This window comes from Microbacterium sp. VKM Ac-2923, from assembly GCF_022815605.1.
Classification (GTDB): domain Bacteria; phylum Actinomycetota; class Actinomycetes; order Actinomycetales; family Microbacteriaceae; genus Microbacterium.
On record NZ_JALGRP010000002.1, the window covers coordinates 288,094 to 344,085 of the forward strand.

Here is a 55,992-nt window from a genome sequence, read left to right on the forward strand (position 1 = left end):
CGTGCACGGCGCCAACCGCCTGGCATCCAACTCCCTCCTGGAGGGGGCGGTGTTCGGGGCGCGCGCCGGGGATGCCGCAGCGCGCGGGGGCGACTGGCCCGTCGCCGCCGCATCGACCGCGGCACCGAGGGCGGCCGCCGCGATCGACGCGCCGCCGTTCTCCCGCGCGGCCCTCCAACGGCTGATGTGGGCCGACGCCGGCCTTGTGCGCGATGCCACCGGGCTCGATCGCGCAGCAGCAATGCTCGCCGCCTGGAGCGCCGACACCTCACCCCGCTCGATCGAAGACGCGAACCTGCTCCTCGTCGCGCGCCACGTCGTCTCCGCCGCCCGCGCGCGTACGGTGTCGGTCGGCGCGCATTACCGCTCGGACGCCGACGCCGAGGGCGCGCCCGTCGTTCCGGCATCCACCGCCCCGACCCAGGAGGTCCTCGCATGTTGACTCGAGCCGTCATCGACCGCGTCGTCTCCGCCGCCCTGGAGGAGGACGCACCCTGGGGGGACCTCACCAGCGAGACCCTCATCCCGGGCGACGCGGGTGCCCGAGCGGCGCTCGTGGCCCGCGTGGAGGGGGTCTTCAGCGGGGCAGCTGTCTTCGCCGCAGCCTTCACGCTCACCGATCCGTCGATCGTGGTCGAACAGCTCGTCGCCGACGGGGCGCCGTTCGCTCCGGGAGAGACGCTCGCCGTGGTCGCCGGTCCCGCTCGCGCGGTGCTGACCGCCGAGCGGATCGGTCTCAACTTCGTGCAGCGCATGTCGGGGATCGCGACGCTGACCAGCCGGTACGTGGCCGAGGTCGCGCACACGGGCGCCCGCATCGTCGACACGCGCAAGACCACCCCCGGCCTGCGCGCGATCGAACGACAGGCGGTCCGCGACGGCGGCGGGCACAACCACCGGTTCTCGCTCTCGGATGCCGTGATGGCCAAGGACAATCACCTCGCCGTGCTGACGGCGACAGGGCTCTCGGTCACGCAGGCGCTCGAGAGCGCGATCGCCCGGCTCCCGCACACGACACACGTCGAGGTCGAGGTCGACCGCCTCGACCAGATCGACGCGGTGCTCGCTGCCGGTGTCGGCACGATCATGCTCGACAACTTCTCGCTCGACGACCTGCGGGTCGGGGTCGCCCGCATCGCGGGAGCTGCGCAGGTCGAGGCGTCGGGTGGAGTGACCCTCGAGACCGTCCGCGCGATCGCCGAGACCGGCGTCGACGTGATCTCGGTCGGAGCCCTCACGCACTCCGCGCCCTCGCTCGATCTGGGCCTCGACATCCGCATCGAGACGACGTGACGCTCTACCTCGACAACGCCGCCACCACCCCCGTGCGGCCCGAGGTGCTCGAAGCCATGGCGCCCTACCTCGAACGGTACTTCGGCAACCCGTCGAGCCACCACGAGGTCGGCGAGGCCGCGGCATCCGCCCTCGACGACGCACGCGCGCGGGTGGCACGGGTGCTCGGCATGCGCGCGGGCGACGTGATGTTCACGTCCGGCGGAACCGAGTCGAACAATGCCGCCATCAAGGGGCTGGTCCTCGGCTCGGGCAAGACCCATCTGGTGACCACGGCCATCGAACACGAGTCCGTGCTCGCCTCGGCCGACTACCTCGCGCGCCTGCACGGCGTCGAGGTCACCTACGCCCCGGTCGATTCGACCGGCACCCTGACTCCCGCCGCACTCGCCGATTCCGTGCGTGCCGAGACGGCGCTCGTCAGCATCGGGTACGCCAACAACGAGGTGGGCACGGTGCAGGATGCCGCCGCCCTCGCGGCCGTGGCGCACGAGCACGGCGTCCCCCTCCACCTCGACGCCGTGCAGGCGGCGGGGTGGCTCCCGCTCGCGGGACGGGGGGCGGATGCCGTCACCGTGGCCGGACACAAGATCGGCGCCCCCAAGGGGACGGGCATCTTGGCCGTTCGCGGACGGTTGCCGTTCGAGCCCCTGCTGCACGGGGGTGGGCAGGAGCGCGGACGCCGCGCGGGCACCCCGGACGTCGCCGGCGCGGTGGGGATCGCCCGCGCCCTGGAACTGGCCGAGGCGGAGCGCGCTGACGACACCGCACGCGCGTCGCTCCTGCGCGACGCATTCGTCGCGCGGGTGCTCGCGGGCGTGCCCGGCGCGCGGCTGACCGGGCACCCGTCGCAGCGACTGCCGGGCACGGCGAGCTTCGTCTTCCCCGGTATCAACGGCGAGACAGTGCTGCTCGAACTCGAACGCCGTGGCATCGTCTCGTCCAGCGGATCCGCGTGCGCCGCGGGCAGCGATGAGGCATCCCACGTCCTCCTGGCGCTGGGCATCGCCCCCGACGACGCACGCACCGCCGTACGCTTCACGTTGCCGCACCGGTTCACGGCATCCCTCGATGCGGTCGCCGATACGGTAGTCGAGGCTGTTTCCGCCGTAGGATCGCGCGGGTGAGTTCCCGCGCGGTCACCGTCATCGTCCCCGGCTTCGATGTCGCCGAGTACGCGGAGGAGGCGTTGGACTCGCTGCGCGCGCAGACGCATGCCGACTGGACCGCCGTGCTGGTCGACGACGGCTCCACGGACGACACCACCCGCATCTTCGCCGACGCGGCGGCCGCCGACCCCCGGTTCCGCTTCACCCGTCACGACGCGCAACGCGGTCTCGGGGCGGCCCGCAACACCGGTCTCGCCCTCGTGGAGACCCCCTACACCGCGTTCCTCGACGCCGACGATGTCATGCGCCCTGACGCGCTGACGCGCCTCACCGACACCCTCGACCGCACGGGCAGCGACTTCGTCGTGGGCGGGTACGTCCGCCTCCGACCGGATGCCGACGGACCCGGCTACACCGCGGGCGAGGTGCAGCCGTGGGTCACCGCCGCCATCGATCCGGCACGGGAGCGGACCACGCTCGCGGCGCACCCCGCGGCATCCGGGAACATCGTCGCGTGGTCGAAGGCGAGCCGGACCGACTTCTGGCGCACGCACGAGCTCCGCTTCCCCGAGGGGCGCTACTACGAGGACCAGGTTCTCGCTCAGCGCATGTACACGCTCGCCGCGACCTTCGACGTGATCCCGGTCGTGGCCGTCGAGTGGCGGCAGCGTCGCGATGGCGGCTCGATCACCCAGCGACTCGGCGAGCTCGACGTGCTGCGCGACTACCTCGACGCGCTCGGTGAGGGCATCGCCGTTCTACGCGCGGCCGGGGCCGAGGCGGCGGTCCGGGAGCGTGCGGCACTGATCCGCACCCTCGACCTACCGCCGCTGTGGCGTGTCGCCGAGACCCACCCCGACGCCGCGTACCGCGTCGCGCTCGAGGCGTTCGTGGAGACGCTGCCGGCGTGAGCCGGCGGCAGGGGCGCCTACACGCGCGGAGGCGCGCTCAGGCGGGCGGGGCGTCGGCGCGGCGCCCGGGGAGGGCGGCGCGCGTCAGCCCCGCGGCGTCGAACTGCTCTTCGGCGAGCACGACCGAGGCCGCGAGCTGCTCGGCGGCGAGGCTGGAGTAGAGCCCCCCGGCGGCGAGCAGTTCCGCGTGGGTCCCCGATTCGACGATGCGCCCGGCATCCACCACGTGGATGCGGTCGGCGCCGATCACGGTCGACAGTCGATGCGCGATCGACAGGGTCGTCCGTCCGTGCGACGCGGTCTCGAGCGCCTCCTGCACGATGCGCTCCGACACCGTGTCGAGGGCGCTGGTGGCCTCGTCGAGCAGAAGGACCGGTGGGTCTTTCAGCAGCACGCGCGCGATGGCGATGCGCTGCTTCTCGCCGCCGGAGAGGCGGTACCCGCGCTCGCCCACCATGGTGTCGTACCCGGCTTCGAAGCCGGCGATCACGTGGTGGATATTGGCCGCACGGCAGGCGGCCTCGATCTCATCATCGGTGGCGTCCGGCCGCGCATAGCGGAGGTTCTCGCGCACGGTGGCGTGGAACAGGTAGGTCTCCTGCGAGACGATGCCGATCTCGTCGATGATCGACGCGCGGTCGAGGTGGCGCACGTCGGCGCCCGAGAACATGACCGCTCCGCCCGTCGCCTCGTACATGCGCGGCGTCAGGTAGAGGATCGTCGTCTTGCCCGCCCCCGAGGGCCCGACGAACGCCACGTGCTGCCCGGGCTCGACGGTGAACGAGACGCCGTCGAGGGTGGGGCGAGCCTGAGCGGAGGCGTCGGGGTAGCGGAACTCGACGTCGCGGAACTCGATCCGCCCGAGCGGGCCGGGCGCCGCCGAGACGTGCAGCGCATCGGGCACGTCGACGATCGCCGGTCGGAGGTCGAGGTACTCGAAGATGCGGGCGAACAGGGCTGACGAGGTCTGCAGGTCGAGAGCGACCCGCATCAGCCCCATGAGCGGCATCAGCAGCCGCGCCTGCACCGTGGTGAAGGCCACGATCGTGCCCGCCGTGATCGCTCCCGCGCCACCGCCGATGAGGTAGCCCGAGACGAGGTAGATGATCGCCGGCACGCTCGACATGATGACCTGCACGACGGCGAAGAACCCCTGGCCGCTCATCGCCCGGCGCACCTGCAGGTGGACCTGGTTGTCGTTTTCGGCGTCGAAGCGCGCGGACTCCGTGCGCTGGCGGTTGAACGACTTCGACAGCAGGATGCCGGAGACGCTCAGCGTCTCCTGCGTGATCGCGGACAGTTCGGACAGCGACTCCTGCGTCTCACCGGCGATGCGGGCCCGCACCTGTCCGACACGGCGCTGCACGAAGATCAGGAACGGCATGAGCGCAACCGCGATGAGGGTCAACCGCCAGTCGATGAGGATCATCGCCACGAGCGATGCGATCACGGTGACGGCATTGCCGAGAATGCTCGTGACCGTGTTGGTCAGCACCCCCGAGACGCCGCCGACGTCGTTCTGCAGGCGCGATTGGATGACGCCCGTCTTCGTGCGGGTGAAGAAGCCCAGTTCCATCGCCTGCAGGTGGTCGAAAAGACGCGTGCGCAGATCACCGGTGACCCTGTTGCCGACGGTGGCGGTCAGCCAGGTCTGCCCGACGTTGAGCGCCGCCGAGAAGAGGAACAGCACGATCATGACGCTGACGAGCGCCGCCAGCAGCTGCAGGTCGGGGCTCGATCCGTCGACCGGGAACAGGGCGTCGTCGAAGATCCGCTGCACGAGCAGGGGCGGGACCACCGCCACCGCGGCGCCCACCACCACGAGCAGAGCGGTGACGCCGATCCGCAGCCGGTAGGGGCGGAAAAGGGTGACGACGCGGCGGCCGAGGTCGGCGACGCGGGGCGCCTCGGCGTTGTGACGACGCTGAACCTCCGCGTCGACGCCGCGGAACATGCTTCCGCCCACTCCACCCGGGTTCATGCGGGCCAGCCTACGTCCGACCACCGACACCGGCTCCGCCCTGTGCCCATCGGAGGCGGCCGCTAGACTCAGGGCCTCGCCCTCGCGGTATCCCTCCCCCGGGTTTATCTCTCGACGTCGGAATATCTCCGCGTCCCGCGCCGTTACCGTTCGTCGCAGTCACGTCCGTGGCACCACGAAGCCCCCGTTCGAAATGGACCTCGTCATGGCCACCACCCACACCGTCTCCACCGCCCAGACGGGTACCGCCTCCGGCGTCACCGCCGAGCAGAGCCGGGTCATCTGGCTGCTGCTCACCGCGGCCTTCGTCGCGATCCTCAACGAGACGACGATGAACGTCGCCATCCCGTTCCTGATCCGCGACCTCGGTATCACCGCCGTCGCCGCGCAGTGGCTCACCACCGCGTTCATGCTGACGATGGCCGTCGTCATCCCGATCACCGGCTTCCTGCTGCAGCGCTTCACCACCCGGCAGGTCTTCGTCGCGGCGATGTCGCTGTTCTCGGCGGGAACCCTCGTCGCCTTCCTCGCCCCCGGGTTCGAGGTGCTCGTCGTGGCTCGCGTCATCCAGGCCTCCGGCACCGCGATCATGATGCCGCTGCTGATGACGACGATCATGACGATCGTCCCGCCCGCGCAGCGTGGCCGGATGATGGGCCGGGTGAGCATCGTGATGGCGCTCGCACCCGCCATCGGCCCGACCATGTCGGGCCTGGTCCTGCAGTCGCTCGGGTGGCACTGGATCTTCGGCATCGTGCTGCCGATCGCGCTCGTCGCCCTGTTCGTCGGCGCCCGGTGGATCCACAACCTCGGCGAGACGCGCAACGCGCCGATCGATATCACGAGCGTCATCCTCTCGGCCCTCGGCTTCGGTGGCCTCGTGTTCGGTCTCAGCCAGATCGGCGGCGGACACGGCGGAGACGCCGGCGCCGCCGAGGCCTCGGTCGTCACTCTGGTCGCCTCGCTGGCAGTGGGCGTCCTCGGACTGGCCGCCTTCGTCTGGCGCCAGGTGCGCCTGCAGCGCACCGACTCGGCGCTGCTCGACCTGCGCGTCTTCCGCTCGCGCAACTTCACCCTGTCGGTCGCGCAGCTCGGCGTGATGTCCCTGGCGTTCTTCGGCGCGATCACGCTCCTGCCGCTCTACCTGCAGACGGTGCTCGAGAAGACGCCGCTCGAGACCGGCCTCGCCGTGCTGCCCGGCTCGCTCGCCATGGGGCTCGCGGGTCCCGTCATCGGACGCATCTACGACCGGTTCGGCACGCAGATCCTTCTCGTCCCGGGCGCCATCATCGTCAGCGCGACCCTGTGGTTCTACACGACCCTCGGAACCGACACGTCGTTCGCGCTGCTCATCGTGGTGCAGACGGTCATGATGCTCGGCCTCGCGCTGTCGTTCACGCCGCTCTTCACGGCGTCCCTCGGCTCGCTGGAGCCGCGGTTCTACTCATACGGCTCCGCTGTCGTCGGCACGGTTCAGCAGGTTGCGGGCGCCGCGGGTATCGCGTTGCTCGTGACGATCATGTCGTCGGTATCGGCTGCCGCGGGGACGGGTCTCGAGGCGGATGCCGCCGGCACGCGAGCAGCCTTCCTGGTCGCGGCCATCATCTCGGTTCCGCTTGTGATCGGCGCGTTCCTCATACGCAAGCCCGCCGATCAGCTCGACGGCCCCACACCTATCGCGCACTGACGAGCGCTCGGCCGACGGGAGATCGCAACTCCGACCTTCCGAATGCCGCGATGCCCCGCCTCACAAAGAGCGGGGGATGCCGGCGGGACCCCGGCTCCGAACGGCGTAGGACCCGGCTCGCAACGGCGCAAAAACAACAGAAGACCCCGCTCACAACGGCGCTACGGACGCCGCGAAGCCCCTGCTCAGAGCGAGCAGGAACCGCCGCCGCAGCACTGCGATGCGGGCCGCGCGGCGTCATCCGCCTCCTCGGAAGAGGCACTCAGCAGCGTGATGAGCGGCTTTTCGGCGGGCTTCGTGTCAGACGTCGTGTCACCAGACATGCGCCCCATGCTACGCCCGTGTGTGGCCGGCCGGGCCGCGCCGGTGATTCGACTGGCCGGCCAGGCCCAGCGAGTACCCGTGATTCGGAAATACTCCCCCGCACCGGTGTCCGCAACCCCCGGGCCCGGTCCGGCGGGCCTTTCTAGCGTGGTGGTGACCCCTGACAGAGAAAGAGAGAGTCGACCCATGACCGATCTCAGCGGCAAGCGCATCGCCTTCCTGGCCACGGACGGATTCGAAGACAGCGAGCTCACCAGCCCGTGGGAGGCGGTGACCTCCGCTGGCGCTGTCGCCGTGCTCGTCTCGCCGAAGGACGGAACCATCAGCGGAGAGAAGGGTCACGAGCAGCAGGTCGACCTCGCCGTGTCCGGGGCATCGGCCGGAGACTTCGATGCCCTCGTCCTGCCCGGCGGCGTGCAGAACGCGGACGATATCCGCATCGTGAAGGATGCCGTGGCCTTCACCCGCGACTTCTTCGATCAGCACAAGCCGGTCGCCGTGATCTGCCACGGCGGGTGGATCCTTACCGAGGCCGACGTACTCGAGGGCCGCACGCTCACGAGTTACCCGACGCTGCAGACCGACCTGCGCAACGCCGGCGCGACCTGGGTCGACGAAGAGGTGCACGTCGACCAAGGCCTGGTGTCGAGCCGGAACCCCGACGACCTGCCCGCGTTCAACGCGAAGCTCGTCGAAGAGGTCGCCGAGGAAAAGCACGCGGGACAGACGGCCTGACCTCGTCATGGAATGCCCCGGGTCACGGCCCGGGGCATTCTTGTATGCATCGCGGGACCGGCCCCTCACTCCATCAGCCGTCCGCAGAAGTTCAGCGGTACGACGTCAGCGCGGAAGCCCGTTCCCGTCCTGACGACGCGCAGATCGCGGAGGTGATGCGCGCCGCCGCCCGCGTGCGATCCCCGCGCCGCCGCGACCCGCAGCCGCACGACCCTCGGCGATCAGCGCCGGGATGCGCCCGCCGCTCGGTCATCCCGGTGTCGCGTGGTCTGAGGTCTCGATCGGCGCCTGGCAGGCCGGGCACCACTGCCCTCCGCCCTTGGTCCCGGGGATGTCCTCGATGAGTCCCCCGCAATCGGGACACGGCTCCCCGGCACGCCCGTGCACGCGCATCGCCCGGACCTTCGCGGCCTTCTGCTCGGCGATCGGCACGCCGCGTCGCGCGATCACGGCCGCGGTCATGGTGTCGTGCAGCGCGCTCCACAATCGGGAGATCTCGTCATCCGACAGCGACGCGGCGTGGACCACCGGCGACAGCCGCGCCGCGAAGAGGATCTCGTCAGAGTAGGCGTTGCCGATCCCGGCGAGCGTCTCCTGCTCCTGCAGCAGGGCCTTGAGTTGCTTGCGACGACCACTGACGGCCTCCGCCAGCATGGCCCGTGAGTACGCGGGGTCGGCGGCATCCGGACCGAGCTTGGCGACCGAGGGGACATCGTCAGCGGCATCAGCCACGTGCAGCTGCACGGACAACCATTCCCCGGCGTCGGTGACACCGAGGACGCCGTCATCGAAGACGACCCGCGCGATGAGTGCTGCAACCGGCGGGAGTGCAGGCTCCGCCTCGACCTCAGGGGGATCCTCCCACGTCGCCCACCCGGCCCGCCCGAAGCCGAGCGACAGGTGAACGCCGTCGAGATCGAGGTCGATGTGCTTGCCGTGACGGGTCACCGCGGTGACCGCCCGCCCGATCAGTTCGTCGAGCGGCCGGGCACGGGTCTTCAGGGCCCGCCCCTCGACGAGCTCGACCTCAGTGACCGCGTGACCTGCGAGACGCGTACGCAGGAACGACGCGAGGGCCTCGGCCTCAGGAGCTTCGGGCACGCGCCGCGGCTCTCAGGCTCCGGCGTCCGGTGCCGCGGCGCCCGTCGGCGGCACGGTCGGCGCGGGATAGGTCGCCTTGTCGGTGGATGCCGTGGGCCGGCGAGCCGACTCCGCGAAGGCATCGGCCACCGCGCGACCCTGGATGATCTGCGTCAGGTCGATGCCGGTCGCCGCGCGCACGGCCTCGAACGAGGAGCGCAGGCCGGTGGCCGACTCGGTCGCGAGGTGGCTGCTGGCGCCGTCTCCGCCGAGCACGGTGATGTTGCCGACGCGGTCGTAGCCCTTCGCGAACTCCGCCATCATCGGCACGAGCGCCTCGAGCGCCCGCTGTGCGAGGAGAGCTTCCTGGTTGTGCGACAGGGCCTCGGCCTCGGCACGGATCGCCTCGGCACGTGCCTCACCGGCCAGGCGCACCGCCTGGGCGTCGGCCTCGGCACGCACGCGCACGGCGGCGGCTTCCTGCTGGGCGATCTCGGCGCGCGCCTGAGCCGCCTTGATCTGCGCGTACGACTCGGCGTCGGCGTCCTTCTGGCGCTGGTAGAGGTCGGCATCGGCGACGCGCGAGACCTCGGATTCGAGGCGGGCCTGGGTGTTCTGCGCCTCCTGCTGCAGGACGGCCTGTCGCCGCTCGGCGCGGGTCAGGGCCTCGGCCTGCTCGGCTTCGGCGTTGGCGCGGCCGACCTCGGCCTTGGCCGCGGCGCTGTTCTTGTCGAGCGCCGTCTGCTCGATGAGGTTGGCCTCGTCGGTGGCGATCTGGCGGGCGCGAATCTCGCGCACCGCGTTGATGCGGGCCACCTCGGCCTCACGCTTGACTCGCTCGACCTCCGTCGCACCGAGCGCCGAGATGTAGCCGTTGAGGTCGGTGATGCCCTGGATCTGGAACGAGTCCAGGATGAGGCCCTGCGACGAGAGATCCTGCTTGATTCCCTCAGCGATCTGGTCCGACAGTCGCTGGCGGTCACGCATGAGCTCTTCGACGGTCAGCGTCGCGACCACACCGCGAAGCGCACCCTCGAGCTGCTCCGTGGTGAACTGCTCGATCGCCTTGTCCTGCGAGGCGAAGCGCTCTGCCGCGCGACGTACGGACTCGGGGTCCGAACCGATCTTGACCAGTGCCACACCGCTCACGTTCACCGTGACGCCCGTCGATGACTGCGCTGTCGGCTCCATCTTGATCTGGCGGGCTCGCAGCGAGATCATCTCGCCGCGCTGCGTCAGCGGATTGACGATCGCTCCGCCGCCGGTGATCACCGTGATGCGCGAGGAGTTGCCGTCGGAGCTCTTCTGCCGCTTACCGACGATGACCAGGGCCTCGTCGGCCTTCGCGACGCGATACCAGCCGCGGACGACCAGGGCGAGCACGGCCATGACGACCACCGCGATCACCACGACGATGGCCACGATGATTCCGACGGCTCCCAATGCGGCGAGTTCCATGCTTCTCCTTCGACGGGCGCAGCCGAGGCGGCGCGGGGAATTCCTTCCAACCTAACGGGGGGTCATACGGCTCTGTCCACCCGTTGCGCGCACGATCGGCATCCGTCGGGGTGGGGAGGAGCGTACCGTTGAGGCAGAGGCGGCCCGAACCGCCGAAGAAGGGTCCCCCACATGAAGATCGTCTCGTCGCAAGACTGGCGCGATGCCATCCGCTTCGATGCCCCTGTCCTGGTCGCCGACGTCGTGCCGGGCGAAGCCACCCGGTGCGTCGCCTGCGGCACCGACGGCCCGCTCTACGAGCGGACCGAGCTGTGGGCGGTAAAGCATCGTCACCCCAAGCACCACGACGGGTTCGTGCGTTTCTACTGCGAGGCGCACAAGCCGGCCGCACCTCCTCCGCCGCCCGTTGCGCCGGTCGTGACCGCCCGCGCCCGGGCCGCCGCCGCTCCGCGCGCCGAGCGTCGCAACACGATCCCGAAGCCCACGCCGATCACCGACCGCCCGACGCGCGCGATGTGCCCCGACTGCTTCGTCGAGGTGTCCGTGGGCGGCGACTGCGGAATGTGCGGCGCGCAAGTCGTCTGACGCGACGCCCACGATGAACCGCCCCGGGATTCACCCGGGGCGGTTCGTCGTTCTCAAAGGGTCAGCGAGCCGAGATCGTCCACCCCGCGTCGTGCGACGCGCCGGGGTCGAGGGACACCACGCCGGTGTCGAAGTCGTAGGCGTCGTCGTTGAACGCGTCGGGTGCGCAGGTCATGGGCTCCACCGCGAGGCCCGCACGGTGTCCGGGCGTGCCGGGTCCGGTCGGGAGGTCAGCGGTGTGGATCTGCACCCACGGGCAGTCCCCCGCCCAGCTCATCGTCACGCCCGAGCCCGAGGGATCGGTGACGACCACGGTCGCCCTGCCCGCGGCATCCCGGATCAGGCCGGTGTAGGCGTGGTCGATCTCGACGGCACCGAGGACGCGCTCCGCGCGGAAGTCGAAGCGCTCGGCCTCGACGGTCACGGATGCCAGCGCCACCGGCGACAGCCGGTCCGGGGTCACTTCGAGCACGGTGTCGGCCGGGAGGGTCAGGCTCCACTCGTCCAGGGCCGCGGGACCGGCGACGAGGTACGGGTGCGGTCCGGTCCCCCACGGTGCCGGTGTGTCCGACAGGTTCGTCGCGCGGACCGTCTGCGTGAGGCCGTCGGCGTCCAGGCGGTACGTCGTCGAGACCACCAACCACCACGGGTAACCCGCCTGAGCGGGCACCGTCGCGGTCAGGGTCACCGCGTCGTCCGAGGCATCCGAGATGTTCCAGTCCGTCCACGACAGAAGCCCGTGCAGAGCATGACCGCGGTTCGGTTCGGTCACGGGCAGCTGATGTTCGACCCCGTCGAAACGGTGGATGCCGTCCACTACGCGGTTCGGCCAGGGAGCCAGCGTCGTGCCCCGGTAGGCGGGACGCAACTCGTCGGCGTCGAACGGGACGACGAGATCGCGCCCCTCGTGGGTCAAGGATCGGAGAGAGGCCCCGACGCTCGCAATGGCGGCTTCGTAGCCGTGGGCGCGAAGAACGACGGGAGTGCCCGAGACCAACGTGGGGGTCTCGGTGGGAACGGCAGCGGTCATGTCGCCATTATCGCGGTCGTGGCGCCGTGGGCGCGGCACCCGGGCCGCTGCGTCGGCCACTCCGCCCGCCAGCGACGACGAATGCCCCGACCGCGGACGGTCGGGGCATTCGGGGAGGGCGACTTACTTGAAGGCGTCCTTGACGTTCTCGCCGGCCTTCTTGACGTTGGCCTTGCTCTGGTCGTTCTGACCCTCGGCTTCGAGACGCTCGTTGTCGGTTGCCTTGCCGAAGGCTTCCTTCGCCTTGCCGGCGATGTCTTCAGCGGCGTTCTTGATCTTGTCGTCGAGTCCCATGGCGGCTCCTCCCGTGTGGTCTTCGGGTATTTCCCGATGACGATCACGCTAGATCGCCCCCCCGCGTGATCTGGGGGGCTTGAAATTCGTCTCGGCGTGAGGCAATGCCTCGGGTTAGGTTCGACAGGTGCCCGTTACTCCTTTCCGTCGGTTTCGCCGCTCCGGGGCCGCGACATGAGCACTCTCGCCGATTTCCACGACCTCCTCGACGACGCACCCCGCGAACCCCAGAGCAACGGCCGCGCCGGGCGCATCGCGCTCATCGTGTTCCTCGTCGTCACGTTCCTGGTGCTGGGCGGCAGTGGCGGGTACGTGTGGTGGGCCTCTTCCGCCGCCCTTCCCGCGCCGATCGTCACCTCGCAGGCGCCTGCCGTGGCGGCGGGGCCGGCGGCATCCCTCGCCCTTCCGTCCGGCGGACAGATGCTGATGAGCGTCGAAGGCGGCGAGACCTATCTGGGACCGGATGCCGCGGGCGCGTTCGCCTCGTCGGGTGGAAACGATCCTCGGCCCATCGCGAGCATCGCCAAGCTGATCACCGCGCTCGTCATCCTCGACGCCCACCCGCTGGACGGCCCGGACGACGCGGGGCCCACGATCGCCTTCACCGAAGCCGACACGGACCTCTACGACCAGTTCTACGTTCAGGACGCGGTCATCGCGAAGATGCCCGACGGGCTCACCCTGTCACTGCACGACTCGCTCGCGACCATGCTGCTGCCCTCGGCGGCGAACTACGCCGTCGCCAACGCCCGCTGGGCCTTCGGCTCCGAGAGCGCATACGCGCAGGCGGCACGGACCTGGCTGAGCGCGAACGGCCTCAACGACACGCGGATCGTGGATGCCACGGGCCTCGACGACCGCAACACGAGCACGCCGAACGATCTCGTCGCGCTCGGCCGGATCGCCGCCGGCAACCCCGTCGTCGCCCGCCTGGCCGCCACCGAGTGGATCACCGTCGAGGGGCCCGGGTACGTCACGAACACGAACGACCTGCTCGGAACGCTCGGGATCACCGGAATGAAGACGGGCAACCTCGGTGACGGCACCTTCAACCTGCTCTTCACCTCCACGCTCGACGTCGGCGTGGGCGGACCACTGAACATCACCGGAGTGCGGCTCGGCGGCGAGACGCACGACAGCACCGACGACGACGTCGTGCGCCTGCTGCAGAGCCTGCAGGACGGTTTCCACGACCTGAGCCTCGGAACCGTCGGCGACGACGTCGGCACGATCTCGACGCCCTGGGGATCCGAGGCGTCCCTCGTGCTGACGCGAACCGCGGCACTGCGCACCTGGTCCGACACCCCCGTCGCGGTGAACCTCGACACCGTCACGCCGCAGAACTACGCCGATGGGGAGGTCGTGGGCACCGTGACCTGGACCGCTGGCCCCGAGACGACGTCGTCCGACGTGAAGATCAAGGGCGCGATCGCCGAACCCACCCTGTGGTGGCGCCTGACCCACCCGACCGAGCTGGGCTGACGCGCGTCCGCCGTCGGCATCCACCGATCACACCGCGGGGAGCTCCGCGTGCGCGACGACGACGTCGGTCGTGTCACGCAGTTCCATCCGCGCGGCGTCCCCGCGCAGGACGGCGGCATTCATACGGCAGACGATGGGCACGTCCGAGCCGAGCACCTCGCCCGCCGTGAACTCGGCGCCGTCGACCCCGACGAAGACGAGTTCGTACGTCGCTCCGACGTCGAGCCCCGAGGCCTCGAGGTAAGCCTCGGTGCCCCAGGTGTGAGCCACTACCTCCGCCGTCACGTCGACTCCGAGGGCGTCGTCGCTCACCGCGATCTGTTCCACGGCACCGAGAGTCCCCGGGGGGCCCGAGGGCACAGGCGAGCCGAGCATGCCCGCACCGCCCGCACCGACCACCACACCCGTGGCGAGGCAGGCCGCGGCGACGACCGGCGTCACCCATCGGCGACGGCGAGTCGCGATCGGAACGACGGGCGGCGGATCGACCACGCTCGGGGCGCGGCGGTCGACGGATGCCTCGATCCGGGCGAACAGGTCACTGGTGTCGCGGGGAGCCGTCCATCCGAGATCCCCCTGACGCAGTCGCCCGGCGACCTCCTCGAGCGCGATGTACTCCTCCGCACGCGCGGGGTCGGAGCGCCGGATGTCGTCGAGCTCAGCTTCCTCCGCGGTGGTGAGCTCGCCCGCCAGGGCGGCGGCGACAAGTTCGGCCCAGCGGTCATCGGGAGTGCGCATCGGGCGCCTCCATTTCTTCGAGGTGCGCTCGGAGAGCGCGGAGTGCGTGGAACGTGCGGGTGCGCCAGGTCGCGACGGGGACGCCCGTGGCGTCCGAGAGCTCCTGGTAGCTGCGGCCGTGCAGGTGGATCGCGACGACGGCGCTACGGTGCGCCTCGGTGAGGACCGACAGCGCTTCGAGCATCTGCAGACGCTCGAGCGGTTCGATGGCCTCTGCCGCTCGACTCTCGAGCTCGGCGTTGTCGCCGATGAGGGGCAGCCGGGCGCGTGTACGCAGCGCGTCGACGACGACATTGCGCGCGATCGAGAACAGCCAGGTTCGTTCGGATGCCGTGCGGGGATCGAAACGATCGCGCGCCCGCCACGCGCGCAGGAACGTCTCCTGCACGCAGTCTTCGGCGAGAGGGCGGTCGCGGAGGGCGTTGACCGCGTATCCCAGGAGGGCGGTGCCGTTGTCGTCGAACGCACGACGGAGGTCGAACCCGGCCTCGGCGCTCGGTCCGCGAGACGCGCGCATCCGCATCTCCCTGCTTTGGCCGGTGGACCCCGTCACGTGCGTCGTCCTCTCCGAGGGTAACCGTCGTGGTCGACGGTCTGAGGGGGTGTACGTCCCCGACGGCGCCGGCGTTCACCGTCGAAGAAATTCGTGTGGATGTGAACGCACGCCCCCTCGCGGTCGTACACACCCCCAACCGGACGTTCCGCGTCCCGATCGAAAGGCACGACGATGACGAAGAAGACGTACGCCCGCCCACTGACGATCGGCGCTCTGGCCGGTGTCGCCCTGTTGACCGTCGGACTCCCCGCTCACGCCGACACGGAAGTGGCCGAGCCCTCGGAGTTCACGAGCGCGTTCACGGTCATGGCGACACCGGACCAGGTGATCAACAACGACGGTGTCGCGACCCCCGGCCAGAGCGGCGCCACCGGGACGTTCACGTTCCGCATCAATTCAGACCAGGAGATCATCTGCTACGACATCCGCCTCGAGGGTGTCACCGGCGATTACCAGAGCCCCGCGAAGACGGCGACGCACATCCACCAGGCGGCCGCGGGTCAGCCCGGACCGCCGCGCATCGCCTTCCCCAACCCGGCGCCGGTCGGAGACGGTCCTCGTACCTCCTCGGGCTGCCTGCAGGGACCCTTCACCACCGGCGTCGTCGCCAACGGCTCCGACACCGGCACCGGGTTCTCGCTGAAGCAGATCGAGGCGAACCCCGCCGGCTTCACCGGCGACTCCCACACCGTCGACTTCGCCGCCGGGGTCGTCCGCGGCCAGCTGACGTCCATCCCCGTCGGGGGCGTCGACACCGGCGCCGGTGGAGCAGCCGACTCGAGCGCGAACGCGTGGGGTTTCGCCGCGGCAGCAGGCGGTCTCGGGCTCGTGGCTGCGGGGGCCGTCGCGGTCCAGCGTCGCCGCGCGACCACGGCGAAGTGATCGAGGCGCGCCGCGGTGTGTCGCGACGGTCCCCCGGGGGATGGTCGCGGCGCACCGCGTGCGTGCTCGCGATCGGAGCGCTCTTGACCGCCGTGGGCTGTAGCTCGATGCCCGCGGGTCCCGAGGCGGCACCGGTCACGGGCCCGGGAAATGACACGAACTCGGCGCCGGTCGTCAGCACAACCCCGCCCCCGACCGCGAGTCCGGCCGCGCCCCCCGTGATGCCGATCCCGTCGATCCCGGCATCCGATCCCGTGCGCGTCGTCATCCCCGCGCTCGGACTCGACGAGCCGCTGATCGACCTGGGCCTCGCGGCCGACGGGGCGATGGAGGTTCCGGCCGACTACGACGAGGTCGGGTGGTTCACCGGCGGCGGACGCCCCGGCAGCAACGGACCCACGGTGATCGCGGCCCACGTCGACTCCCCCACCGGTCCGGCCGTCTTCCAGGCGCTCAGCGATCTCGCCGCGGGTGATCCCGTCGAGGTGCAGGACGCAGACGGGCGGACGCACGCCTACCGCGTCACGGAAGCGGCCGACTATCCGAAGTCGGCCTTCCCCACCGCCCGCGTGTTCGGGGCGTCGCCGCGGGACGAGCTGCGTCTCATCACGTGCGGCGGCATCTTCGACCGCGACGCCGGCTCGTACGTCGACAACCGCGTGGTGTACGCCGAGCGGGTCTGACGACGGGTGGGGCGGCGCCAGCTGCTCGTACGACGATCCGCGAACGGTGAGTGCCGTCGGCGCGCGATCTGACGCAGCCGGCTCGTGATCGCGAGCCGCGGGAGCAGCAGCCGCGGCTCCAGCTCGCCACTGGTACCATTTCTGGTACAAGCGAGAGGATTCGGATGGCCATCACCACGAGCGAAGCGCGGCGCGATCTGTTCGGGCTGATCGAACGAGTGAACCTCGATCACTCGGAGATCGAGATCACCTCGAAGCGCGGCTCCGCCGTCATCATGTCGAAAGACGAGTACGACTCTCTCGTCGAGACGAGCTACCTGCTCCGCTCACCTGAGAACGCGCGTCGCCTGCTCAACGCTTTCCACAGTGCGCGCGAAGACGACGTCGAAGAACACGAGCTCATCGAACCGTGACCGACCGGATTCTCGCGTGGACGTCGGAGGCGTGGGACGACTACCTGTATTGGCAGACGCAAGACAAGAAGACGCTCCGACGAATCAATCAGTTGATCGCGGACATCCTCCGCGATGACCCCTTCGAGGGAATCGGCAAACCTGAGCCTCTGAAGCACGCTTTGGCCGGGGCGTGGTCACGCCGAATCGATGAGGCGAACCGTCTCGTGTACATCGTCGACGACCGGCGCGTGACGATCCTGCAGGCGCGGTACCACTACTGAGCGGTGAGGGAGCGTGACTCCTCCGTGACACCGCATCATGCGCCCGCGGGTTCGTTCAAGCGGTCACCGGCGCGAGACACCCGACTCGTCTTCCAATCCGCATCACGGACCTGACCGGCTCAGTTGTTGAAACGGAACTCAACTACGTCGCCGTCCTGCATGACGTAGTCCTTGCCCTCGAGGCGGGCCTTGCCCTTCGAGCGGGCCTCCGCCACCGAGCCGAGCTCGACGAGGTCGGCGAACGAGATGACCTCGGCCTTGATGAAGCCCTTCTCGAAGTCGGTGTGGATCACGCCGGCCGCCTGGGGGGCCTTCGCGCCCTGCGGGATCGTCCACGCGCGCGCTTCCTTCGGACCCGCGGTGAGGTACGTCTGAAGGCCGAGCGTGGCGAAGCCGATGCGGGCGAGCTGGTCCAGGCCCGACTCGTCCTGACCGGTGGAGGCCAGCAGTTCGGCGGCATCCTCGGGATCGAGGTCGATCAACTCGGACTCGATCTTGGCATCCAGGAACACGGCCTGCGCAGGGGCAACCAGCGCGGACAGCTCGTCCTTGCGCGCCGGATCGGTCAGCACAGCCTCGTCGACGTTGAACACGAAGATGAAGGGCTTGGAGGTGAGTAGTCCGAGCTCGCGGATCGCGCTGAGGTCGATACCGGATGCCGAGAGCAGCACGCCGCGCTGCAACGCATCCTGCGCAGCCTTCGCCACGTCGAGCACAGACGGGTCGAGCTTCTTGCCCTTGACCTCTTTCTCGTAACGCGTGATCGCCTTCTCGAGCGTCTGGAGGTCGGCGAGCTGGAGCTCGGCGTTGATGGTCTCCATGTCGCCGGCGGGGTTCACCTTGCCGTCGACGTGGACCACGTCATCGTCGGCGAATCCGCGGACGACCTGAGCAATGGCATCCGCCTCGCGGATGTTGGCGAGGAACTGGTTGCCGAGGCCCTCGCCCTCGCTCGCACCGCGCACGATGCCGGCGATGTCGACGAACGACACCGCAGCGGGCACGAGCCGCTCGCTGCCGAACACGTCCGCGAGCTGTTGAAGGCGCACATCGGGAAGGTTCACGACCCCGACATTGGGCTCGATGGTCGCGAACGGGTAGTTCGCCGCCAGCACCGAGTTCTTGGTCAGAGCGTTGAAGAGGGTCGACTTTCCCACGTTGGGAAGGCCGACGATTCCGATGGTAAGAGCCACGGGAGTCCAGGTTACCCGGCCTGCGCGTGCGCCATGGCGTCAGAGGCGCCGCGCGCGGAACGCATGGGTGATGTACGGCAGCGCCACCGACCCTGCGTCGGCGAGTTCGGGAACGGATGCCACCACCCCGTCGACCGCGGCCTCGATGCCCGCGCGCTTCTCAGGGCTGGCCGTGATGACGTCGCTGCGGGAGAGGACGAGGTCGCGCAGCTGCGGCAGGGTGATCCGGCGTTCCCACCGCCACTCGCCATGCTCCAACGCACCGAGAGGCTCTGCGACCCTCGGGCCCGTGGTCGCCAGGAGCACCTCCGCGTTGGAGCCGCCCATCGCCTCGGTGAGCCGTCGCACCCAGTCGACGCGGTCGTCGCGGATGTTCCAGATCAGCCCCAGAACGCCCCCGCTCCTCAGCACCCGTCCGACCTCGCGCGAAGCCCTCTCGACGTCGACCCAGTGCCAGGCCTGCCCCATGACCACCGCATCGAGACCGGCATCGGGCAACGGCAGGCGCTCCGCCGTTCCCGCGAACGTCGGCACGCCGCGCACGTTCTCACGCAGCGTCGCGAGCATGTCGGCATCCGGATCGACGGCCACCACATCTGCGCCGAGCTCGACGATGGTGCGGGTGAGCTTGCCCGTCCCCGCGCCGACGTCGGCAACACGGAGCGCACGTCCGGGCTCTCGCACGGGGTTGAGCAGCCACGCGACGGCCTCGGCGGGATACCCCGGTCGACCCGACTCGTAGGCGGACGCCGCCTGCCCGAACGACATCGACTTCTCGCGATCGGTCATGGGCCGACCCTATGCCGGCCCTCCGACACCGGCGCCTCTCTTCGCGCGTCTCCGTCCGGCCCGGCGTGGCTAGAGTCGGCACACCTCGGCCGCTCCCCGCCCAGCCCGGCCCGCCGCATCCTGGCGCAGTCCGGCGTCGCTCGGGCAAGCCGCGGCGGACACAACGCAGGAAACTCGACGGGCGCCGGGCGTCTCCGCGGCGCCTGAGCCCGGTGTGATGACGAATCTCCTGCGTTGTGTCCGATCGGGCCGCGTGGACATCACGCGACGCGGAGACAGGATGCCGCCGACCTCGGCGCGCCTCACCGCCACGACGCGACCTCGGGTGAGGGTGGATCCGTGGCACTGGACTTCACCGCGATCGACTTCGAAACGGCGAACTCCAGCGGCGCGTCCGCCTGCGCCGTCGGACTCGCCCGAGTGCGGAACGGCCGAGTCGTCGCCACCGCCGCGTGGTTGATCAAGCCACCGAGCGGGCACGACCACTTCGCGCCCATCAACGTCGGCATCCACGGTATCCAGCCCGCCCACGTCGTCGACGCGCCGTCGTGGAGCGAGCAGCTCACGCGCCTCACCGCCTTCGCCGGCGCCGACGTGCTCGTCGCGCACAACGCCGGCTTCGACATGTCGGTGCTGCGACGCGCGTGCGCCGTGACCGACGAGGTGTGCCCGCCCTACCGCTACCTCTGCAGCGTGCAGATGTCCCGCAAGACCTACGCGCTGGCGTCGTACCGCCTCCCGCTCGTCGCCGCCGAGGCCGGATGCTCTCCCTTCGCGCACCACGACGCACTCGCCGACGCCGTGGCGTGCGCGGAGATCACCATCGACTGCGCTCGTCGCGCCGGCGTCGACGACGTTCACGGACTCGCCGCACACCTCGGCGTGCGGATCTCGCAGATCGCGGCCGAGCAGGCCGAGCGCGCGGTCGCCTGAGCCGCGCCGGCGGCGTCTTTCCGGCGATGTCCGAGGTCTGGTGCATGCTGACCCCATGGATGCCATCGCCCTCCTCCTCGTGATCGTCGCTCTCGCCGTCGGTGTCGCCGCCGGGTGGTTCCTGGGATCGACACGGGCCGCGGCTCGGGCCGCGACGCACCAACAGGCGCTGGGGGCCCGGGTGGCCGCCGCCGAAGCCGCTCGGGCAGGCGTGCAGGCCCAGCTCGAGCACCAAGTGGCGCTTTATCGCGAGTCGATCAACCAGTCCCGTGCCGATCAGGCCGCGCGCGAGGAGCGCGAACGCCGCGAGCAGACCGTGCTTCGCGCGCTCGACCCCGTCCGCGACACGCTCGACGCGATGCAGCGCAAGGTCGACGGCCTCGAGCGCGAGCGCGTCGAGCAGTACTCGGCGCTGGGTGAGCAGCTGAGACTCTCGCGCGAGGCCGATGAGGCGCTCCGTGCGACCACCGAATCGCTCGCCTCAGCGATGCGTTCGGGCACGACACGCGGCGTGTGGGGCGAGACGCAACTGCGGCGCGTCGTCGAAGCGGCGGGGCTGACCCGCTACGTCGACTTCGATCTGCAGACCGCCATTTCCAGCGACGCCGGCGCGGGTCGCCCCGACATGGTCGTGCGCCTGCCGGGTGGCAAGGCTCTCGCCGTGGATGCCAAGGTCCCCCTCGACTCCTATTTACAGGCGAGCGCCATCGCCGTGACGGCGAACGGTGACGACGGAACCCGGCGTGCGGCGCTGATGACGAAGCATGCCCGCGCCGTGCGCGCCCACGTCGACGCGCTCGCCAAGAAGGCCTACTGGGCGGGCCTGACGAGGAGTCCCGAGTTCGTCGTCTGCTTCCTCCCGAGCGAGTCGCTGCTGGCATCCGCGCTCGACGAGGATCCGACGCTCCTCGATTACGCCTTCACGCGACGCGTCGCCCTCGCCTCACCCGTCAATCTCTGGGCGGTGCTCAAGACCGTCGCCTTCACGTGGACGCAGCAGGATGTGTCCGACGAGGCGCGCACCCTGTTCCGTCTCGGAAACGAGCTGTACGAGCGCGTCGGTGTCCTCGCAACCCACGCCAACGACCTCCGACGCGCGATCGAGAAGACGGTCGACAGTTACAACAAGTTCGCCGGTTCGCTCGAATCGCGCGTGCTCGTCTCGGCGCGGAAGTTCCCCGGCGTCGACGAGACGAAGCTCGAAGCGGTCGCCGCTCCGGCCGCCCTCGACGCAACGCCTCGACGGTGGACGGCACCCGAGATGCTGGCTGTCGACACGGATCGAGACGACGACTCCATCGAGCCCGTGAGGGTGAATACGTTTGCCGACGTCGGCGAGGTCCGGAGACGGGCGGGGCTTGACCCCGAGCACGGCGAAACGGGCCCTGGGTGACCGGTACCCGTCGCGCGTGGCGTCTGTCCTGCCCTGCGTGAATCTCCGTTCGCCGCGCACCCGGTGCAACCCGCCCGGTGAGGCGGTCGTCAGCGACGCGACCGAGCGACCGCCGCTAACGTCGAACGTTGACGCCCATCGACGACACGGCCGCAACGAACTGCCGCGAGTCTTCGGAGCCACCGACGAGGAACGTCTATCCGAGCCGATCGGTCGCGGATCGTCCCCGAGGCCCAGAGACTGTTCGATAGCTCAGGCGCCGCCGGGTACCCAGCTGAGCAGGCTGACAACGGCGGCCGAGACGCCGACGAAAGCGCCGACCATCCACCACGCGCTGACTTCGTGGCCCTCGGCACGGCGAACGCGCAGCAACACGTCAGGCCGGCGCGCCGGGTCGACGGCGCTGGCGATCACTGCATGAGCACCTGTCTGAGGTGCGGTCTGGTTCGTCGGAGCTGTAGTCACGGACGATCCCCCTTCGGGTCTCGGAAGAACACAGCGTCACCGTTGACACCTGTACCGATTGTGCCAGAGTCCTCCTGGGAGACCGGTCACGCTTGCGTCACGACACGCCCGGCTCTCGCCCGACGAGTGCGCGCGCGTCGCCCGAAGGTCAGCGCACGCACGCGGGCACCGGTTCCTCGCGCTCGCCCGAGCGACGAGCCGCGGCGCGTGTGCCTGACCGGCCGTCCGCCACGCGGGACCGCGGGCATCAGCTCGCCGCGCGGGCGTCCGACCGGCGGCCACGCGAGCACCGGGCGGCAGGTCGCTCCGCGACCCCGAGGCCTCACCTCGGTGCGCGCGACCGGATCACAGCCACTTCGACGTCAGGTGCTCCGAGGTGATGCGTCGCAGGGTGCCCGACGCCCCACGCAGCACGACGCTCTCGGTGTAGAGGAAGTCGCCCTCGCGACGAACACCCTGCACCAGCTGACCGTCGGTCACGCCCGTCGCGACGAAGATCGTGTTCTTGCCCTTGACCAGGCCATCGGCCTCGTACACTTCACCGTCGACCTGGAGTCCGGCATCCCGGCCCTTCTCCTTCTCGTCGTCGGTGCCCGGAGTGAGAACGCCCTGGATGTGGCCGCCGAGCGCCTTGATCGCACAGGCCGTCACGATGCCCTCGGGGCTCCCGCCGATACCCACGCACATGTCGGTGCGGGCGTTGTGGCGGGCCGCATTGATGCCACCGGCGACGTCACCGTCGCTCATGAGACGGGTGCCGGCACCGGCTTCGCGGATGTCGGCGATGAGCTTCTCGTGACGCGGGCGGTTCAGCACCGACACGACGATCTCGTCGACGGGCTTGCCGAGAGCCTTGGCGAGCAAGCGGATGTTCTCACCGATGGGAAGGCGGATGTCGACGATCCCGACCCCCGCCGGGCCCGTGACGAGCTTGTCCATGTAGAAGACGCTGGAGGCGTCGAGCATCGTGCCCTGGTCGGACACCGCGATGACCGACAACGCGTTCTGACGACCGGCGGCGGTCAGCGAGGTGCCGTCGATGGGATCGACGGCCACGTCGCACTGGGGCCCGCGGCCGCTTCCGACGCGCTCCCCGTTGTAGAGCATGGGCGCGTTGTCCTTCTCGCCCTCTCCGATGACGATCGTGCCGTCGAAGTTCACGGTGCTGAAGAAGGCGCGCATCGCGTCGACGGCCGCGCCGTCTGCGGCCTCCTTGTCACCGCGACCGATGAAGGGGACGGCGCGAATGGATGCCGCTTCCGTCGCTCTCACCAGCTCGAGTGCCAGGTTGCGGTCGGGATGCAGGGGACTCATGTCGGCAGTCAGGCTCACCATGGGGCCACTGTAGCCAGCAGGTCGGCGACAATCGCGGCTTTTGACGAGCTGCAGAGCGAAGGAATCCGTCTTTTTACCGAATCGGCAGAAGTACCCGGTTCCTGTCGACCTCGCACTGTCACGATCCGGCGGCTTCGCTAGGCTGACGTTGTCCCGACAACACCAAGGAGCACCTCCATGCCCGTCGCTTCCCCTGAGCAGTACGCCGACATGCTCGACCGCGCCAAGGCCGGCGGCTTCGCGTACCCCGCGATCAACGTCTCGAGCTCGCAGACCATCAACTCGGTGCTCCAGGGCCTGACCGAGGCCGGCTCCGACGGCATCCTCCAGGTCACGACCGGTGGCGCCGACTACTTCGCCGGCCAGACGGTCAAGGCTCGCGCCACCGGCGCCCTCGCCTTCGCCAAGTACGTCACCGAGGTCGCGAAGAACTATCCCGTAACGGTCGCCCTGCACACCGACCACTGCCCGAAGGACGCCCTGCCGGGCTTCGTCCTCCCGCTGCTCGAGGCCTCTGAAGAAGAGGTCAAGGCCGGTCGCAACCCCATCTTCCAGTCGCACATGTGGGACGGCTCGGCCGTTCCCCTCGACGAGAACATCGACATCGCAGCCGACCTCCTCCCCCGCCTGAACAACATCCACGCGATCCTCGAGATCGAGGTCGGCGTGGTCGGTGGCGAGGAAGACGGCGTGCAGCACGAGGGCTCGAACGACGCGCTCTACACGACGGTCGCCGATGTCTCGAAGGCCGTGGAACGCCTCGGCCTCGGCGAGAACGGCCGCTACATCTCGGCCCTCACCTTCGGCAACGTGCACGGCGTGTACAAGCCCGGTGGCGTCAAGCTCCGCCCCGAGCTGCTCGGCGAGATCCAGGAGGGCATCGCCGCCAAGTTCGGCACCGGTCCGAAGCCCCTCGACCTGGTGTTCCACGGCGGAAGCGGCTCGACCGATGCCGAGATCGCCCTCGCGGTTGCGAACGGCGTCGTCAAGATGAACATCGACACCGACACCCAGTACGCCTTCACGCGCTCGATCGCGGGCTACATGTTCTCGAACTACGAGGGCGTGCTGAAGCTCGACGGCGAGGTCGGCAACAAGAAGCAGTACGACCCCCGCGCCTGGGGCAAGGTCGCCGAGTCGGCCATGGCCGTCCGCGTGGTCGAGGCCACCAAGCAGCTCGGCTCGTACGGCCAGTCCCAGAGCTGACCCCGCTCGCTCGCACGAACGCCCCTGTCCTGAGACCGGGGCGTTCGTCGTTCCGGATACCGTGATCCCGAGCATTCGCCGTCATTGACCGCGGACGCCCACGCCGACGGACTAGCTCCGGTACATCTCCAAAATCGTGGGCGCATCCTGGGGCGACGACAGCACCTCGATGGCATCCCCCGCCCGCACCTCGCCGGCGCGGCGGACGCGCAGGTACGCGCCGAGTCGCCCCTCGTCGGAGAAGCGCTTGACCCAGCCCCGCGCGGCGGAGCCGCCGACCCAGCGCGCAAAGGTCGCGCACGGGGTGCGGGGCATCGTGACCTCGACCTCGACCGTGTCGCCGATGCGCCAGATCTCGCCGATGCGGGCCGCGTTGACGTCGAGGCCGTCGACGCGCAGGTTCTCCCCGAACCAGCCGGAGGGGAGCTCGCGCCCGAGCTCGCCCTCCCAGAATGCCGCGTCCTCTTGCGCGTAGGCGTACACCGCCTTGTCAGGTCCGCCGTGGTGTTCACGGCTCACCTGCACATCGGCGCGCACGCCGAGCCTGCCGATGCGGACGGGGCCCTCGAGCGGGCGTTTATCGATGGCGGTCACTCCGACCGACCCGGCATCCGGATGCAGGCTGTGCACAGCGCAGATCGCGACGAGATAAGGCATGCGACGATGCTAGAGCGTCGGATTCCCTGCCGACCCTCAGCCTCACGGCGAATCGAACGTGCGCCGCATCACCACACGATCGCCGTCGACCGTGCGGATCTCCACCGCGTCGATGTCTGCCGTCGAGAGGTCGGTACCGGCGCTCAGCTCGGTCGTCGATCCGGGACCGGCGCGCCAGGTCGACAGCACACTGGTCGAACCCGTGCCGTCGGTGATCGCGAGGGCGTAGGGCCAACCGCCGGGCGGCGCGTCGAGCACCTGCCCGGTGTACTGGCACACGAGGTCGATGCGCGTCCCCCACGGCACCGACGTGAGCTTCACCGACGCCTCGAGGGGTGCGCCGCCGATGTCATCGAGCGCGTACACCGCGCCCGCGGGTTGCGCGGCACCAGCGACGGCGATGACGCTCGGCACGGCGACCGCGATCAGCGCGACGGATGCCGCGAGCGTCCACGCCGTGACGCGGCGCGCCCGTCGCCGACGGGCGGCCTGAACGATTCGTTCCCGCAGCGCGGGGTCGGGGGCGGGCAGCGCGGCCGATCCGGACTCGGCGCCCACGGTCCGCGCCCGCTCCGCCGAGAGACGTGACAGCAGCCCAGCCGTAGGTGCGAGTTCCGTCACGGCGGCCCGGCACTCGGCGCACTCGACGAGGTGCGCTTCGAACTCGGCACGGTCGGCCGCGTTCAGCGCCCCGAGAACGTACGCGCCGTCCGAGGCCGAAAGGCGCTCGTGGTCGGTGGTCATCGCGTCACCCCCCTCTCCTGCAGCGCGAGTCGCAGAGCCCGCACCGCGTAGTGCAGGCGCGACTTGACGGTTCCCGCCGGGATGCCGAGTTCGTCGGCCGCCTGCGCGACGCTGCGTCCCCCGTAGTACGCACTCACGATGACCGCACGGTGGTCGGGTGTGAGGGTCGCGAGTGCCTCCTCGACCAGGAGCGCGTCGAACATGGCATCCGTGTCGTCGTCACGTACCCGCTCGGGCAGCTCGTCGACGGGCAGTTCGTGACGGCGGCGGGCGCTGCGCGCCTCGTCGATGACGATGTTGCGGGCCACCGTGTACATCCACGACCGCAGCGACGCGGGCTCGTCGCTCATCACCCGCGGCGTGCGCCACGCCCGCAGCAACGTCTCCTGCACCACGTCGTCGGCGCCGGAGTGGTCCCCGGTCAGGCTCACGACGTAGCGCCAGACGGGAACGGCGTGCGCGTCGTAGAGCGCCGTCAGCTGCGCCTGCTCGTCTCGCACCACGGCATCCCCTCTCCGTGTCTTGAGAATCGGTCTGGGGAGAACACGGGATGCCGGCTCGCGCGGTTCAGTTCGGAACGCTGCCGATGATCGCGGACATGAACTGCTGGTCGCCGACCAGGGCCAGGGTCACGCAGACACCGGCGATCACAGCCGTGGCGATGAAGCCGACCAACGGGATCCAGAAGGCCACCCGTCCGCGCGTGAGGCGTCGCCAGGTGAGCACCGCGGTCAGCAGCCACCCGATTCCGTACACGAGCGCCGCGGCGGCGCCCCAGACGTAGCCCGCCTGCAGATTGGTATAGGTGGTGTCGACGCCAAGGATGTCGGCGGCCGACTCGGCGTAGCGGGGAAAGTCGAGCAGCTGCACGATCGTCGACACCGTCGACACGAGCCCGTACGCGAGCAGACCGCCGGTGAGGATGCGATCCCAGAGGGGCCCGCGCAACGCCTTCGCTCGAGCCCCGGCAGACGGGACCGCGGCCGGGGCGGGTTGCTCGATCTGCTCAGTCTGCGGAGCGACGCCGGCCTCGAGCGCTTCGGTCACCTCGGGCCGCCGGATGCGCGCGCGCTGCTCCTCGGGGGTGGCGTACTCGCCGAACTGCGGCCGCGGGCGGGCCTCGGCATCATCGGGCGACGGGCCGCTCACGCGCGATCCCGCCCGCCGAGCGCCCGGCTGTCACGGTTGCCGCTGGCATCGTGACGAAGCTCTTTGGGGAGCGAGAAAATGAGGTCTTCTTCGGCGGTGCGCACTTCTTCGACGTCGCGGTACCCCGCACCGGCCAGTTCTTCGAGCACCTCGGTGACGAGCACCTCGGGAACCGAGGCGCCGCTGGTCACGCCGACGGTCTGGACGCCCTCGAGCCACTCTTGCTTGACCTCGTCGACGTAGTCGACGCGGTAGGCGGCCTTGGCGCCGTACTCGAGGGCGACCTCGACGAGGCGCACGCTGTTGGAGGAGTTCGCCGAGCCCACCACGATCACGAGATCAGCACCGACGGCGACCTTCTTGATCGCGACCTGGCGGTTCTGCGTGGCGTAGCAGATGTCGTCGGACGGCGGATCCTGCAGCTGCGGGAAGCGCTCGCGCAGGCGACGCACGGTCTCCATCGTCTCGTCGACCGAGAGGGTCGTCTGCGACAGCCACACGACCTTCGACGGATCGCGCACCTCGATCTCGTCGGCGTGCTCGGGCGAGTTCACCACGGTGACGTGCTCGGGGGCCTCGCCGGCCGTTCCCTCGACCTCTTCGTGGCCCTCGTGGCCGATCAGCAGGATCTCGAAGTCGTCGCGCGCGAAACGCACGGCCTCGCGGTGCACCTTCGTCACGAGCGGGCAGGTGGCGTCGATCGCCTGGAGTCCGCGATCGGATGCCGCCGACACGACGGCGGGCGACACACCGTGGGCGCTGAAGACGACGTGCGAGCCGGTGGGCACCTCGTCGACCTCCTCGACGAAGACGGCACCCTTCTTCTCGAGCTCGGTCACGACGTGGATGTTGTGCACGATCTGCTTGCGCACGTACACCGGTGCGCCGTAGCGCTCGAGCGCCTTCTCGACGGCGATCACGGCCCGGTCCACACCCGCGCAGTATCCACGGGGCGCGGCCAGGAGCACCCGCTTCTGTCCGTTGACGGGGATATCCTGGAGCCGCCCGCGTCGACCCGGAATACGGGGAACGGGCAGGTGGACGGCAGGTGAGCTCACCCCTCGATTCTACCGGGGTGCCCCTGGACGCCGGCCGAACCCCACCCCGACACCCGCGGAGACCATGACCTCTTTCCAGCCCGAGACCCTCGAGGGCCAGGCACCGCCCGCCGACTCCGTCCATCCGCGCGACTCGCGGACCGATGCGCCGACGTCGGTGTCGCGGCTGAACGACACCATCCGCGGCTTCATCGAGCGCTGGGGTTCGGTGTGGGTCGAGGGCGAGATCACCTCCTTCAACCGCCGCGGAGGCAACGTCTTCGGCCGTCTGAAAGACCTCGGAACCGAATCCACGGTCGCGTTCCGCATCTGGTCGAGCACGCTGAACCGCCTGCCGAAAGACCTCAAAGTGGGCGATCACGTCGTCGCGTGCGTCAAGGCCGATTACTTCCCCCGCACCGGCGACTTCTCGTTCGCGATCTCGGCGATGCGCCACGTGGGCCTCGGCGAACAGCTCGAGCGCCTGGAGCGCCTGCGTGTGCAACTGCGGTCGGAGGGCCTGTTCGACCCGGTGCGCAAGAAGAAGCTGCCCTTCCTCCCCCACTGCATCGGTCTGATCACGGGCGAGAACTCGGATGCCGAGAAAGACGTCCACCGCAACGCGGAGCTCCGCTGGCCCCGCGTGCGGTTCCGCACCCAGCACGCCGCCGTCCAGGGCGATCGATGCGTGCCCGAGACCCTCGCGGCCCTCAAGATCCTGGATGCCGACCCCGAGGTCGACGTGATCGTCATCGCCCGCGGTGGCGGCGATCCGCAGACGCTGCTCGGCTTCAGCGACGAGCGGCTGCTGCGGGCGGTGGCGGCGGCCTCCACACCGATCGTCAGCGCCATCGGTCACGAGAACGACCGGCCCCTGCTCGACGAGGTCGCCGACGTCCGCGCCTCGACACCCACCGACGCCGCCAAGCGCGTGGTCCCCGACGTGAGCGAGCAGCGCGCGCTGGTGGCGCAGCTGCGGGCCCGCCTCACCGGACGCCTCACCCAGCGCGTCCTGCACGACATCGCCCAGCTCGAGCAGATCCGTTCGCGTCCGGCGCTGCGCACACCGCACTCCTTGCTCACGTCGCGCGCACAGGAGCTGTGGATGCTGTCGAACCGCGGCCGCGACATCGTCGACCGCCGCATCGAGGGCGAGCGGCGTCGCACCAGCGAACTCGGGGCGGGGCTCCGCGCGCTCTCGCCGCTGGCCACCCTCGCTCGCGGGTACGCGATCGCGCAGTTCGCCGACGGTTCCGTCCTGCGCGACGCGTCTCATGCACCGACCGGCACCGAACTGACGCTGACCGTCGAACGCGGCGCTCTCGCCGTGGTGTCGGACGGCGCCGTCGCGGGCGCGGTCCCGGACGGAGCCGCGGCCGGCGGCCCCCTCGCGGACGCCGTCCCGGACGAGGCCGCCACCGCCGGCACCCTCGCGAACGCCGTCCTGGACGGAGCCGCCACCGAGGGCGTCAAACGACCGATCGACCCGCTGGGTTCGGACGCGTCGGGCGTCAACGCTCCGGCATCCGCCGATCGACCGCTCGACACCGAGGCAACCGGCGACGGCGCGTCGACGGGTCGCGCCTAGAATGGATGCCATGACCGCGACGACCCCCGGCTCCACCGCCGACGTCGCGTCCCTCTCGTTCGAGCAGGCTCGCGACGAGCTTGTGCGCGTCGTCGCCGAGCTCGAGCAGGGTGCTCCGACCCTCGAAGAGTCGCTGGCTCTGTGGGAACGCGGCGAGAAGCTCTACGCACGCTGCGAGGAATGGCTGCTGGGGGCCAAGCGCCGCCTCGACGCCGCGCGCGGCGAAGGAGACGAGTGATGGCCCGCGTCGTCGCCCACCTGGGGCGTCCCGAGACCCCGCAGGAGACCGCAGACCGCAAGGCCGAGTTCTCGAGCCGCTACCGGTCGAGCAAGACGTTCCGCAACCTGATCGCGGCCATGCTGGTGACGATCGCGGTCGTCCTCGTCGTGGTCGCCGCGGTTCCCCGGGGCGAGCCGACTCCTCAGCCCGCTCCCGACGTGCCCGCGCTGGCGGCAGACCTCGAGGCCGAGCGCGGTCGTCCCGTGCTGTCCCCGTCGCTGGGCGACGGGTGGCGCGTCAACCAGGCCACGACCGAGGGTGTCGGCGGTACCGAGGCGTGGACGATGGTCTACGTTCGCTCCGGCGAGTCGGGCTTCCTCCGCCTCGCACAGGGCTTCGACGCCGACGAGGCCTGGGTCGGCCAGGTGCTCGACGGCACCCGCAGCAGCGAGACCACCGAGATCGACGGCATCACCTGGAACGTCTACCGGCCCGCCAACCCCTCGGGTACGGGCAACATCGACTACGCCCTCGCCACCCCCGCCGGCCCCGACTACGTGCTCGTCTACGGCGATGCGGCTCCTGAGACGGCGGCGCTGGCGGCCGCATCCGTCACCGCCCAGATCGAGCAGTTGAGAGAGGTCCCGTGAGCGAGCGCATGACCCCGCGTCAGGTGTGGCAGCAGATGGTGGAGGGCAACCGGCGGTTCGTGTCGGGCGCGCCCGCTCACCCCCGTCAGGACGTGGAGCGTCGCACTGAGCTCGCGAGTTCGCAGCACCCGACCGCCGCGCTGTTCGGCTGCTCGGACTCGCGTCTGGCCGCGGAGATCATCTTCGACGAGGGCCTCGGCGACCTGTTCGTGGTGCGCAACGCCGGTCAGGTCATCTCCGACTCGGTCATCGGCAGCCTCGAGTACGCGGTCGGCGTGCTCGAAGTCCCGCTCATCGTCGTCCTCGCGCACGACGCGTGCGGGGCGGTGGGCGCGGCGATCGACAGCACGGGCCTCGACGCCCCCACTCTCCCTGCCTACATCTGGCGTCAGATCGCACCCATCGTGCCGGCCGTGCGCCGCGTCCAGCGGGCGAGCACCGTCGACGGGCACGCGCCCGCCCGCATCGATCCCGAGCAGGTCGGTCGCGAGCATCTGCGGTACACCGTCGCCGAATTGCTGCGCGCCTCGGAACTCATCAGCGAGGCGGTGGCCGAGGGCCGCACCGCTGTCGTCGGCGCCAATTACCGCCTCGACGAGGGAGAAGCCTCCCCCGTCGTCATCGTGGGCGACGTCGACGACGACCGCGTCGAAGTCGTCCGCAGCTGAGACCCACCGAACACCAGACCTGGAGGAACGACGACGTGACCGACATCGAGTACCGCATCGAACACGACACCATGGGTGAGGTGCGAGTGCCCAAGGACGCGCTCTACGCCGCGCAGACGCAGCGCGCGGTCGAGAACTTCCCCATCTCCGGGTCCGGACTCGAATCGACGCAGATCGCCGCCCTCGCCCGCATCAAGAAGGCCGCCGCCCTCGCCAACAAAGACCTCGGCACCCTCGATGCGTCGATCGCGGATGCCATCGCGCAGGCGGCCGACGAGGTCGTCACCGGCCGTCACGACGCGCACTTCCCCGTCGACACGTACCAGACCGGCAGCGGCACCTCGTCGAACATGAACATGAACGAGGTGCTCGCGACGCTGGCGACCGGCATCCTGGGTTCACCCGTTCACCCCAACGACCACGTCAACGCGTCGCAGTCGTCGAACGACGTCTTCCCCACCTCGGTGCACATCGCCGTCACGCAGGCGCTCATCACCGACCTGATCCCCGCCCTCCAGCACCTCTCGACCGCACTCGAGACGAAGGCCCAGGCGTGGAAGGGCATCGTGAAGTCGGGCCGCACCCACCTCATGGATGCCACCCCCGTGACCCTCGGCCAGGAGTTCGGCGGCTACGCCCGCCAGATGCGCCTCGGCATCGAGCGCGTGGAGGCCGTGCTCCCCCGCGTGGGCGAGGTCCCCCTCGGCGGCACCGCGGTCGGCACCGGCATCAACACCCCGCTCGGCTTCCCGCAGAAGGTCATCGAGCTGCTCGCGGCCGAGACCCAGCTGCCGATCACCGAGGCGAAGGACCACTTCGAGGCCCAGGCCAACCGCGACGGTCTCGTCGAGGCATCCGGAGCCCTGCGCACCATCGCGGTGTCGCTGACCAAGATCAACAACGACATCCGCTGGATGGGCTCGGGACCGAACACCGGCCTCGGCGAACTGCACATCCCCGACCTTCAGCCCGGCTCCTCGATCATGCCCGGCAAGGTCAACCCGGTCGTTCCCGAGGCGACGCTCATGGTGTGCGCCCGCGTGATCGGCAACGACGCCACGGTCGCCTGGGCCGGCGCCTCGGGCTCTTTCGAACTGAATGTCGCCATCCCCGTCATGGGAACCGCCCTTCTCGAATCGATCCGCCTGCTCTCCAACGCCATGCGCGTGCTGGCCGACAAGACGATCGACGGTCTCGAGGCCAACGTGGCACGGGCCGAGGCGTTCGCGGGCATGTCGCCCTCGATCGTCACCCCGCTCAACAAGGTCATCGGCTACGAGGCCGCGGCCAAGATCGCCAAGCACTCGGTGGCGAAGGGCATCACCGTGCGTGAGGCCGTCATCGACCTCGGGTACGTCGAGCGTGGCGAGATCACCGAAGAGGTGCTCGACGCCAAGCTCGACCTGCTGTCGATGACGCACCCCGGCTGAGCGGGCCACGCACGTCCCCGACGACGAGGCGCGCCATAATCGGAGGATGAGCCGCGTGTCGAGACCCCTCTCGACGCGCGGCCGACTGCTCGGCGCGATCCTCGGCGTCGTGCTGCTCGGCATGATCCTCGCCGGTGGCGTGACCTTCCTCGTGCAGAGCGAGCGGGTCATCGCCAACGCCGAGCGGCAGCTCGACGGCTTCGTCTCGACCGTGTCGACGAGTGAAAAGGATGCCGCAGAGCTCGTCACCGCCGCCATCCCGGGCCGCACCGACGGCACCATCGCGCTCGACGGCGCGACGGTTCTCGGGTCGACGCCCGCGCCGCCCGGCCTGAACATCGCCGACGACGCCACGCTCGTGGCATCCCTCGCCCAGGCGATCGCCGACGGGCGCCTCGAGGGACGTCTCGACAGCGATCAGGGCCCGCTGCTCTACGCGGCGGTCGAGGCACGCGGCGGCACCATCGTGCAGGTCATCTCCATGGATCAGCGGATGGAGCTGGTGGCCCTCTCGAGCGTCACCTACGGCGTGACCGCGCTGGCCGTCCTGATTCTCATCGGCGTCGCGGGGTACTTCGCGACGGGCCGCCTGTTCTCCCCGCTGCGGCGCCTGCGCGATACGGCCGACGCCATCACGATCGACGATCTCGGCGCTCGCCTGCGCCCGCACGGCAACGACGAGATCTCCGACCTCACCACCTCGGTGAACTCCATGCTCGATCGTCTCGCCATGTCGGTCGACGCCCAGCGTCAGCTGCTCGACGACGTGCGGCATGAACTCAAGACGCCCATCACCATCGTGCGCGGTCACCTCGAGATGATGGATCCCGCCGATCCGCACGACGTCGCCGAGACGCGCGAGTTGGGCATCGCCGAGCTCGATCGACTCTCGCGCCTCGTCGACGACATCGACGCCCTCGCCGACATCGAGACCGGGGCGCTGTCAGACGCCGTCGTCGACGTCGGAGCACTCACCGATCGCGTCGCGGAGCTCGCAGGAGCCATCGGCGGACACGTGTGGGGCGTCGAACAGCGCGCGCGCGTGCGCATCCGAGGCGACGCCGATCGGCTGGTGCAGGCGTGGCTGCAGCTCGCCGACAACGCCGCGAAGTACACCGCCGCGGGCAGCCCCATCGAGATCGGCAGTGCCGCCGACGACGCCACCGTGCACCTGTGGGTGCGGGACCACGGGCCCGGCATCCCCCCGGCCGCCCGGCACCGGGTGTTCCGCCGCTTCGATCGCCTGTCCACCCGGCGCGGGGTCGACGGCTCGGGACTCGGTCTGTCGATCGTGGATGCCATCGCCAAGGCGCACGACGGGCACTGCTCCGTCTCCGACACTCCCGGCGGCGGCGCGACCGTGACCCTGCACCTGCCCGTGGCCGGCGCGCAGTCCCCCGCCCAACTTCCGACGCCCGTGCGCGCCGGAGACGTCGTCATGCAGAGAGAGGCCACCGGATGACCCGCATCCTCATCGCGGAGGACGAGGAGCGCATCTCCTCCTTCGTGGCGAAGGGGCTGGAGTCCGCCGGCTACCAGACGCTGATCGTCGACGACGGCGCCGATGCGCTCGACGCCGCGCTGTCCGGCGAGGTCGACCTGGTGCTGCTCGACGTGGGATTGCCGTCGATGGACGGCTTCGACGTGCTGCGCAGCCTCCGCGGGCAGGGGTCGACGATCCCCGTCATCATACTCACCGCCCGAACCAGCACACGGGATACCGTCGACGGTCTCGACGCCGGCGCGAACGATTACGTCGCCAAGCCCTTCAAGTTCGACGAGTTGCTCGCCCGCGTGCGCTCACGACTGCGCGAACCCGTCACCGTCGGCACGATGGTGATCGGTCACGGCGATGTCTCGCTCGACGTGCTCTCCCGCCGCGCGACGGTCGGGGGTCGCGAGATCGACCTGAGCGCCCGAGAGTTCGCCCTCGCGGAGGAGTTCCTGCGGCACGCCGGTCAGGTGCTCAGCCGCGAGCAGCTCCTCAGTCGCGTGTGGGGGATGGATTTCGACCCGTCGTCCAACGTCGTCGACGTCTACGTGCGGTACCTTCGCGGCAAGGTCGGGACGGGCCACATCGTCACGGTGCGCGGAGCAGGCTACCGCTGGGAGTGACGACCGCTCCTCCGGCCCGGAAACCCGAAAAACCCCCGGCGGGGGGACCGGGGGTTTCTGGAGAGACGCGTCCGGTGGTCTTCCGACTCACCCGAAGAGCGGTGACCTGCGCGTGACGTGTTCTCTTGTTTCCATGGGGGAACCGCCGGGGCGGTGACGAGGTCTCCCTCGCCGATGAGTCCACTCTCGCCGGTGATTGTGAGAAGCCGGGGAGCCGAAGATGAGAACCCTCTCATCTTCACGCCGTCCCCGCTCGTGGAGCCGCGACCGAAACGGGAAGGGCGGGGATGCCGCGGCATCCCGGCCCTTCTCATCGCCCTGTCACGACAGCTCGCCGGCCTCCAGCAGCTCGGTCACCAGCGCGGCGATGGCGGAGCGCTCCGAGCGGGTCAGGGTGACGTGACCGAAGAGGCCGTGCCCCTTGAGCGTCTCGATGACCGAGGCGACACCGTCGTGACGCCCGACCCGCAGGTTGTCGCGCTGCCCGACGTCGTGGGTCAGGACGACGCGGGAGTTCTGGCCGATGCGGCTCAGCACCGTCAGCAGCACGTTGCGCTCGAGGGACTGGGCTTCGTCGACGATCACGAAGGCGTCGTGCAGCGACCGACCGCGGATGTGCGTGAGCGGGAGAACCTCGAGCATGCCGCGCGCCAACACCTCCTCGAGGACGTTGCCGGAGACGACGGAGCCGAGCGTGTCGAAGACCGCCTGGCCCCACGGGCCCATCTTCTCGGCCTGGTCCCCGGGGAGATAACCGAGCTCCTGCCCTCCGACGGCGAAGAGGGGCCGGAACACGATGATCTTCTTCTGCTGCTGGCGCTCCAGCACCGCCTCGAGAGCCGCGCACAACGCCAGGGCGGACTTGCCGGTGCCGGCCCGCCCCCCGAGCGAGACGATGCCGACCTCCGGGTCGAGCAGGAGGTCGAGCGCGATGCGCTGCTCCGCCGACCGGCCGTGCAGGCCGAAGGCCTCGCGGTCGCCGCGGACGAGCCGATACTGCCCCTTGCCGGTGACGCGTCCGAGGGCCGAACCGCGTTCGGAGTGGATGACCAGGCCGGTGTTGACCGGCATTCCCCCCACCGCATCACTCACCGCGACCTCGGTCTCGTACAGGTCGGACAGGTCATCGCCCGAGACGTTGATCGTCGCGATCCCGGTCCACCCGGAATCCATGGCCTGCTCGGCGAGGTACTCCTCGGTGTTCAGACCGAGCGATGCAGCCTTGACGCGCATCGGCAGGTCCTTCGAGACGACGGTCACCTCGGCGCCGTCCTTGGCGATGTTCATCGCGACGGCGAGGATGCGGCTGTCGTTGCCGCCCGTTCGCATGCCGGAGGGCAGAACCATGGGGTCGGTGTTGTTCAGTTCGACTCGGAGGGAACCGTCGTCGCCGACCGGGACGGGGAAGTCGAGACGGCCGTGCTCGATGCGCAGCTCGTCGAGGTGGCGGAGGGCCTGCCGGGCGAAGTATCCGATCTCGGGGTCGTGACGCTTGCCCTCGAGCTCCATGATCACCACCACGGGGATCACCACGGAGTTCTCCGCGAAGCGGAAGAACGCCCGGGGGTCGCTCAGAAGGACGGAGGTATCCAGAACGTAAGTGCGCAGCGCCTGATCGGCGCCGGCTTCCGACTCGGTGCTCTCGACGACGTGACGCTGGTCGTACGGTGCTCGTGCAGTCACAACCCACTCCCGACCCGGGTGTCTCACCCGGCTGTCACGAGTCGACCTGTGGGTCACGAGTCGCAATCCGATGGCCGACTCGATCGGACTCCGTGTCCGATGAGATCACCGTACGATGCCGCGAGAGCCTTCTGGGTCGTTAACACGCCGCGAATGTGACGACTTCGTGAACACCGTATTCACGCCGGATATCCACGCCCGATAGTTCGGATGACGGTGCCCGTCGCCCGACCCTTCGACAGGCTCACGGCCTCCGCGACCTGGCGGCCATCACGCGGACGGCTGCGCCCGTCGACGCCACAGACCCCCCGCAGCCGCTTGCGGGCTACTGGCCGAAACGTCTGTCGCGCGCGCCGAAATCACGGATCGCCCGCAGGAAGTCGACCTCGCGCAGGTCGGGCCCCAGGGCCTCGACGAAATAGAACTCGGAGTGCGCCGACTGCCAGAGCAGGAAGTCGCTCAGACGCTGTTCACCGGAGGTCCGGATGACGAGGTCCGGATCGGCCTGGCCGCCCGTGTACAGGTGCTCGCCGATCTGTTCGGGTGTGAGGCTCGCGGCGAGCTCCTCCAGCGATCCACCTGATTCGTCGTGCTTGGCGATGATGGAGCGGACGGCATCCACGATCTCGCTCCGCCCGCCGTATCCGACCGCGAGATTGACGTGCAGACCCTTGTGACCGCGCGTGCGTTCGGTGACCTCGTGCAGCACCTCGGCGAGCTCGGGCGGCAGCCCGTGCGCGCGACCCACGTGCTTCACCCGCCAGTCCGGCTCGTGCGAGAGCTCGCGTGCCAGCTCCGCGATGATCTCGAGCAGATCCTGCAGCTCTTTGCTCTCACGCTTGACCAGGTTGTCGTTCGACAGCAAGTAAAGCGAGACCACCTCGATTCCGAGGTCGTCGCACCACCGAAGGAACTCGTGCATCTTGGCCGCGCCGGCACGATGCCCGTGCGCGGCGCTGTCGTAACCGAGCTGGCGCGCCCACCGGCGATTGCCGTCGATCATCATCGCGACGTGGTGCGGCACGGTGGTCGGCATGCGGCGACGCAGGCGCGAGATGTAGAGACGGTAGAGGGGGCCCCGCCCCTCGTTCTTCCACACGCGCGCCACCCGCCTACGCTACCGCGTCGCACGTGCGCGTCCTGCGTGTCGGGTGGCGCTCGCTGTGCGATGGGTGAGCGACGCCACCATGTTCCCCCCGGAGCATGACAGCGGACGTAGTGTCGAGGAGTGACACGCCCCACCCCGGCCGACGGCCCCGAGATGCCCCAGCTCCCCCTGCTCGACGCGAGCGCGGTGGGCGCCGCGGCCCCCCTCAAGCCGACCTGGCGCGGCTGGATCCACGCCGGCACGTTCCCCGTCGCGATCGCCGCGGGGATCGTCCTGATCGTGCTCGCGCAGGGCGCCCCCGCCAAGTGGGCCTCGGCGGTGTTCATGGCGACCTCCATGTTGCTGTTCGGCAACTCGGCGCTCTACCACCGCTTCTCCTGGAAGCCCACGACCCTGGCGGTGCTCAAACGCATCGACCACGCCAACATCCTGCTGCTCATCGCCGGTACGTACACGCCGATCGCGGTGCTCGCTCTGCCGACGCAGCAGAGCGTGCTGTTGCTGTCGATCGTCTGGGGCGGGGCCGTCCTCGGCATCCTGTTCCGCGTGTTCTGGATCAACGCGCCGCGCTGGCTCTACGTCGCGCTGTATCTCGCGCTCGGATGGGCGGCGGTGATGTATCTCGGCGACCTGCTGGCGGCGAACGTCGCCATGATGGTGCTCGTCGTGGTCGGCGGCCTGCTCTACACCGCGGGCGCGATCGTGTACGCGATGAAGAAGCCCAACCCGTGGCCGGGGCACTTCGGCTTCCACGAGATCTTCCACGTGTGCACCGTCTTGGCGTTCCTCTGCCACTGGACGGCGTGTCTGCTCATCGCGTTGCAGCCGGCCTACCACGGGGGCTGATCGACCGGGATCCGGTGTCTCCCGAAGGCCGGGGTCGCCGGTGTGCGGCGTGACCGGGTTCGTCGTGCCAGGTCAACCGCGAGGTGCGGCGGGGTCGATGTCCTGGTCGTCGGTCTCGCTGGCCGCGGCGGCCGCACGCGCCTGCTCTTCGGCATCCAGCTCGGCGTTGACCTCTTCGCGGTAGCGCCCGCGACGGATGCGACGGAGCATGTCCCACACGAGCAGGAAGACGGCTATGCCGATGAAGGCGATCGCGGCGAAGCCGAGTGGGCCGGGCGTCACGATCGCGGGATCGGGAGTGGCGGCCGGGGTGGGCGTGGTCGCGAGGGCGACGATCACGGGGAGCATGGAGTCCTTCGGTCCGGGCGGAAGCGCGTAGCCTGGAAGTCCAGCCTAAAGCCCGGAGAGACCATGACCACCCACGCGCAGCTCGACGATCGCTACGGGCGCACGCGCTCGCCGCGCCGACGCGTGCTGGGCTGGTCGGTCGTGGGCGTGCTGGCCCTGGGTGCGATCGGGTACCTCGGCTGGACGACCGTGGCGAGCAGCGCCGCGTCGGTCACGGCCACCGACACCGGGTTCACCGTCGAGAGTGATCGCTCGGTGACCGCGACCTTCCAGATCACGGCGCCCCTCGATCAGCCAGTGGCGTGCGCGCTGGAGGCCCGAGACGAGGACCACGGCACCGTCGGGTGGCGGGTCGTGGAGTACCCGGCATCCGAGGAGCATTCCCGAGCCTTCACCGAGACGATTCCGACGCTTTCCCTGGCGACGACAGGTTTTGTCAACGCCTGCTGGGTGCCGTAAAATAGCGGGATCACGACGCGCCCCGGCTCGATGCCGGGGCGTTCGACATATGCCCGGCGGTTCCGTGCTACTGCCGCTCGCCCCTCGAAGAAGGAGTAACCCGTGTCCAACGACGCTCAGGTGACGTTCCTCACGCAAGACGCTTACGACCGCCTCCACAACGAGCTGGAGCACTTGTCGACGACGGGTCGTGAAGAGATCGCGAAGCGCATCGAGTCCGCACGCGAAGAGGGAGACCTCAAGGAGAACGGCGGGTATCACGCCGCGAAGGACGAGCAGGGCAAGCAGGAGGCGCGCATCCGCACGCTTCAGCAGCTGCTGAAGGACGCCAAGGTCGGCGAGGCTCCCGAGAGCCACGGTGTGGTCGAGTCGGGCACCGTGGTGACGGCTGTCATCGCCGGCGGCGAAGAGAAGTTCCTGCTCGGCAACCGCGAGATCGCGGCCGATTCCGAGCTCGACGTGTACAGCGAGGCGTCGCCGCTGGGCGCCGCCATCCTCGGTCTGAAAGAGGGCGACAAGGGCTCGTACACCGCCCCCAACGGCAAGGAGATCTCGGTCGAGGTTCTCAAGGTCGAGACCTACTCGGGGCAGTAAGCCTCACCGCTATCGAGCCGCTCCCCCGGATGGGTGGGCGGCTCGCGGCGTTACCGGCGCTCTGGCGCGCGGTTTCCGCGCGGGCCGCATGCGTCTGTCGGGTTTGGGGCGGACTTCGCCGTTCGGGGCGTGAAGATCGCGCCCCAAACGCACGAATCCGCCCCGAACCAGCACGCGATCGCGCCGGGACACGTCAACACACCGGTGCGCGAATCATCAACCGTGGCGGAGGCCGACCCACCGGCGTAGAAAGCACACCCCCAAGCGACGCGTTCGGGGCGAACCTCGCCATTCGGGGCGTGAGAATCCCGCCCCGAAGGCATGAATCCGCCCCAAACCGGCGCGCGACAGACCCGGGGCCCGCCGACGCGCACCGGGACACCCCCGGTGTGCCGCGCGCGCACCGGCTCGACGGTCGGCGCGTCAGTCGGGGACGACGGTCGCGATGAACCCGGCCTCTTCCAGCGTTGCGATGACGAGGGCGCGGTGCTCGGCCCCGCGCGTCTCGACGCTGAGCTGCAGGATGACCTCGCTGATCTGCAGGCCCTGCCCGTGGCGGGTGTGGAGCACCTCGATGACGTTCGCACCGACCCCGGCCAGCAGCTCCGACACTCGCGCGAGCTGCCCCGGACGATCGGGCAGCGGGATGCGCAGCGACATGTACCGTCCGGATGCCGACAGCCCGTGCGCCACGACGCGTTGGAGCAGCAGAGGGTCGATGTTGCCGCCCGAGAGGATGGTGACCGTGGGGCCGTGCGCGGTGATCTTGCCCGCGAGGATGGCGGCCACACCGACGGCGCCGGCCGGTTCGACGACCTGCTTCGCGCGCTCTAGCAGGACGAGGAGCGCGCGGGCGATGTCGTCCTCCGTGACGGTGACGACCTCGTCGACGTACTGTCGGATCAGCTTGAACGGCAGGTCGCCGGGACGGGCGACCGCGATGCCGTCGGCGATGGTCGGAGTGGTCGCGACCTGCAGCGGATAGCCCGCGGCCAACGACGACGGATAAGCGGCGGAGTTGTGCGCCTGCACGCCGATGATGCGCACCTCACGCCCCTCGGCGGCGGCGCGGGCCTTCACCGCGGCCGCGACGCCGGCGGCCAGCCCGCCCCCGCCGATGCCGACGATGACGGTCTCGAGGTCGGGCATGTCTTCGACGAGCTCGAGGCCGAGCGTGCCCTGCCCCACGATGATGTCGCGGTGGTCGAAGGGATGGATCAGCACGGCACCGGTGCGTTCGGCGAACTCGGCGGCCAGACGCAGCGGGGTCTCGACGGTCGCGCCCTCGAGGATGACCTCCGCGCCGTAGCCGCGGGTGGCGAGGAGCTTGGGCACGGGCACACCCAGGGGCATGAAGATGGTCGCTGCGATACCGAGCTGCTGCGCGGCGAGGGCGACGCCCTGCGCGTGGTTGCCCGCGGAGGCGGCGACGACGCCGCGGGCGCGCTCCTCCGCCGTGAGGCGGGAGAGGCGGTAGGTCGCGCCGCGGATCTTGAACGAACCGGTGCGCTGCAGGTTCTCGAGCTTGAGGTTGACGCGGACCCCGAGGAGTTCGCTGAGGTGCAGCGACTCGTCGAGAGGCGTGCGCGTGATGATGCCGCGCAGAGCCTGCGCGGCATCTTCGAACTCGGCCAGGGTGGGAGTGTCGTTCATGATCTCCTTGCGCGTTCGCGCGGGACGGTCTGCCAGATGAGATCTCTGGATGCCAGGGCTTCCCCCTCGTGCTGCCACGCCTTCGAGCTGAGGTAGACGGCGACGACGTTGACGAACGCGGCCAGGGGCACGGCGAACAGCGCACCGGCGATGCCGCCCACCATCGCACCGCCCGCGACCACGAGGACGACGGCGAGGGGATGCACCTTGACGGCCGAACCCATCAGGATCGGCTGCAGGATGTGACTCTCGACCTGCTGCACGCCGAGGACGACGATGAGCATGAACAAGGCGATGAGCGGGCCGTTGTAGACGAGTGCGATGAACACCGCCAGCGCCCCGGTGGCCACGGCGCCGACGAAGGGGATGAACGCGCCGAGGAACACCAGCACGCCGATGGGGATCGACAGGGGAACGCCGAGGAGGAAGGCGCCCAGCCCGATGCCGACCGCATCGATCGTGGCAACGAGCAACTGGGTGCGCGCGTAACTCTTGACGGTGCGCCAGCCGGCGCGCCCGGCCCCGTCGACCGCCGGTCGGGCGACCCGGGGGAACAGCCGCGTCGTCCAGCGCCAGATGCCGCCGCCGTCGGCGAGCAGACACAGCAGGATGAAGAGGGTGAGGAGAAGCCCCGTGGCGACGTGACCCAGCGTCGTGCCGATGGCCAGGGCTCCCGTCCAGAGCACTTCGGCCTGCTGCTGCAGGAAGGAACCTGCCTGGGTGAGCCCGTCATCGATCTGCTGAGCGCTGAGATGCAACGGTCCGTCGATGAGGTACTGCCGGAACTGCGCGACGGCGTCGATGGTGCGCGACCGAACGGAGCCGAACTCGCGAGTGATCTGCCACACAGCCAGCCATACCAGCCCCGTGATGATCGCGATCGTCCCGAGCACCGTGACGACGATGGCGAGCCACTTCGGCCACCGATGGCGAAGGAGGAGGGAGAACCCCGGCCACACCAGCGCGGTCACCAGGATGGCGACGAGCAGCGGGATGACGAGGAGTTTGAGCTGGATGACCACGAAGACGACGACCGCGATGGCCGCGGCGATCACCAGCAGACGCCACGCGTAGGCGGTGACCTGACGTAGCGCGGGCGGCACCGGCGGTTGCAGATCGCTCGAGACGGTGCGTCGTTTGAGGGCGTCGAGGAACGATCCGCGATGTTCGGGATCGGTACCACTCATTGGGCAAGCCTACCGCCGCCCTGCGACATCGTCCGCGGGGCGGTGTCGGTGGTCACGGCTACCGTGAGATGCATGACGACGACCCTCCGTCGCGCCGAGGCGCGCCGCATCGCCCTCGCCGCTCAGGGCTTCGCCCGACCGCGCCCCGCCACGGTCGGCACCCGCCAGGTCGCCGCTGCGCTGCACCGCATGCGCATCCTGCAGATCGACTCGGTGAATGTCTTCGCGCGCTCGCATTACATGCCGCTGTTCGCCCGACTGGGTGCGTACGACACCGCCGTGCTCGACAAGCTCGCCTTCTCGCGTCGGCCCGCGTGGATGGAGTCCTGGGCGCACGTGGCATCCCTCGTGTCGGTCGACGACTGGCCGTTGCTGCAGTTCCGCCGCGACGACATGCGTCGTAAGTACGGCGCCGATGCGTGGGCGGAAGCGAACCAGCCCCTGTTGCAGTGGCTGCGCGACGAGCTGGCCGACCGCGGACCGCTGCGTCCGGCCGAGATCGACCACGACGCCCGCAGCGGTGCGCGCGGATCGTGGTGGGGCTGGGACGACGTCAAGAACGGGCTCGAACGGCTCTGGTTGTTCGGCGAGGTGGCGATCGCCGGGCGACGCGGGTTCGAACGGCGGTACGCGCTGGCATCCGATGTCCTCCCCGCCTCCGCGCGCAAGACGACGGTCCCCCGCGCCGAGGCGATCACCGAGCTCACGCGCCGCGCCGCCCTCGCCTACGGTGTCGCCACGGCCTCCGATCTCGCCGACTACTGGCGCATCCGCGATCGTCCGGCGGTGCTCGCCGGCATCCGGGAGCTGGTCGACACGGGTGAGCTCGTCCCGGTCGAGGTCGAGGGGTGGCAGGTCGCGGGGCGTCCGGCCAAAGCGTGGCTGCATCGCGACGCCGCCCGCCCCCGAAAAATGGATGCCGCGGCCTTGCTCACCCCGTTCGACCCGGTGGTGTGGTTCCGCGACCGCGCCGAACGACTGTTCGACTTCGACTACCGCATCGAGATCTACACGCCTGCTCCGCAGCGCCGGTTCGGCTACTACTCACTGCCCGTGCTCGTCGGCGACGACGTCGTGGGCCGTATCGATCTCAAAGCCGATCGCGCGTCGAGCGCGCTGCGCGTGCAGTCGGCGTGGTGGGAATCTGGCGCTCCCCCGGATGCCGCGGAACGCATCGCCGGAGAGCTCCTCACGGCCGCGCGCTGGCAAGGTCTGGACCGCGTGACCGTCTCCCGGTGGGGCGACGCGTCCGACGCCCTCGCCGGAGCACTCGCGGCAGAACGGCACGAGCACCCCGACGGTCGCCGGAACTGACGCGCCCCCTCCGCCGGAGCGAAGGGGGCGCGTTCGGTCAGAACTGCACGCGGGGCGGTTCCGCGATCGCGGCGCCGTCGATGACCTCGAAGAACTCGCGCTCGTGGAAGCCGAGCTGGCGTGCGAAGAGGTTGTTGGGGAACACTTTGATCTTGGTGTTGAGCTCGCGAACGCCACCGTTGTAGAAACGGCGCGACGCCTGGATCTTGTCCTCGGTGTCGACGATCGAGTGCTGCAACTGCAGGAAGTTCTGGCTCGCCTGCAGTTGCGGGTACGCCTCGGCGACGGCGAACAGCGACTTCAGCGCCTGCTGCATGTGCCCCTCGGCGACCCCGGCCTCGGCGGGGCTCTGCGCCGAGAGCGTCTCAGCACGGGCACGCGTGACGTTCTCGAACACGGCCTTCTCGTGCGCGGCGTAGCCCTTCACCGTCTCGATGAGGTTGGGCAGCAGATCGGCACGCCGCTTCAGCTGCACCGTGATGTCACTCCACGCCTCGTCGACGCGGACGTTCAGCGCGACCAGGGCGTTGTAGGTGGCCCAGAGGTAGATCCCCGCGATCACCAGGATGCCGACGATCACTATGACCGGTACGAGCCACTCCCACATACGTACGTCCCCACACTTTCGTTCGAGAGATTGCCCCTCAGTGTAACTGCGGGGTGGGCGGGCGCCGGGCGGTGCGACGGACTCTCAGGGGATGTGGATCGAGGGGGCATCCGCCGCTCCGAGGGGGTTTCCGCTCACACTCGCGTGTACCCCCGGTGGGACTCGAACCCACACTGAAGCGATTTTAAGTCGCCTGCCTCTGCCATTGGGCTACGGGGGCCCGGCCTCCACCGTATCGCGGGCCGGCGTGGCATCCCGTGCGCAGCGGAACGGCATCCGGAAGCGCCGAGACCCCCGCACCCGTGACGGGTGCGGGGGTCTCGAAACGCGGGGCGTTACTTGGCCGCGACGGGCTCGGCCTTCTTCTCGGCCGGGGCCGGAGCGTCCGCTGCCGGAGCGGCGGGACGCGGGCGGGCGGCGAACTCCTCGAACGCGGCGCGGGGCTGCTGCACCGCCTCGAGCGAGACGACCTCGCGCCCGTGCAGGAAGTTCTGCACCCAGTCGCCGATCACGCGGAACTTGCGCTCCCACGTCGGCATGGCCAGGCCGTGGTACCCGCGGTGGGCGAACCAGGCGATCAGACCGGTCAGGGCGATGTTGCCCGACTGGAACGCGCCGTTGTACAGGCCCAGGCCGGCGACGGCACCGAGGTTCTTGTGGAAGTACTGCTTGGGCTCCTCACCGCGCAGCACCGCCACGATGTTCTTCGCCATGAGCTTGCCCTGGCGGACCGCGTGCTGGGCGTTGGGGACGCAGAAGCCGCCCACACCGCCACCCGACAGGTCGGGGACAGCCGAGACGTCACCGGCGGCCCAGGCGCCCTCGACGATGTCTTCGTCGGTGCCGACGCGCAGGTCGGGGCGGGTGCGGATGCGACCGCGCTCCTCGACGGGCAGGTCGCTGCCGCGCACGACGGTGGGGTTGGCCATGACACCGGCGGTCCAGATGATGAGGTCGGTCGGGAGGTTCTCTCCGGTGGAGAGCTCCACGACGCCGTCGACGGCGCCCCTGACCTGTGTGTCGAGGTGCACGAACGCACCCTTCTTGGCCAGGTCGGCGAGGACCCACTCGCTCGTCTTCTGCGACACCTCGGGCATGATGCGCCCCATGGCCTCGATGAGATGGAAGTGCGTGTCGTCGAAGGCCAGAGTCGGGTACTGCTTCAGCAGCGACGAGGCATAGGCACGCAGCTCGGCGAACACCTCGATGCCGGCGAAGCCGCCACCGACGACGACGACGGTCAGCAGACGGTCGCGCTCGGGACCGGCGGGCAGCACGGAGGCCTTGTCGAAGTTCGAGGTGAGGCGATCGCGGATGGCGACGGCCTCTTCGATGGTCTTCAGGCCGATCGCGTTGTCGGCGATGCCCGGGATCGGGAACGTGCGCGAGACGGCGCCGGCGGTGACGACGATCTGGTCGTAGCCCTGCGTGAACGACTCGTCACCGGCGATGGGGGTGATCGTCGCCGTCTTGGAGGCGTGCTCGATGCCCGTGATCTTGCCGGCGATGACCGTGGTGCGCTTGAGGTGGCGGCGAAGGCCCACCACGACGTGACGGGGCTCGATCTCACCCGCGGCGACCTCGGGGAGGAACGGCTGGTACGTCATGTACGGCAGCGGGTCGACGAGCGTGACTTCGGCCTCGTTGCGGCCGAGGAGCTTCTCGAGCTTCCACGCGGTGTAGAAACCTGCGTAGCCCCCACCGACGATGAGGATTCTGGGCACGGTAGTGGTCACGATGGGAGGGACTCCTCGTTAATGTTGCGGCTCGGCTCGCGGGAGGTGCGTGCCTGTCGGGATCGCCGGGCAGCAGCGGTGACGCCGAGCGCAATCATTATAGCGGCCAGCGTGGCAGCGCCGAGCGGCAACGACCCGTAGAGCACGCTATCGCGCGACGGCAGCAGAGGCGAACTCGCTTGGGGACCCGACTCGACGGGCGGAAGCGGAGGGATCGTCACGGGGCTGGCGCTCGGCTCGGGAGACGGCTGGGCATCAGCGCGGCGGTAGAGACGGACCCACTCGGTGAGGCTGCCCAACGGGTTCTCGGTCACGGCGGCGACCGGGCTCGACGACACCGCCCGAGCGGCATCCACCAGTCCGTAGCCGTAGAGCTTGTCGGGAGTGGTCGATGCGCCGGCGGCAGGTCTCGCCGTCTGGATCAGCCGGTTCAGCACGTTGTCGGCGTCGAGCTCGGGGTGTGCGGCGCGCACGAGCGCCGCGATACCGGCCACGATGGGAGCCGCTCCGCTCGTCCCGTTCCACTGCACCAGCGTGCCGTCGGACGAGACGCCGATCAGCCGCTCACTGGGGGCCGACAGACCGATCGTGATGCCCTGCGTCGACGCGCTGTTACTCGCCGCACCGCTCGGATCGACTCCGCCCACGGCCAGGACCCCCGGGATCGTGGCGGGCGCGCCCACGCGGTCGGTGCCGCTCCCCCGGTTGCCCGCGGCCACGACGACGACGACGTTCTTGTCGAAGGCGTACTGGAACGCATCGTCCCAGCTGCGATCCCAGTCGAGCGTGTTGGTGGTGAGCGACAGGTTGATGACGGTGGCGCCGTTGTCGACGGCCCAGGTCATGGCTTCGGCGATCTGCTCGGTGAACGACTTCGACGTCGTCGCCCCGAACCCCACCGAGATCGACAACAGCTCGGCTTCGGGCGCGACGCCGATCATGCCGCGACCGTTGCCGGTTCCGCGGGAGGCCGCGAGCGAGGCGACCCAGCTGCCGTGGTTGGCGTCCACCGCACCCACGGGAGTGCGTCCGTCCGAGGAGCCCACGCCCGAGACGTCGATTCCGCCGACCACGGCGCCGCTGAACTCGGTGGGCCCTCGGCCGATGCCCGTGTCGATGATCGCGATCTTCTGCCCGGCACCGCGCGTGGTCTTCCACGCCTCGCGCACCCCGTACTGATCGAGCCAGTACTCCGCGGCGCGGACCGAGTCGGTCGGGTCCTCGGCCACCGGGCCCGCCGGGGCCTGCGGGGCGGAGGGCGCGGAGGCACCTGGCGTCGCCGCCGCGCCCGTCAGCACCGCCACGAGGATGACGGACGCCACGGCGGCGACGACGCGCTTCATCCTCCGGTCCCGGGGCTCTCGCACTGGCAGCGTTCGGGTGACCAGGTGCCGCGCTCGAGCGCGCGGTCGCCGATCGGGTTCACGCCGGGGCCCACCGCCAACGAGTGTCCGGCGAGGGCGTGCAGGCACTTCACGCGCGTCGGCATGCCCCCGGCGGAGATGCCGGCGATCTCGTCGGGCTCGCCGTACGCGGCGCGGTCGTCGAGGTATGCCGCGTGCGCCGCCCGGTACTGCTGCTGGAGCTCATCGCTCTCGGCGAGCTCGTCGGAGAACTCCTTCATCACGTGCCCGGCCTCGAGCACCGACATCGCGGCGGTGGCGGCAGGGTGGGTGAGGTAGTAGAAGGTGGGGAACGGGCTGCCGTCGTCGAGGCGCGGCGAGGTCGCCACCACCGTCGGGTTGCCGCACACGCACCGTGCGGCGACGCCGACGACGCCGCGCGGGACGCGACCGAGCTGCGCCTTCAGCACGGCGAGATCGGCGTCGGAGGCGGGGGGAAGCGGTGCGGTAGTCATCGCTCTCAGGGTACCCGGCCGCCCTCGACGGCTCACGCGGGCGCCGAGAAACGGCATCCGCGCCCGGAAACGCCTCGAAAATATCTCTCTGCCGGGGCGATTGCGTTTGTCGGCGGAGTCGAAGACGTTCTTCCGTGCCCGCGGACTCGCACGTGCCGGTCGGGGAGCACTCAGCCGGCGGGCGTCTCGGGCGGAGGAGTCGGGTCGGGAACGCCGATCGTCGGCACGGCGACCTGGGCGGCGCCCGCCGCCGCGACCGAGCGGACCAACTGCGCCATCCAGTCGGTACGGGTCTGGCCCACGGCGTCGCTCACGTCGCCCTGTTCCTGCGGCGTCGAGGAGGCGGGCAGATCGTTGTCGATGAGGTAGACCACCTCGCCGGGGAACGTGTATCCGAGGCGCTCCCTCGCCTGCGTGCGGATGTACGCCGGATCGGCCCACCGATCGCGCTGCATCTGCAGGTCTTCGACCTCGGACTGGCTGATCCGCACCGCGCCCTGCAGCGCCTGGATCTGCTGCCGCTGGTCCATGTAGGTGCCCACCGTCGGCACGAGCACGAAGGTGCCGAGAACGACGAGCCCGAGCATGATGACGACGAAGCCCGAGACTCGCACCCGGCCGAGCCAGTCGCGTACGTCGACGCGGTGTTGCGTCGCCGTCGGTGACGGCGTGCGGATGGGCCGCGAGGCGGTTACGCGCTTTGCTGACGTCTTCGCCGGAGGAGCCTCGGATGCCACAGGGCGGCGGGGAGGCAGAGTCGGTCGCTCCATGCCCATCCCTTCGTTCCGTGCACCGGTCATCCCGGCCGCAGGCGAGTCTACGGCGCGGCGCGGGGGCGCCCCGTGGACGCGCCGGAACCCGGGCATCCACTCAGACTGAGCCCGCGAGACCCGGCGAGCGAGCTGCACCTGAGGCATCGAGCGGGCCCAGCTGCGAGCCCGATGACTCGGGTACCGCGTGCTGTTGAGATCGCCCGATCGCCTCAGGAGGATCCCGCCGTCCGTCGTCGACCTCGGACGGGAACGACGAAGGAGGGGAAGCCTTCCGGCTCCCCCTCCTCGGATCGGACGATCAGCCCTTGAAGCGGGGGAACGCCGAGCGGCCCGCGAAGACCGCGGCATCGCCGAGGTCCTCTTCGATGCGGAGCAGCTGGTTGTACTTCGCGACGCGCTCGCTGCGGGCGGGGGCGCCGGTCTTGATCTGACCCGCGTTGACCGCCACGGCGAGGTCGGCGATCGTGGTGTCTTCGGTCTCGCCCGAACGGTGCGACAGCATCGAGGTGTACCCCGAGCGGGTGGCCAGGTTGATGGCATCCAGCGTCTCGCTGAGCGTGCCGATCTGGTTGACCTTCACGAGCAGCGAGTTGGCGATGCCGAGGTCGATGCCCTTCTGCAGACGCTGGGGGTTGGTGACGAACAGGTCGTCGCCGACGAGCTGCACCTTGGAGCCGATGGCATCCGTCAGCTTCTTCCAGCCGTCCCAGTCGTCTTCGGCGAGCGCGTCCTCGATCGTGACGATCGGGAAGTTGGCGACGAGGTCGGCGAAGTAGTCGACGAGGGTGTCGACGCTCCACTCCTTGCCCTCGACGGTGTAGACGCCGTCCTTGAAGAATTCGGTGGCAGCGACGTCGAGGCCGACGGCGATGTCCTGACCGGGGGTGAAGCCGGCCTTCTCGATCGCGCGGATGAGGAAGTCGAGGCCCTCGCGGTTGCTGGGCAGGTCGGGGGCGAAACCGCCCTCATCGCCGAGACCGGTGTTGTAACCCGCCGACTTCAGCTCGCCCTTGAGGACGTGGTAGACCTCGGTGCCCCAGCGGAGCGACTCGCTGTAGGTGTCGGCGCCGATGGGGGCCAGGAAGAACTCCTGGAAGTCGATGCCGTTGTCGGCGTGCTCGCCGCCGTTGATGACGTTGAACAGCGGCACGGGCAGCAGGTGGGCGTTGGGACCGCCGAGGTAGCGGAACAGGGGCAGGTCGGCGCTGTCGGCGGCGGCCTTGGCGACGGCGAGCGAGACACCGAGGATGGCGTTGGCGCCGGTGCGCGACTTGTTCTCGGTGCCGTCGGTCTCGATGAGGATCTCGTCGATGATGCGCTGCTCGCTGGCCTCGACGCCCTCGATGGCGGGGCCGAGCTCGTCGACGACGGCGGCGACGGCCTTCAGCACGCCCTTGCCGCTGTAGCGGGTCTTGTCGCCGTCGCGCAGCTCGTAGGCCTCGAACGCGCCGGTGGACGCGCCGGAGGGGACGGCCGCCCGCTGGACGATTCCGTCGTCGAGGAGCACCTCCACCTCGACGGTCGGGTTACCGCGCGAATCCAGGATCTCGCGCGCGTTGACAGCCTCGATAAGTGCCACGAAGGACTCCTCGTTGGTTCTGGGGAAAGAGGGCGGAGCGTCGTCGGTCCGTCGTCGAGTCTAGTGACACGGGGTGGCGGGCGTGGGGTCGGATGCCACGGAGCGACGCGGTGACCGAGGTGGCCGAGCCCGTCGAAGCCGTGGTGACCCGAAGGCCCGGTCCCCCGACAGGCTCAGGGACCTCGCATCCGGACTAGGGAGCCGCGGCATCCACCACGATCGCCAGCGCGATGCCGTCCCAGCCCTTGCGATCGAGGGTCTGCAGGGCGGTGGCGTCGAAGCGGGGGTCGGTGCCGAGCATCTCGACGCCGCGCCGCGCGCCCTGCACCTTGGTGTCGGGGGTATCGGCGTCGGCGACCTCTCCGGCGCGCACGACGTTGTCGAGCACGACGACCGTCCCCGGACGGCCGAGACGAGCGGCCCAGTCGAGGTAGACGGTGTTCGACTCTTTGTCGGCGTCGATGAAGACGAGGTCGAAGGGCTCGCCGCCATCGAGACCGGGCAGTACGTCGGCGCCACGGCCCACGCGGATCTCGACCCGCTCCGACACCCCGGCACGCTCGAGGTTGGCGCGGGCGAGTTCGGCGTTGACCGGCTCGGCTTCGATCGTGACGACCACGCCCCCCGCACCCACGGCACGGGCGAACCAGATCGTCGAGTACCCGCCGAGGGTGCCGACCTCGAGTACTCGGCGGGCTCCCGCGATGCGGGTCAGCAGGTGCAGGAATTTCGCGTTGACCGGGGCCACTTCGATTGCGGGGAGCCCGGCGTCGTGCTGCGCCCGCAGCGCGGCATCCAGGGTCGGGTCGTCCCCGATCAATACGGTGGTGAGGAAGGCGTCGACGTCGTCGGGGGTGGGCACCCTCCCAGCCTGTCGGCGGGGACCCCGGGGGTCAACGCTCGTCGCGCAGGTGGGCGGGGTCGGTCGGTCGACTGCGCGTGAGCCGGGACTCCGGTCGGGCCCGTCCGTCCACGGTCTCCAATGCCGCGAGGACGGCGGGCAGCAGGGCCTCCGCCGTGCGTCGGTAGCCGAGCGCACTGGGGTGGAAGCGGTCCACGCTGAACATCTCGTCGGGTTGCTCCGCGAACACCGGGCCGACCGCTCGCGAGAGGGCGACGACGCGACCCCCGGCCCGATGCACGGCGGAGGCCTGAGCTGCGGCCAGTTGTCGAGACGAGCGTGCGGCGAGCGCGCGCAGGGGCTGGGGAATCGCGCGCAGCGTCCCGAGGTCGGGACAGGTCCCCACGACGACCGGGACGTCGGCGGCGCGTAACGCGCGCACGATCTGCTCGAGCTGCTCGGCGGAGCGGGATGCCGCGACGCGGTGCGTCACGTCGTTGCCTCCGACGACGATCACCGCGGCGTCCGGGCGATAGTCCGCGGGGAGGGAGGCGAGTTGCGCCGCCAGTGCCGACGTCTCGGAACCGACCACCGCGGCGGTGCGCAACCGCACCGGTCGCCCGGCCTCGCGCGCGATGCCCTTCGCAAGACGCGCGCCGAGCGTGTCACGGCGGTGGTCCGCGCCGAGGCCCGCGGCGATCGAGTCACCGAGCAGCAGCAGCTCCACCGGCGTTCCCGGATGCTTTTTGCGCCGCCACACGCGGTCGGCGTCGAGCGCCTGCTCGCCGAGGGGCTTGCCGATGCGGCGGCGGGCGATCGCCGCCTGGCGGGTCACCAGGGTGCGCACACCCACGACCCCGGCGCCCACGACGGCCATCACCGACGCTGCAGCCAGGGTCACCGGACGACGTGCGCGCATGGACCGATGACACCTCGCGGGGGTGAACGACGGGTGTCCCGGCCGTGACGGCGAGGCGACGCCGGGCTCGCGGCATCCTGTGTCTTCGTCTTCAGGGGCGGGGACGATCCCCGCCGACGAGTGCGCCGGCTCAGGCCAGGGGCTTCAGCTCGAGCGTCTCGGCCGTGGTGTCGGCGCTCACCGACGCGAACGCCGTGTACCCGTCGGCCGCCGAGCGCTCGAGCAGCACCTTCATGTTCTTGGCCCGCTGCTCGACGCGCACGCGTGCTCCCCCGGCAACGAGGTGGGCCTTGAGCGCGAGCAGCTGCGGAAGCGCGACGTCGCGATCGTGCACGAGCACGACGGAACGATCGCCGTCGGCGGCGTCGTCGGGAAGCAGGTCGACGAGTCGCTCGAAACCGATCGAGAAGCCCACGGCCGGCACCTGCTGGCCCAGGAACCGCCCGATCATGCCGTCGTAACGACCACCCCCGCCGAGGGAGTAGTCGACGCTCGGGTGGGCGAGCTCGAAGATCGTGCCGGTGTAGTAGCCCATTCCCCGCACGAGGAACGGGTCGAACACGAGCGGCGCCTCGGCACCCCGGGCGGCCGCGACCGTCTCGCCGAGATCGACCAGGTGGGTGATGACCTCGTCGGGGATGCCATCGGGCAGCGCCGCGCGGATGCCGTCGTCATCGAACGACGGTGAGCCCGCGGGACGCGCGAGGTAGGCCGCGAACGCGTCGACGGCCGCGGCGCCCGCGCCACGGCCGCGCAGCTCCGCGACGACGCCGGAGGGGCCGACCTTGTCGAGCTTGTCGATGGTGATGAGGACCCCGGGGCGTTCGTCGGGCGCGAACCCGAAGACGTCGAGCATCGCGTCGAGGGCGCGACGGTCGTTGACGCGGATCGACCCGCCCTCCAGCCCCAGGGCGTCGAGCACGTCGAGGCTCGCCGTCATGAGCTCCGCCTCGGCGCGGGCTGAGGCGTCGCCGATGACGTCGATATCGCACTGCACGAACTGGCGGTAGCGCCCCTTCTGCGGCCGCTCCGCGCGCCACACGGGCGCGATCTGGATCGCCCGGAACACCGTCGGCAGCTGCGCGCGGTGCGTGGCGTAGAAACGCGCGAGCGGCACCGTCAGGTCGTAGCGCAGCCCCAGGTCGGCCAAGGCGGCGGGATCGTCGGCCGCAGCGCGGATGCCGTCGGCATCCATCCCGCGCTTCAGGATGCTGAACGAGAGCTTCTCGTTGTCGCCGCCGATCCCGGCGTGGAGGCGGTCGTAGTCCTCCATGACCGGGGTCTCGATCTCGTCGAAGCCGTGCGCGCGGTAGCGCTCGCGGATGACGGCGAGCACGCGCTCACGGCGGGCCTTGTCGGCGGGGAGGAAGTCGCGCATGCCGCGCGGCGGGTTCACGGATACCACGGCTCCATTGTTCCAGCCCCTCGCACCGGGTCGAGCGCCGGGGTGTTCGCGGCGCGTCGGAACCGCAGAGTCTCACCGGGACCGCAGGCGCGCGCCGGAACCGCAGAGTCTCACCGGAACCGCGGGCGCTCGCCCGAACCGCGGTCGGACGGCGTCTGCCGACCGCGGTCTCGTCACTCGGATGCGGTTGCGCCGCTCCGCTCGACCGCCCGCACCTCACCGCGGAGGGTGCGTAGACGCTCGCGCAGCGCCCGTTCCGCGTCCCACCCGCGCTCGCGGCCGAGCTGCACCAGGGCCAGCAGGGCATCGCCGAGCTCGCTCTCGGTCTCCGGGTCGGCGAGGCGATGCGCGGGGGCGGTCACCTCGACCTGCGCGGCCTTGCCCAGCACCTTCTGGGCCAGAGCGAGCGAGGGCATATGGTCGCTGACCCCGTCGAGCACGCTCGTGCGGGTGCCCTTTTCGGCCGCCTTCGCCGCGTTCCAGTGAACGAGCACTTCTTCGGGAGTGGATGCCACGGCATCGGCGAACACATGCGGATGACGCCGCACCATCTTCTCGGTCAGACCGCGCGCGACGTCGTCGATGTCGAACGGGTCGTCCGCGTCGCCCGCGGCGATCTCGGCGTGGAAGAGCACCTGCCAGAGCAGGTCGCCGAGCTCCTCCCGCAGATCGGCGCGGGTGCCGGACTCGACCGCGTCGATCACCTCGGCGCTCTCCTCGACCAGGTACGGCACGAGATCGCGGTGGTCGATCCGCTGCGTCCACACGCAGCGCGCGCGCACCGCGCGCATCGTCTCGGCGGCCTCGCGCAGGGCGTCGTCGCTCACGGGGTCTCCTTCCGCGGACCCCGGCAACCGGCACCCGGCACCCACCGGGCTCGCGCAGTCCGCTGCCCCGAGTATGCCCCTCGCACCCCGCACCCGGCGGGGCGCGGGCACGTCTGCGTCGCTCCGGTGCACCGTCATCGGTCGGACCGGAGCCCCACGGGAGCGGGTCTCGTCGCAGGAGGACGCCGGGCCGGGGCCCGACACAGCGAGTCCGCGCAGAGTCAGGAAGAGGTACTCACGAGGGGAACCCGATGAACCTGCACCCTCAGCAGTCCTCCGCGTGAAATCCTGCGGCGTATCGATCGCTGGGGCGGAGGAAGTCCGCATCGCGACTACTCGGACGGCGGCACCCACGGCTTCTCCCCACGGACGAATGTGTCCCCCCAGGCCACCGTGTCATCCGCCCGCAACGCGACGCCGATAATCTTGGCCGTGTGCGTGAACTGACCCCGACCGAGGCCATCGACCTCGTGGGCCGCTTCGAAGCCGGCCAGGAGCTCCCCGAACAGATGCGCGCCGACGTGCGCCTGCTCGGCTCGCTGCTGGGACGTGTGCTTCAGGAGAGCGGCTCCCCCGGCCTGTACGACGACGTCGAGCGACTGCGCACGGCGACGATCCAGGCCTACACCGACGAGACGTCCGAAGCTTTCGAGCGCGCAGCGGCCATCGCCGACAGCTTCTCGATCGAACGAGCCGACGAGGTGGCCCGCGCTTTCACGGCCTACTTCCACCTCGTCAACCTCGTTGAGGAGCACCAGCGCGTGCGAGTACTGCGTGAGCGTGGCGACCAGCCCTCCCGCAGCGGCATCCCCGACACCATCGCCAGCGCGTTCGAGCGACTGTCGAGTGAGGTCGGCGAAGACACCGCCCTCGCGCGGCTGCAGGCCCTGCGCTTCCACCCCGTCTTCACGGCTCACCCCACCGAGGCCCGACGCCGTGCGATCTCGACCAGCATCCGCCGCCTGTCGGACCTGCTCGGCGAGCGCGACGCCGCCGGCGAGAACGCCACCGAGACACGCCGCACCGAGCGCCGCATGCTCGAAGAGATCGACACCCTCTGGCGCACCGCTCCCCTCCGCCGCGACAAACCGTCCCCCGTCGACGAGGTGCGCTCGGTCATGGCCGTGTTCGACGAGACGCTCTACACCGCCGTGCCGCACGTCTATCGCCGCATCGACG

At 70.0% G+C, this 55,992-nt stretch carries 59 protein-coding genes and 1 tRNA gene (2 of these 60 cut by a window edge); 27 read left to right on the forward strand and 33 right to left on the reverse strand.

Annotation, left to right across the window (positions count from 1 at the left end):
* The 4 genes in view from nadB to MT347_RS04520 are tightly spaced (each overlapping or abutting the next) and all read left to right on the forward strand, a layout consistent with a single transcriptional unit that may run on beyond the window.
* On the forward strand, positions 1-442 hold the final stretch of the coding sequence (gene nadB / locus MT347_RS04505) for an L-aspartate oxidase (RefSeq protein WP_243498479.1). It extends 1,067 nt beyond the left edge of the window; 442 of the gene's 1,509 nt are visible here — the last part of the coding sequence; the start codon falls outside the window, past its left edge; the stop codon is at positions 440-442.
* Complete coding sequence (gene nadC / locus MT347_RS04510; RefSeq protein ID WP_243498481.1) at positions 436-1,293, forward strand: carboxylating nicotinate-nucleotide diphosphorylase; 858 nt, start codon at positions 436-438, stop codon at positions 1,291-1,293. Before nadB ends, nadC begins: the two co-directional genes overlap by 7 nt.
* A complete protein-coding gene (locus tag MT347_RS04515) occupies positions 1,290-2,420 on the forward strand; it encodes a cysteine desulfurase family protein (RefSeq protein ID WP_308194204.1) in 1,131 nt (376 codons plus the stop codon). Before nadC ends, MT347_RS04515 begins: the two co-directional genes overlap by 4 nt.
* Complete coding sequence (locus MT347_RS04520) at positions 2,417-3,313, forward strand: glycosyltransferase family 2 protein (RefSeq protein WP_243498484.1); 897 nt, start codon at positions 2,417-2,419, stop codon at positions 3,311-3,313. The genes MT347_RS04515 and MT347_RS04520 overlap by 4 nt, the downstream gene beginning before the upstream one ends.
* Before the next feature lie 37 nt (positions 3,314-3,350).
* On the opposite strand, the gene MT347_RS04525 is transcribed toward MT347_RS04520, so the two are convergent.
* Complete coding sequence (locus tag MT347_RS04525) at positions 3,351-5,294, reverse strand: ABC transporter ATP-binding protein (protein ID WP_243498486.1); 1,944 nt, start codon at positions 5,292-5,294, stop codon at positions 3,351-3,353.
* Positions 5,295-5,499: 205 nt separating this feature from the next.
* Here MT347_RS04525 and MT347_RS04530 point away from each other — a divergent pair, with 205 nt between their 5' ends.
* Positions 5,500-6,981, forward strand: a complete 1,482-nt coding sequence (locus MT347_RS04530; protein WP_243498488.1) for an MDR family MFS transporter — start codon at positions 5,500-5,502, stop codon at positions 6,979-6,981.
* A 185-nt stretch (positions 6,982-7,166) separates the two neighbouring features.
* Here the strand turns inward: MT347_RS04530 and MT347_RS04535 are convergent, their stop codons facing one another.
* Complete coding sequence (locus tag MT347_RS04535; protein WP_243498490.1) at positions 7,167-7,304, reverse strand: hypothetical protein; 138 nt, start codon at positions 7,302-7,304, stop codon at positions 7,167-7,169.
* Between the two features lie 187 nt (positions 7,305-7,491).
* Between MT347_RS04535 and MT347_RS04540 the strand changes: the two genes are divergently transcribed.
* Complete coding sequence (locus tag MT347_RS04540) at positions 7,492-8,040, forward strand: type 1 glutamine amidotransferase domain-containing protein (RefSeq protein WP_243498492.1); 549 nt, start codon at positions 7,492-7,494, stop codon at positions 8,038-8,040.
* A 249-nt stretch (positions 8,041-8,289) separates the two neighbouring features.
* Here the strand turns inward: MT347_RS04540 and MT347_RS18350 are convergent, their stop codons facing one another.
* Positions 8,290-9,141, reverse strand: a complete 852-nt coding sequence (locus MT347_RS18350) for a DNA-formamidopyrimidine glycosylase family protein (RefSeq protein WP_243498494.1) — start codon at positions 9,139-9,141, stop codon at positions 8,290-8,292.
* A 12-nt stretch (positions 9,142-9,153) separates the two neighbouring features.
* Positions 9,154-10,578, reverse strand: coding sequence for a flotillin family protein (locus MT347_RS04550; RefSeq protein WP_243498496.1), 1,425 nt, complete (start codon positions 10,576-10,578; stop codon positions 9,154-9,156).
* A 171-nt stretch (positions 10,579-10,749) separates the two neighbouring features.
* Between MT347_RS04550 and MT347_RS04555 the strand changes: the two genes are divergently transcribed.
* Positions 10,750-11,163, forward strand: coding sequence for a glucose-6-phosphate dehydrogenase (locus tag MT347_RS04555; protein ID WP_243498498.1), 414 nt, complete (start codon positions 10,750-10,752; stop codon positions 11,161-11,163).
* A 61-nt stretch (positions 11,164-11,224) separates the two neighbouring features.
* Here the strand turns inward: MT347_RS04555 and MT347_RS04560 are convergent, their stop codons facing one another.
* Both MT347_RS04560 and MT347_RS04565 read right to left on the reverse strand, forming a co-directional pair.
* A complete protein-coding gene (locus MT347_RS04560; protein ID WP_243498500.1) occupies positions 11,225-12,193 on the reverse strand; it encodes an aldose 1-epimerase family protein in 969 nt (322 codons plus the stop codon).
* A gap of 123 nt (positions 12,194-12,316) precedes the next feature.
* Entirely contained in the window at positions 12,317-12,487 is a 171-nt protein-coding gene (locus tag MT347_RS04565; RefSeq protein ID WP_243498502.1) for a CsbD family protein, read from the reverse strand.
* A 174-nt stretch (positions 12,488-12,661) separates the two neighbouring features.
* Between MT347_RS04565 and MT347_RS04570 the strand changes: the two genes are divergently transcribed.
* The gene (locus MT347_RS04570; RefSeq protein ID WP_243498504.1) at positions 12,662-13,969 is read left to right on the forward strand and encodes a D-alanyl-D-alanine carboxypeptidase family protein; all 1,308 of its coding nucleotides are present in this window, start codon (positions 12,662-12,664) and stop codon (positions 13,967-13,969) included.
* Positions 13,970-13,996: 27 nt separating this feature from the next.
* Here the strand turns inward: MT347_RS04570 and MT347_RS04575 are convergent, their stop codons facing one another.
* Positions 13,997-14,707 carry a hypothetical protein gene (locus MT347_RS04575; RefSeq protein ID WP_243498506.1) on the reverse strand — a complete coding sequence of 237 codons (711 nt, stop codon included), beginning with the start codon at positions 14,705-14,707 and terminating at the stop codon, positions 13,997-13,999.
* Positions 14,691-15,224 (reverse strand): RNA polymerase sigma factor, encoded by a 534-nt coding sequence (locus MT347_RS04580; protein WP_243498508.1) that lies wholly within the window; start codon positions 15,222-15,224, stop codon positions 14,691-14,693. The genes MT347_RS04575 and MT347_RS04580 overlap by 17 nt, the downstream gene beginning before the upstream one ends.
* 210 nt (positions 15,225-15,434) lie before the next feature.
* Between MT347_RS04580 and MT347_RS04585 the strand changes: the two genes are divergently transcribed.
* From MT347_RS04585 to MT347_RS04600, 4 genes are all read left to right on the forward strand, one after another.
* The gene (locus MT347_RS04585) at positions 15,435-16,145 is read left to right on the forward strand and encodes a CHRD domain-containing protein (RefSeq protein ID WP_243498510.1); all 711 of its coding nucleotides are present in this window, start codon (positions 15,435-15,437) and stop codon (positions 16,143-16,145) included.
* Positions 16,146-16,366: 221 nt separating this feature from the next.
* Positions 16,367-16,828 carry a class F sortase gene (locus MT347_RS04590; protein ID WP_243498512.1) on the forward strand — a complete coding sequence of 154 codons (462 nt, stop codon included), beginning with the start codon at positions 16,367-16,369 and terminating at the stop codon, positions 16,826-16,828.
* Between the two features lie 164 nt (positions 16,829-16,992).
* Positions 16,993-17,241, forward strand: a complete 249-nt coding sequence (locus MT347_RS04595; RefSeq protein ID WP_243498514.1) for a type II toxin-antitoxin system Phd/YefM family antitoxin — start codon at positions 16,993-16,995, stop codon at positions 17,239-17,241.
* Complete coding sequence (locus MT347_RS04600; RefSeq protein ID WP_243498516.1) at positions 17,238-17,504, forward strand: Txe/YoeB family addiction module toxin; 267 nt, start codon at positions 17,238-17,240, stop codon at positions 17,502-17,504. Before MT347_RS04595 ends, MT347_RS04600 begins: the two co-directional genes overlap by 4 nt.
* Positions 17,505-17,623: 119 nt before the next feature.
* On the opposite strand, the gene ychF is transcribed toward MT347_RS04600, so the two are convergent.
* Both ychF and MT347_RS04610 read right to left on the reverse strand, forming a co-directional pair.
* On the reverse strand, positions 17,624-18,697 hold the full coding sequence (gene ychF, locus MT347_RS04605; protein ID WP_243498518.1) for a redox-regulated ATPase YchF: 1,074 nt from the start codon (positions 18,695-18,697) through the stop codon (positions 17,624-17,626).
* 39 nt (positions 18,698-18,736) lie between these two features.
* On the reverse strand, positions 18,737-19,486 hold the full coding sequence (locus tag MT347_RS04610; protein ID WP_243498520.1) for a class I SAM-dependent methyltransferase: 750 nt from the start codon (positions 19,484-19,486) through the stop codon (positions 18,737-18,739).
* A 339-nt stretch (positions 19,487-19,825) separates the two neighbouring features.
* On the opposite strand from MT347_RS04610, the gene MT347_RS04615 reads away from it, so the two are divergent.
* Positions 19,826-20,419 (forward strand): 3'-5' exonuclease, encoded by a 594-nt coding sequence (locus MT347_RS04615; protein ID WP_243498522.1) that lies wholly within the window; start codon positions 19,826-19,828, stop codon positions 20,417-20,419.
* A gap of 55 nt (positions 20,420-20,474) precedes the next feature.
* Complete coding sequence (locus MT347_RS04620; protein WP_243498524.1) at positions 20,475-21,812, forward strand: DNA recombination protein RmuC; 1,338 nt, start codon at positions 20,475-20,477, stop codon at positions 21,810-21,812.
* A 252-nt stretch (positions 21,813-22,064) separates the two neighbouring features.
* Here the strand turns inward: MT347_RS04620 and MT347_RS04625 are convergent, their stop codons facing one another.
* The gene (locus MT347_RS04625) at positions 22,065-22,226 is read right to left on the reverse strand and encodes a UDP-N-acetylmuramyl pentapeptide phosphotransferase (RefSeq protein ID WP_243498526.1); all 162 of its coding nucleotides are present in this window, start codon (positions 22,224-22,226) and stop codon (positions 22,065-22,067) included.
* Between the two features lie 396 nt (positions 22,227-22,622).
* Positions 22,623-23,612, reverse strand: a complete 990-nt coding sequence (glpX, locus tag MT347_RS04630) for a class II fructose-bisphosphatase (RefSeq protein ID WP_243498528.1) — start codon at positions 23,610-23,612, stop codon at positions 22,623-22,625.
* A gap of 177 nt (positions 23,613-23,789) precedes the next feature.
* Here glpX and fbaA point away from each other — a divergent pair, with 177 nt between their 5' ends.
* The gene (fbaA, locus tag MT347_RS04635; RefSeq protein WP_243498530.1) at positions 23,790-24,818 is read left to right on the forward strand and encodes a class II fructose-bisphosphate aldolase; all 1,029 of its coding nucleotides are present in this window, start codon (positions 23,790-23,792) and stop codon (positions 24,816-24,818) included.
* A 111-nt stretch (positions 24,819-24,929) separates the two neighbouring features.
* On the opposite strand, the gene MT347_RS04640 is transcribed toward fbaA, so the two are convergent.
* The 5 genes from MT347_RS04640 to MT347_RS04660 all read right to left on the reverse strand — a co-directional run bounded on the left by MT347_RS04640 (position 24,930) and on the right by MT347_RS04660 (position 28,426).
* On the reverse strand, positions 24,930-25,475 hold the full coding sequence (locus tag MT347_RS04640) for an MOSC domain-containing protein (RefSeq protein WP_243498532.1): 546 nt from the start codon (positions 25,473-25,475) through the stop codon (positions 24,930-24,932).
* A 42-nt stretch (positions 25,476-25,517) separates the two neighbouring features.
* Positions 25,518-26,219 (reverse strand): zf-HC2 domain-containing protein, encoded by a 702-nt coding sequence (locus MT347_RS04645; protein WP_243498534.1) that lies wholly within the window; start codon positions 26,217-26,219, stop codon positions 25,518-25,520.
* Entirely contained in the window at positions 26,216-26,722 is a 507-nt protein-coding gene (locus MT347_RS04650) for a sigma-70 family RNA polymerase sigma factor (protein WP_243498536.1), read from the reverse strand. Before MT347_RS04650 ends, MT347_RS04645 begins: the two co-directional genes overlap by 4 nt.
* 64 nt (positions 26,723-26,786) lie before the next feature.
* On the reverse strand, positions 26,787-27,368 hold the full coding sequence (locus tag MT347_RS04655; protein ID WP_243498538.1) for a DUF6264 family protein: 582 nt from the start codon (positions 27,366-27,368) through the stop codon (positions 26,787-26,789).
* Positions 27,365-28,426: a 4-hydroxy-3-methylbut-2-enyl diphosphate reductase gene (locus MT347_RS04660; RefSeq protein ID WP_243498540.1), complete on the reverse strand. Its 1,062-nt coding sequence runs from the start codon at positions 28,424-28,426 to the stop codon at positions 27,365-27,367. Before MT347_RS04660 ends, MT347_RS04655 begins: the two co-directional genes overlap by 4 nt.
* A 64-nt stretch (positions 28,427-28,490) precedes the next feature.
* Here MT347_RS04660 and xseA point away from each other — a divergent pair, with 64 nt between their 5' ends.
* Genes xseA through MT347_RS04695 form a run of 7 tightly spaced genes read left to right on the forward strand, consistent with a single transcriptional unit; the run spans position 28,491 to position 35,076 of the window.
* On the forward strand, positions 28,491-29,993 hold the full coding sequence (gene xseA, locus MT347_RS04665; RefSeq protein ID WP_243498542.1) for an exodeoxyribonuclease VII large subunit: 1,503 nt from the start codon (positions 28,491-28,493) through the stop codon (positions 29,991-29,993).
* 10 nt (positions 29,994-30,003) lie between these two features.
* A complete protein-coding gene (locus MT347_RS04670) occupies positions 30,004-30,231 on the forward strand; it encodes an exodeoxyribonuclease VII small subunit (RefSeq protein WP_243498544.1) in 228 nt (75 codons plus the stop codon).
* Positions 30,231-30,863, forward strand: a complete 633-nt coding sequence (locus tag MT347_RS04675) for a DUF4245 family protein (RefSeq protein WP_243498547.1) — start codon at positions 30,231-30,233, stop codon at positions 30,861-30,863. The genes MT347_RS04670 and MT347_RS04675 overlap by 1 nt, the downstream gene beginning before the upstream one ends.
* Positions 30,860-31,531, forward strand: coding sequence for a carbonic anhydrase (locus MT347_RS04680; RefSeq protein ID WP_374206492.1), 672 nt, complete (start codon positions 30,860-30,862; stop codon positions 31,529-31,531). The genes MT347_RS04675 and MT347_RS04680 overlap by 4 nt, the downstream gene beginning before the upstream one ends.
* Positions 31,532-31,566: 35 nt before the next feature.
* Positions 31,567-32,961: a class II fumarate hydratase gene (locus tag MT347_RS04685; RefSeq protein WP_243498549.1), complete on the forward strand. Its 1,395-nt coding sequence runs from the start codon at positions 31,567-31,569 to the stop codon at positions 32,959-32,961.
* Positions 32,962-33,007: 46 nt separating this feature from the next.
* Positions 33,008-34,423, forward strand: coding sequence for a cell wall metabolism sensor histidine kinase WalK (locus MT347_RS04690; protein ID WP_243498551.1), 1,416 nt, complete (start codon positions 33,008-33,010; stop codon positions 34,421-34,423).
* Complete coding sequence (locus MT347_RS04695) at positions 34,420-35,076, forward strand: response regulator transcription factor (protein ID WP_243498553.1); 657 nt, start codon at positions 34,420-34,422, stop codon at positions 35,074-35,076. The genes MT347_RS04690 and MT347_RS04695 overlap by 4 nt, the downstream gene beginning before the upstream one ends.
* Before the next feature lie 321 nt (positions 35,077-35,397).
* Here MT347_RS04695 and MT347_RS04700 read toward each other — a convergent pair whose 3' ends face one another.
* Positions 35,398-36,759 (reverse strand): PhoH family protein, encoded by a 1,362-nt coding sequence (locus MT347_RS04700; protein WP_243498555.1) that lies wholly within the window; start codon positions 36,757-36,759, stop codon positions 35,398-35,400.
* Positions 36,760-37,084: 325 nt separating this feature from the next.
* On the reverse strand, positions 37,085-37,867 hold the full coding sequence (locus MT347_RS04705; RefSeq protein WP_308194205.1) for an isoprenyl transferase: 783 nt from the start codon (positions 37,865-37,867) through the stop codon (positions 37,085-37,087).
* A 153-nt stretch (positions 37,868-38,020) separates the two neighbouring features.
* Here MT347_RS04705 and MT347_RS04710 point away from each other — a divergent pair, with 153 nt between their 5' ends.
* A complete protein-coding gene (locus MT347_RS04710; protein WP_243499047.1) occupies positions 38,021-38,713 on the forward strand; it encodes a hemolysin III family protein in 693 nt (230 codons plus the stop codon).
* Positions 38,714-38,785: 72 nt separating this feature from the next.
* Here the strand turns inward: MT347_RS04710 and MT347_RS04715 are convergent, their stop codons facing one another.
* Complete coding sequence (locus MT347_RS04715) at positions 38,786-39,061, reverse strand: hypothetical protein (RefSeq protein ID WP_243498557.1); 276 nt, start codon at positions 39,059-39,061, stop codon at positions 38,786-38,788.
* Positions 39,062-39,124: 63 nt separating this feature from the next.
* Between MT347_RS04715 and MT347_RS04720 the strand changes: the two genes are divergently transcribed.
* Entirely contained in the window at positions 39,125-39,520 is a 396-nt protein-coding gene (locus MT347_RS04720; protein WP_243498559.1) for a DUF4307 domain-containing protein, read from the forward strand.
* A gap of 102 nt (positions 39,521-39,622) precedes the next feature.
* A complete protein-coding gene (gene greA / locus MT347_RS04725; protein ID WP_243498561.1) occupies positions 39,623-40,114 on the forward strand; it encodes a transcription elongation factor GreA in 492 nt (163 codons plus the stop codon).
* Positions 40,115-40,537: 423 nt separating this feature from the next.
* Here the strand turns inward: greA and ilvA are convergent, their stop codons facing one another.
* Positions 40,538-41,767: a threonine ammonia-lyase gene (gene ilvA, locus MT347_RS04730; RefSeq protein WP_243498563.1), complete on the reverse strand. Its 1,230-nt coding sequence runs from the start codon at positions 41,765-41,767 to the stop codon at positions 40,538-40,540.
* Positions 41,764-42,954 (reverse strand): AI-2E family transporter, encoded by a 1,191-nt coding sequence (locus tag MT347_RS04735; protein ID WP_243498565.1) that lies wholly within the window; start codon positions 42,952-42,954, stop codon positions 41,764-41,766. Before MT347_RS04735 ends, ilvA begins: the two co-directional genes overlap by 4 nt.
* Positions 42,955-43,026: 72 nt before the next feature.
* Between MT347_RS04735 and MT347_RS04740 the strand changes: the two genes are divergently transcribed.
* On the forward strand, positions 43,027-44,268 hold the full coding sequence (locus tag MT347_RS04740; RefSeq protein ID WP_243498567.1) for a winged helix-turn-helix domain-containing protein: 1,242 nt from the start codon (positions 43,027-43,029) through the stop codon (positions 44,266-44,268).
* A gap of 37 nt (positions 44,269-44,305) precedes the next feature.
* Here MT347_RS04740 and MT347_RS04745 read toward each other — a convergent pair whose 3' ends face one another.
* From MT347_RS04745 to MT347_RS04795, 11 genes are all read right to left on the reverse strand, one after another.
* Positions 44,306-44,875 (reverse strand): LemA family protein, encoded by a 570-nt coding sequence (locus tag MT347_RS04745; protein WP_094734002.1) that lies wholly within the window; start codon positions 44,873-44,875, stop codon positions 44,306-44,308.
* 147 nt (positions 44,876-45,022) lie between these two features.
* A tRNA-Leu gene (locus tag MT347_RS04750) sits at positions 45,023-45,095 on the reverse strand.
* Positions 45,096-45,210: 115 nt separating this feature from the next.
* Positions 45,211-46,599, reverse strand: a complete 1,389-nt coding sequence (locus MT347_RS04755; RefSeq protein ID WP_243498569.1) for an FAD-dependent oxidoreductase — start codon at positions 46,597-46,599, stop codon at positions 45,211-45,213.
* Positions 46,600-46,607: 8 nt separating this feature from the next.
* On the reverse strand, positions 46,608-47,954 hold the full coding sequence (locus MT347_RS04760; RefSeq protein ID WP_243498572.1) for a S8 family serine peptidase: 1,347 nt from the start codon (positions 47,952-47,954) through the stop codon (positions 46,608-46,610).
* Positions 47,951-48,469, reverse strand: a complete 519-nt coding sequence (locus MT347_RS04765) for a DUF501 domain-containing protein (protein WP_243498574.1) — start codon at positions 48,467-48,469, stop codon at positions 47,951-47,953. The genes MT347_RS04760 and MT347_RS04765 overlap by 4 nt, the downstream gene beginning before the upstream one ends.
* A 170-nt stretch (positions 48,470-48,639) precedes the next feature.
* Positions 48,640-49,239: a septum formation initiator family protein gene (locus tag MT347_RS04770; RefSeq protein WP_243498576.1), complete on the reverse strand. Its 600-nt coding sequence runs from the start codon at positions 49,237-49,239 to the stop codon at positions 48,640-48,642.
* Between the two features lie 301 nt (positions 49,240-49,540).
* On the reverse strand, positions 49,541-50,821 hold the full coding sequence (eno, locus tag MT347_RS04775) for a phosphopyruvate hydratase (protein ID WP_243498578.1): 1,281 nt from the start codon (positions 50,819-50,821) through the stop codon (positions 49,541-49,543).
* 193 nt (positions 50,822-51,014) lie between these two features.
* Positions 51,015-51,683, reverse strand: a complete 669-nt coding sequence (locus MT347_RS04780) for an O-methyltransferase (RefSeq protein WP_243498581.1) — start codon at positions 51,681-51,683, stop codon at positions 51,015-51,017.
* A gap of 31 nt (positions 51,684-51,714) precedes the next feature.
* Positions 51,715-52,581 carry an SGNH/GDSL hydrolase family protein gene (locus tag MT347_RS04785; RefSeq protein ID WP_243498583.1) on the reverse strand — a complete coding sequence of 289 codons (867 nt, stop codon included), beginning with the start codon at positions 52,579-52,581 and terminating at the stop codon, positions 51,715-51,717.
* 130 nt (positions 52,582-52,711) lie between these two features.
* Positions 52,712-53,959, reverse strand: coding sequence for a histidine--tRNA ligase (gene hisS / locus MT347_RS04790; protein WP_243499049.1), 1,248 nt, complete (start codon positions 53,957-53,959; stop codon positions 52,712-52,714).
* Positions 53,960-54,159: 200 nt separating this feature from the next.
* Entirely contained in the window at positions 54,160-54,777 is a 618-nt protein-coding gene (locus tag MT347_RS04795; RefSeq protein WP_243499051.1) for a MazG family protein, read from the reverse strand.
* Between the two features lie 470 nt (positions 54,778-55,247).
* On the opposite strand from MT347_RS04795, the gene MT347_RS04800 reads away from it, so the two are divergent.
* Positions 55,248-55,992 carry the 5' portion of a phosphoenolpyruvate carboxylase gene (locus MT347_RS04800; RefSeq protein WP_243498586.1) on the forward strand. The gene runs 1,928 nt beyond the window's last position, so only the first 745 of its 2,673 coding nucleotides appear in the window; it begins with the start codon at positions 55,248-55,250; the stop codon falls past the right edge of the window.

Coding starts and splice junctions, on each gene's coding strand:
- MT347_RS04575 (WP_243498506.1), bottom strand. CDS start 14,707: ATGCGCACTCCCGATGACCGCTGGGCCGAACTTGTCGCCGCCGCCCTG.
- hisS (WP_243499049.1), bottom strand. CDS start 53,959: ATGCGCGACTTCCTCCCCGCCGACAAGGCCCGCCGTGAGCGCGTGCTC.
- MT347_RS04645 (WP_243498534.1), bottom strand. CDS start 26,219: ATGACCACCGACCACGAGCGCCTTTCGGCCTCGGACGGCGCGTACGTT.
- xseA (WP_243498542.1), top strand. CDS start 28,491: ATGACCTCTTTCCAGCCCGAGACCCTCGAGGGCCAGGCACCGCCCGCC.
- MT347_RS04560 (WP_243498500.1), bottom strand. CDS start 12,193: ATGACCGCTGCCGTTCCCACCGAGACCCCCACGTTGGTCTCGGGCACT.
- MT347_RS04785 (WP_243498583.1), bottom strand. CDS start 52,581: ATGCGCGCACGTCGTCCGGTGACCCTGGCTGCAGCGTCGGTGATGGCC.
- MT347_RS04765 (WP_243498574.1), bottom strand. CDS start 48,469: ATGACTACCGCACCGCTTCCCCCCGCCTCCGACGCCGATCTCGCCGTG.
- MT347_RS04565 (WP_243498502.1), bottom strand. CDS start 12,487: ATGGGACTCGACGACAAGATCAAGAACGCCGCTGAAGACATCGCCGGC.
- MT347_RS04555 (WP_243498498.1), top strand. CDS start 10,750: ATGAAGATCGTCTCGTCGCAAGACTGGCGCGATGCCATCCGCTTCGAT.
- MT347_RS04570 (WP_243498504.1), top strand. CDS start 12,662: ATGAGCACTCTCGCCGATTTCCACGACCTCCTCGACGACGCACCCCGC.
- MT347_RS04740 (WP_243498567.1), top strand. CDS start 43,027: ATGACGACGACCCTCCGTCGCGCCGAGGCGCGCCGCATCGCCCTCGCC.
- MT347_RS04715 (WP_243498557.1), bottom strand. CDS start 39,061: ATGCTCCCCGTGATCGTCGCCCTCGCGACCACGCCCACCCCGGCCGCC.
- glpX (WP_243498528.1), bottom strand. CDS start 23,612: ATGGTGAGCCTGACTGCCGACATGAGTCCCCTGCATCCCGACCGCAAC.
- MT347_RS04795 (WP_243499051.1), bottom strand. CDS start 54,777: ATGCGCGCGGTGCGCGCGCGCTGCGTGTGGACGCAGCGGATCGACCAC.
- MT347_RS04770 (WP_243498576.1), bottom strand. CDS start 49,239: ATGGAGCGACCGACTCTGCCTCCCCGCCGCCCTGTGGCATCCGAGGCT.
- MT347_RS04620 (WP_243498524.1), top strand. CDS start 20,475: ATGGATGCCATCGCCCTCCTCCTCGTGATCGTCGCTCTCGCCGTCGGT.
- MT347_RS04530 (WP_243498488.1), top strand. CDS start 5,500: ATGGCCACCACCCACACCGTCTCCACCGCCCAGACGGGTACCGCCTCC.
- fbaA (WP_243498530.1), top strand. CDS start 23,790: ATGCCCGTCGCTTCCCCTGAGCAGTACGCCGACATGCTCGACCGCGCC.
- nadC (WP_243498481.1), top strand. CDS start 436: ATGTTGACTCGAGCCGTCATCGACCGCGTCGTCTCCGCCGCCCTGGAG.
- MT347_RS04590 (WP_243498512.1), top strand. CDS start 16,367: ATGCCGATCCCGTCGATCCCGGCATCCGATCCCGTGCGCGTCGTCATC.
- MT347_RS04695 (WP_243498553.1), top strand. CDS start 34,420: ATGACCCGCATCCTCATCGCGGAGGACGAGGAGCGCATCTCCTCCTTC.
- MT347_RS04595 (WP_243498514.1), top strand. CDS start 16,993: ATGGCCATCACCACGAGCGAAGCGCGGCGCGATCTGTTCGGGCTGATC.
- MT347_RS04580 (WP_243498508.1), bottom strand. CDS start 15,224: ATGCGCGCGTCTCGCGGACCGAGCGCCGAGGCCGGGTTCGACCTCCGT.
- MT347_RS04550 (WP_243498496.1), bottom strand. CDS start 10,578: ATGGAACTCGCCGCATTGGGAGCCGTCGGAATCATCGTGGCCATCGTC.
- MT347_RS04710 (WP_243499047.1), top strand. CDS start 38,021: ATGCCCCAGCTCCCCCTGCTCGACGCGAGCGCGGTGGGCGCCGCGGCC.
- MT347_RS04640 (WP_243498532.1), bottom strand. CDS start 25,475: ATGCCTTATCTCGTCGCGATCTGCGCTGTGCACAGCCTGCATCCGGAT.
- MT347_RS04535 (WP_243498490.1), bottom strand. CDS start 7,304: ATGTCTGGTGACACGACGTCTGACACGAAGCCCGCCGAAAAGCCGCTC.
- MT347_RS04585 (WP_243498510.1), top strand. CDS start 15,435: ATGACGAAGAAGACGTACGCCCGCCCACTGACGATCGGCGCTCTGGCC.
- MT347_RS04525 (WP_243498486.1), bottom strand. CDS start 5,294: ATGAACCCGGGTGGAGTGGGCGGAAGCATGTTCCGCGGCGTCGACGCG.
- ilvA (WP_243498563.1), bottom strand. CDS start 41,767: ATGAACGACACTCCCACCCTGGCCGAGTTCGAAGATGCCGCGCAGGCT.
- MT347_RS04760 (WP_243498572.1), bottom strand. CDS start 47,954: ATGAAGCGCGTCGTCGCCGCCGTGGCGTCCGTCATCCTCGTGGCGGTG.
- MT347_RS04735 (WP_243498565.1), bottom strand. CDS start 42,954: ATGAGTGGTACCGATCCCGAACATCGCGGATCGTTCCTCGACGCCCTC.
- MT347_RS04670 (WP_243498544.1), top strand. CDS start 30,004: ATGACCGCGACGACCCCCGGCTCCACCGCCGACGTCGCGTCCCTCTCG.
- MT347_RS04720 (WP_243498559.1), top strand. CDS start 39,125: ATGACCACCCACGCGCAGCTCGACGATCGCTACGGGCGCACGCGCTCG.
- MT347_RS04610 (WP_243498520.1), bottom strand. CDS start 19,486: ATGACCGATCGCGAGAAGTCGATGTCGTTCGGGCAGGCGGCGTCCGCC.
- MT347_RS04540 (WP_243498492.1), top strand. CDS start 7,492: ATGACCGATCTCAGCGGCAAGCGCATCGCCTTCCTGGCCACGGACGGA.
- MT347_RS04745 (WP_094734002.1), bottom strand. CDS start 44,875: ATGTGGGAGTGGCTCGTACCGGTCATAGTGATCGTCGGCATCCTGGTG.
- MT347_RS04690 (WP_243498551.1), top strand. CDS start 33,008: ATGAGCCGCGTGTCGAGACCCCTCTCGACGCGCGGCCGACTGCTCGGC.
- MT347_RS04675 (WP_243498547.1), top strand. CDS start 30,231: ATGGCCCGCGTCGTCGCCCACCTGGGGCGTCCCGAGACCCCGCAGGAG.